The following is a 54678-nucleotide window of genomic DNA, read 5'->3' on the forward strand; positions in this document are numbered from 1 at the left end:
CGCAGATTCGCACGGGTATCGAACCAGAAGCGGGTCGTATCCTGGGTCTTGTCTCCGGAGCTGTTGAGATAGTGCAGTCGGTCCGCGAGCCGACTCAGCGCATCGGTATAGACGGACGACGTCTGCCCGGGCTGCAGACAGCCGAGCAGGATGCGTGCTGCGTCGATCCCCCGCGTGGTGGCCTTGGTGGCGACCGACGAGGGGGCGCTGCCGAGAAACAGGGTGCGTCCGACCCGCCGCGCCGCGCCCACCTGGCCGAAGCGCGGCTCTTTGTTTTCGAGCTCCACGGTCTCGGAGCGGTCGCCGTCGATGTCCTTCTCGATGACCGCATCCCAGCCTGCCGGAAGATAGTAGGTCAGCTCGTTGCGGCTGCTGCCGTCGTGCAGCGGCAGGCTGCCTGGCAGGATCATCAAGTCCTTGTTGTCCTCCTTCCACAGGCGATAGATCACCTTCGCCATGAGCTTCAGCACGCCGCGCGTGCGCTGGAAGCCGTCGATGGTGGTCCAGTCCTCATACAGCCGGTCGAAGACCTCCGGGTGGATGGGATAGGCCTGCATGAGCCGCTCGTAGTAGCGGCGCTCCTGCGTCTCCGAGGGCAGCTTGGCGCCTTCGGCGATATAGGCATCGGCGAAGGCACGGCAAACGGCCTCCTTGGCCTTGGGGTCGCGCACCGGCTCGAAGAGTCGGCGGCGCACGATCTCGAAGGCCTCTTCGGTGGCGACTGGCTTCCAGAGGGCCTGCACGCGCCCGAAGGTCTTCTCCAGCGCACGCAGGGCCGCCACGCCGCGCTGACTGCCCGCCTCGACCTCGGACTCCGGCAGCGAGGCCAACAGCATGGCGGTCGGCACCAACTTCACCGCCTCGGTCAGCGCCTGCACGAAGCTGAGATTGCTGTCGAAGCTGCCACCGCTGAGCGTCTTGCCTTCCGGGAACTGCCGGATATAGGCCACCAGCTCGTCGATGAGGATCACGCAGGGGGCATGCAGCTCCAGCAGATCGCGCAGCGCGTCCTTGCCCGGTGAGGTCCCGTTGGCGTCCGCCTCGGCGACCAACGCGAAGGCCTCCTCGCCGCCGAGCTGCCAGGCCATCTCGCCCCAGAGGGTATGGATGGTCCGCTTGGCGCGCTTCCAGGGCTGTCCGGGGGAATGCGCCGTGCCGTCCAGGACGGCGATGCGCGCCTTGGGCACGTCGGTCAGTCCGGCCCGGTCGATGAGGCTCGGTATCCCGGCCAGATCCGACAGCGGGCAGGTGCGCGAGCCCAGGTGGTAGACCGCGAGCTCGGTGTGGGTCTTGCCGCCGCCGAAAGGCGTTTGCAGTTGAATGACGGGCTCGCCGCCCTGACCCGCCAGCCGCTGGGCAACTTGCGTCAGCAGGATGCCCATGCCTTCGGTGATGAAGGTCCGCTCAAAGAAGGCCACCGGGTCCTGATACTCGCGCGGCGCCCGTCCGGTATGCACGGCGGTGATGTCGGCGGCGAACTCCGCCTGCTGGAATGAGCCTTCCAGCACGTCCTGATGCGGGACTGCGATCTCTCTCCAGGGGTTCATGGCCGTTCCTCGCTGCCGATCGTTTGGCGTGTCTGAGACGAGTGATACAGCATCCGCACAGTCACGCCGCCTCCTCCAGCGAGGGCAGCTTGGTGCGTTTGCTCACCGAGAGCACCTCGACGCCAACCAGGTGCCCGGCCGCGTCATAGTCACCCAGGATGCCGGGCTCGATCTCCCGCGTGCTGGCGACCTCCGCGGGCGAGATCTCGAAATAGGCCGCGTCGGCTGCCGGATCGCACTCGAGTTTCATAGGTCGTTCACCCCATCGTCGAAATAGGCCGTCACGTTCGCCACGGGATCGCGCCGTTCGTTGTAGATCACCCGCCGTTCCCGAAACGCCCGCTCCGGGACCGGCAAGCGGGCATGCACGAGACTCGGGTCATCCGCGTCGGGTTCGGTGCGGGTCGGATACGTCAGCACCCGGTCGAGCCGCTCCAGCGCAATCCCCCGGCGCGCGCAGCGTTTGCGCGCATGATCGGTGAGCACGTACTCCATCGCCTGCCTGCGCTCAGCCGAACAGCGATCCCTGGACCGGCGCGGGCGCCTTGGCGGCGGCCGCCTCGATGGCGCTCCAGCTCGTGATGATCTCGTTGTAGGCGCGGGCATCCTCGGCCCAGCCGGCGCGCTCGCAGAGGGTATAAAGCCGGTAGGCGAGCTGTCGGGTCGCCTCGGCCTTGCCGGGCACGGCGGCGATGATCAGCCCCGCGGCGCGCTCCCCGTCGGCCTTGAAGAGGCGGATGACCTGATGCAGCAACTCCCAGACCGGCAGGCGCAGGTCTTTCTCCGGGCTCCAGTCGGCCGCGTACTCGGGCCACTTGAGCAGGCGCACGATGCCGCCCGCGGCCGAGAGCACGCCGGACTGCTTCACCCCCTCCACGCTCGTGCCCTTGGCGCGGGCGAGCGTATCGGCCTCGCCGAACTTGCCCTCTTTCCAGCCGTATTGCTGAAACCAGTGCAGACAGAACTGGCTGTCGTGGTCGAAGTCGTCCTCGGCCAGGAAGCGGTTGATGAGCTGCAGCGCCGTGCGCACGCTCATGGGCGTGCCGTCGGCTTCGAGCACGGCGGCGTATTTCGAGAAGACCGCCATGCCGGGACCGATGATGGCCTGCGAGAGGTCCACGGGTGCCACCGGCGAGCGCTCGTCGCCAGCGCCGCGGGTCATCTCGTCGAGGGCCTCGGGGAGGACCTGGTTCAGCTCGCGCAGGAAGGCGCGGCGGGAGATGGTCTTGGCCGTGGCGGGACGGGGGCGGCAGACAAGGACGATGCTGGAGGCGAGGGCATTAGCCCCGGCCCCGATCATCCGATTGCCGAGCTCGGTGCGCATCGGCCAGGTTCCAGTGAGGGCAAACCCCGAGCGGATCACGGCATCCAGAAAGGTCTCCCAGCCAGTGCTGGATGTCCCCTCGGCGTTCTGAGTCTCGGATTGCTTGAAGGCGTAGTAGATGGTGACAGGCGTCGATGGATGCGCCTGTATCGCAAGGCGTTGCATTGCCAGTGTCATCCCGTCCAGGAAGAACGCCTCCGCTTTATCCTTGCTCCCATGCCGGTAAGGCGTCGCCACCAATTCCTCCGCCTTCGGCACGGCAAGGGTTGCGAACAGACCAGGGAAGAAAGGCTTGAGCGCACGCCGTAGCCAGACATAGAAGAAATCGGATAGGTCTGCGTAGCCAATGTTGTCGTAGTAAGGCGGGTCAGTGGATACAACTTTCCCAGCGCTCACGGTCTGGCCAGAGGCATCGTATTGATATGCGTACCCAGCAGAATTTGCTAGGCTTGCCAAAATTGCTTTAGCGACTAACTCAATCCCACTTTTGTAATTGCCAGAGGCGTCTCCAAGCGGATTTGATTCTGCGAAATCCCATGTCATCGGCAGCGCCTGACGACTAAAGGTATTGATGATTCCACTTTGCGTTGGTGTAGGATCCCAGCGACCGAGGGTAGACCCCCTATCAGCGACCTTATCGAGAGCAAAAGCCAAATAAACCCCCACCGCCTCCGCATACGCCCGCGCCCCCTTGCCGTCCGCATCGATCCCCGTCTCGTCATCCGCCATCCCGGCGGCAAGCGCATCCTCGCGGATTTTCCCGCCTGCCGCCGTGACCAGATCGCTGAAGGTCGTCAGCGCCACGAGCTGGCGGGGGGTGAAGTAGTCACCGAATGTCTTGAATCCGTAAATCCTGCCTTGAGCGTTGCTAGCCCAAGTGCCACGTGAAGGTGTGTCAGGCTTGAATGTCGGCTCAGCCGAGCATGCAGTAGCTTCCATATCACCAGTTGGACTGATGTAGACACGTCCTCTCTGCCCTTCGAGGACGACGGCCATCAGTTTTGCACCCATACGCCCAGCGTTAGCTTCATCGTCGATGTAAGCATATTGGAACGGTGTGTTCGACATCAGGCATCTAAAAGATCCTCGCGTGAGCTTCGTCCCCGCCTTCGCCTCCGCAGGTGGCTTGCCCATCTTGACCGTGAATCGGTACCCATCCCCCTCAATCACCGGCTCTACATAGGCTTCCTTGCCCGCCTTGCTCGACAGGATAAATGTCGACGCAAGCGGCACATCCACATGCCGGAACGCCGGATTCGGGCTCTTCACCGTCCGCGCCCAAAGCCAAGCAATCACCGTGAGCTTCTGCCCGACATAGGGCTGGAGATCCGCCCGCCCCTCGGCCATCGCCGCCGTCACCTCGATGGGCGGATACAGATGCCCGATGCGCTTCTTGGCCTCATCCCGCATCCACTGGCCGTAATAGCGCACGTCCTCGGCGAGCCCCCGCGCGCCTTTCCAATCTTGCTCGAGAAGCTGTTTCTTGCTCCGCGCCTCGGGGTTGACCGGCGGCCTGCCCGCGAACTTTGGCGGGATCTCGATCATGGCCTTGTTGATGAGCACCGCGACCGGGTTCAGGTCACTGGCATAGGCCTCGAGCCCCAATCGCTGCGCCTCCAGCGGCAGGGCGCCGCCACCGGCAAAGGGGTCATGGAAGGCCGGCAGCTTGTCCGGATCGAACAATTCGGCGGCCTGCGGATGGTCCTTGTTGAGCTCGCAGGTCTCGCGCCAGGACTTGCGGATCTCGGCCCGTGCCTTGTCCAACAAGGCCTCGTTAGTGGTGTTCTCCCACTTCACCAGCTCCTCGATCAGGGTGAACAGCCGCTTGCGGCTGGCGGCCCAGCTCCCCTTGAGGTTGCCCGGCGGGATCTCGCCCGGATGCTCCAGCTCCCACTTCCACGAGGGGTCGTTGACCATCTGCGAGAAGATCACCGCGCGCGCCGCTGCCAAGGGCCGGCGCGCCCACCACAGATGCAGGGTGCTCGGATGCCCATGCCGGATGGATTTCTCACGCGCCGCCGCCGCGTTGATCGCATCCAGCGGCAACGCGACTTCGATGAGCTTCTTCGGTGCTTTGACGGGGTGGGTCATGCTCAGGCGGCCTCGGCGCGGGCGAGCAGGTCGCCCAGGTGGTAGTTGATCGACGCGACACCCCAGCCGGGCTCGCTGTGAAAGGCATTGCGGATGTAGTACGGGCCGTCGAAGCTGTCGTCCTCCTCCACGAGCACGATGGCCAGGACGAACTTCTCGCCCTGGTTGAAGGCGTAGAGCATCTCGTTGCGGGTGACGGTGACGGTACTCGCGCCCTTGATCCGGCCCTTCACCTCGATATGCCGCGGATCGGGCTGCTGGCCGTCGATCGCGGGCGGATAGGCGGTGAGGTCCCAGCCGCATTTGTCGGCGGAGACATCGACCACGCGGCAGCCGCGGGCCTCCTCGGCCTGGCGCACGGCGTCCATGGCAATTTGCTCGATGCGCGCGCGGGCCTGGGCATCGGCGGCGAAGGTCGCGGCCACGGGGTCTTCTGCAGGCTCACCGCGCAGGTGGCGCAGCAGGCCCGCCGGGACGATCAGTGCCGCGCCGAGCACGACGGGCGTGCCGTTGACGACATGGCGCATGGACTGCAGCGATCGCTTGCGACCCTCCAGCCGGCTCCCGAGATCGGCGATGGTGCGCTCGACGTTCTGCAGATTGAGCCGGACATCCTTGCCCGCTGCGCCGTCCTCCTTGAGCTTCAGCCAGCGGTCCTGCCAGAAGTCGATCTCCTTGGTCAGGCGCTCGTTGACGGCGGCCAAGGTCTTCTCCACATGCGCGATGCGCCGATGCGCCACCTCGCGGTAGTGCTCGGGGACCAGGGTTTGCGCCGCGAGGGCGAGCGCCCGGCTCTCCTGCCCGCTGGCAATCCAGGGCGCGGCCAGGGTCTCCTCCAGCAGCGGCCGCTCGGCTTCATCCAGCGGCTCCAGGTCCAGATGCGGCGCCCAGCCGGCAAAGCTGGCCGCCCCGTCCGGTCCCACGCGCACGAACTGCAGGCGTTTGGACAGCACCGTGCCGTCGCCGGACTTGATCTCATGGGTCAAGAGGAATAGCAGTGCGGGCTCCTCGCCCTCGTCCGCGGGGTCGATCAGCACCGCCCCCTGGCGCAGCAGATTGGCGTGCTGCTCCAGGAGCATGTCGGTCATCGCGAGCATCAGCGGATGACCCGGGTGCATGAGGACCGCCCGCTCCAGACCGGGCTTGTCGAGCGGCTGGATGGCTGTGCGCTCGAAACAAACGCGGCTATAGCGCCTGAGCACGGGCTCGTGCTCGCGGCGGTTGCGTCCGGTGAGGCGCCGATCGCGCTCGCGGATCGCGGCGGGAACATGGGTGATCTCAAAGCGACCGGCCTCGCGCGGATGCGCCGTGCCGCCGAGGGCATCGAGGGCCTTGCCGAAGAAGGCGCGCACGAAGAACGGTTGCAGACGGCGCGCCTCGGCCTTGTCCATCTCCTCCTTGACGGCAAACAGCTGCTCCGGGCTCATCGTCTCCTGGGCCAGCGCGTTGCGGTTCAGCAGTGCCGTGAGATGCGCATGATCGAGGGCCTGGTCGATCCTCTGGCTCAGCCGCGCGCGGATGTCCGGGCGGTCCCCGTAACGGATGGCCTCGAGCAACAGGTCCTTGAGGCTGGTCTCCTCGAAGACCTCGCCGAGGATGTCGAAGACGCGGCCCTTGAGCGCGGCGCTCTCGACTTCGAGCTTCATCAGCAGGCGGTGGTAGACATCGCCCTCGCGGGTCTCTTTCGCCACCAGGTTCCAGAGATGGCACACCTCGCGCTGGCCGATGCGGTGGATGCGCCCGAAGCGCTGCTCCAGACGGTTGGGGTTCCAGGGCAGGTCGTAGTTGACCATCAGGTTGGCGTTTTGCAGGTTCACGCCTTCGCCGGCGGCATCGGTCGCCACCAGCACGCGCACGTCGGGGTCGGAGCGAAACAGCGCCTGCAGGCGGCGGCGCTCGTCGCGGTGCGTCCCGCCGTGAATGGTGACGATGGCGCTCGGATTGCCGAGCACGCCGGCGATCTTGCCGTGCAGGTAATTGAGCGTGTCGCGGTGCTCGGAGAAGAGGATCAGCTTGCGTTGCCGCCCGGAGGCATCGCGCATCGCCGGGTCGTTCTGCAGGATCTTCGACAGCTCCTCCCACTTGCGGTCCTGGCCCGAGGCCACGAGGGTCTTCGCCTGGTGCTCCAGGTCGCGCAGGATGAGGATCTCGGCCTCCAGCTCCGCCACGGTCTGCGCGGCGGTCGCCTCGTCGATCAGGGTCTCCTCGAGCGTCTCCTGCTCCTCCGCCGTGAGATCGTCGTCGTCCTCGGGGATGAGGGTCTCGGCGAGGGCCTGCTGCCCCTTGATGCCGAGCTTTTCTTCGCGCAAGCGGCTCTCCAGGCGTTCGCGGCGACGTTTGAGCGACTGGAAGATCGCCTCCGGGCTGGAGGCCAGGCGGCGCTGCAGCGCGGTCAGGGCAAAGCCCACGGAGCCCTTGCGCCGGCCCTTGAGCTCGTCCACCTTGCCCATCTCGGTCTTGACATACTCGGTGACGGCCTCATAGAGCACCGCCTCGCTGGGCGAGAGCTCGTAGTTGACGGTATAGGCTCGGCGTTCCGGGAATAGCGGCGTGCCGTCGAACTTCACCAGCTCTTCCTTGACCATGCGCCGCATCAGGTCCGAGGGGTCGACCTTGTGCACCCCATCGCGGAACTTGCCGTAGAAGCGGTCCGAATCGAGCAGCGACAGGAACAGCTGGAAGTCCTCTTCCTTGCCGTTGTGGGGCGTGGCGGTCATCAGCAGCAGGTGGCGGACATGCGCGCCGAGCTTCTCGGCAAAGCGAAACCGGCCGGTCTTCTCCAGCTTCGCGCCGAAGTAATGGGCGGCGAGCTTGTGCGCCTCATCAAAGACGGCCAGATCCCAGCCCGGTGCGCAGAGCTTCTCCTGCAACTCCTCGTTGCGCGAGAGCTGATCAAGGCGCGCGATCAGGCGCGGGAAGTCCTCAAACGGATTGCCGCTTGGTGAGGTCTGCTCCAGCAGCGCGGAGTAGATGTGAAACTCCAGCCCGAACTTCTCGTAGAGCTCATCGCGCCACTGCTCCACCAAGCTCCCGGGGGCGACGATGAGGATGCGGTGGGCATCCGCGCGCATGATGAGCTCGCGGATGTAGAGCCCGGCCATGATCGTCTTACCCGCGCCGGGATCATCGGCCAGCACGTAGCGCAGCGGTTGGCGCGGTAGCATGGATTCATAGACGGCGGTGATCTGATGCGGCAGTGGCTCGACGTTCGAGCTATGCACGGCCATCATCGGATCGAACAGGAAGGCGAGGTCGATGCGCTTGGCCTCGCAGGCGAGCTGGAAGGCTGCGCCGTCGCCATCGAAGGCAAACGGGCGCTCGGCGGTGGCGATCTCAACCGACGCCTCGTCGTCACGGGCGAGCAGTCGCTCCCCGATCACGCCGTCGGGGGTCTTGTAGATGAGCTGGACCGCATCGGCCCCATGCGGCACGGTCGCGACCACGGCAACGATCTGGCTCGGCTCGATGCCAGACAGGCTTTGCCCGCTCGTGATCTCTTCCAGCTTCACCACGCTCGTCCTCGCATGCTGCGACTCGGACACCACATTCGCGCCGGGCGCAAACGCGGACCTGCCTACTACAGGGATAATACTACAGGTAATAGCACACGGTAAGCGCAACGGGCCAGACCATCGCGCTGGTACCAAATCCGTTGGAAAATTAGCCAAAGCATCGACCGGCCGCAGCATCGCGGGCACGTCGGGAACGCGCATCCACCGGCCTCATGTTCAGTTCAGCGGACACATAAGGAGTAGCGCGATCATCGCAAACGCCGCGTCCAGCACCTATGTCGACGCTCATGCGTACCATTCCTGTCCAGGACCCCATGCTCCAAACCGCCCTACTCCGCCTCAGCGAGCTGCTTGAGCGCATCAGCCACCCGCGTGCCGCTGAGGTCCGCGAGCTGGCGGACCTGCTCCAGGTGTCGCCCGCGCTCGCCATGCGCCAACTCGACAGTAATGCCTGGTGGGCTGGCGCCGGTTCTCTCGCCGCTGATACCATGATCGACAATCCGGGCCTGCCAGAGGGGCTCTGGCAGAGCGAGGTGCGGGAGTTCCGTACGCTGCTGATCGAGATCGGCGAGCTGCTCAAGGCGGAGGGTGCAACCAACCCAGGGCTTGGCTCCTGGCTGCTGGCCTTCAGCAACTGGAATGCCTCTGAAGTGTGAGCACCTCAGTCCGCCTGCGCCTGCACGAGACTATGCAGCCGGGCTCGTTCAAACTCACCCATCTCGACCAGCTCCAGGCCCAGCCGGTAGCGTTCCTGGTAATCCACGCGGGCGGTCCACCGCACCTCGGCGACGGCGCGGATCGGCTCCATCGTTATCTCGGGCTCAAGGCACAGCAGCAGGCGGGTGCCGACGGCGAAGGCCTCGGGCGAGAGCAGTCGCAGGCCGCCCAGGCTCAGGTCCTCGGCCAGCAGCGGCCAGCAATGGTGCGGCTGTCCGATCGCGCTGGCGCAGACCGGGTCTCGGTAGTTGACGCGCGGGTATCGGCGCCGCTGGACAACATAGGGTGGTGGGGCTCGGCGGTTGACCGGCCGGGCGGGCGGACTGCCCGGGTATGGGATCGCCTGGCTAGTGGACCCTGCCATGGGCGAGCGTGCCGCCGGCATCGTTCAGGCTGAGCAGGTGCCCGACGGCCGTGATGGTCTCCCTGCTGCGTTGGTCGCTGCGGCGGTAGGCCTGGAGCAGCCTTGTCTCCTCATCGCTGAGTCCCGTATCCGCGCTGTCGAGGCAGAGCAGATGCGCAGCGGTCACGTTGCCGAGCGTGTTGGCGAGTACCTCGGCGTCTTCCACGCTGAGTCGGCAAAGGCCGTGCTCGTAGTTGTGGATGCGGGACTTGTGCAGCGCTCCGAGGGTCAGATCGGCCAGTTCCTCTGGGCTGAGGCCGCGGGCAAACCGTGCCGCACGCAGCCGCGCGCCGATGCGTTTGTTGAGGGGCATTTTCGGGTTGCTCATCGCGTCTTTACCCGTGTCTGTTGGCGGCCGCGCCGGTGCATAGGACGGGATCCTCGCGGCCCTTCACCGACAACGATACATGAACCACCTCCATGTTTCTAGTGTGGTCGGTTCAACGAATATATCGTGTTCCGCGTATCGCACTCGACTTCTTGGCCCGATCCCTATCGCCGCTCCATGCCCGTCGTTGATCGTTCCTGTGCCGTCTGTGCTCCTTCCGCCCCTCACATCAGCATCTACGGGAACTCAGGCCATCAAGCCCTGCTTCATAGTCGCCTGGAGGCTTTGACGACTGGCCGGCCGTCTAGAAACGCCCCGGCCGGTTCCGCAAGCAGAGGTACCCACGCACCGCCTGTAGGATTGCTCCAGCTGACACACGCTTTCGCGAGAGAAGGGCTACACTTACGTGGATGTCGCGGGAGCCGATCCAGACACTGGAGCGGCAGGTAGATCAATCCAGGGGGTTAATGATGCGGACCATCATCACGATCTTTGTGTTCCTAGGATGCGCGCCGCTGGCCCAGTCCGCCTCGTTCGATTGCCAAAGGGCAGCCACGCTGATCGAGACGACGATCTGTTAGGACGCTGAACTCAGCGCGCTCGATGACGCCCTCGCCACGCAATACCGGGCGCTGCTGGCAGCCCGGATCGGCGACGGTGCGCGGCAGGACCTGAAGACGACGCAGCGCGCCTGGCTGAAGCAGCGCAATCGCTGCCAGGATCGTCCCTGTCTCGTCATGGCCTACCGGAAGCGGCTGGAGACGCTGTGCACGGACTATCCCGTGATCTCGGGTGTCCACCCGGGCTGCGTTGAGGTCCCGGCCATGACGCACCCCCTCGCTGAATCGACGTCACAGGCGTTCAGTCGTTGCCGGCTCCAGGTCGATGGGCGTGACTACATCGATGGCCCCTGCCGTGGCTCACTTGAGCCCGATGGCAGCTTCCAGATCTACGCGCCCGCGTTCTTCGCCGTCGTCTTGGTCGAGCAGCCCGGACAAGCCGCAGGCTACTGGAACGGAGAGCCGCATGCCACGCATGCCCACTCACCGCTCGGAACACTCCGACGCGACGGTGCCTGCTGGGTCAATTCCGACGCGATGGTGTGCGCCTGGAAATAGGCCGTGTCCCTGCTCAGTCGACATGATCGAGCAGCCCAGGTCAACTTTGAGCCTCTGCGACGTCTGCAGCCAGCGCGCTGCAGGCAATCTCGGGAGGGGTTCCGCTCAAGGCGCCTCGGCGGGACAACGTATCAATACCGAGGGATTGGTCACTGGATCTTCCACCCGAATGACGTGTCTGGAGATCACCTCGATTGTTGCGGACCCGGAAGACGACTCCCCTTCTGCGACGCCGTCGGCATCAAAGTGCAGCGTGTTGCCGCCTCCCGATGCGTCTTGTTCGAGAGCACGCAAGCCGCATCATAAAAGCCGAGTTTCTGTTCCGCACCAACCCCGAACACGATCTTGCCCGCCGAATCGTCGTCGATCCAGCGACCGATCGCGACCCGATATTGACCATCCGTGTCCTGACAGCCCCAGGCGAACTGCGGATCATCGTAACGCCACCAGCCCTGCAGTTCTTCGAGATCGGTGGGCAGCGATTCGGCTGCACCATCAGCTGCAAGCAGCATCGCAGCAGCGAATAAGCTCACCGTCAGAGCCGAGGTGTTTGTGGGTCTCCGTTTCAAGTTCATGCTGTGACCTCGATGGTTGTCGGCGAGCCCCTGCGACGGGATGTCGCTGGAGCCAATGCAGCGGACGGCCATCGCAAAGGTCGATACGCTGTACGATCGAGTGCGCAACCTCTACCCCGGCTCGCCGGACGTCTGGGCGTTCCAGAGCGTTTGGCTCACTGCACTCTGATCGATCTCCCTCACCGTCCGTGCGACTCTCCGACTCGCCTAGCCCGCCAACACTGATTGCGCCATCGCGGCGATGCCGCCCTTCAAACGAACGACAATGTGGTCGCATCATGGATGCTCTGCGACCACGCGGCTCGTCAGCCATTACACAATACTCAAACTTGCCAGCCGGAGACAGCGGGCGTAGGCTTCTTGTCCCGTCGGTATTGTTGCCGACCATCTTTTCATCTTTGGATGACGCCCTTGGACCACTCACTGCACCACACCCGGATACGACCGAACGCTGCTCTCGGCGCGTGCGTGCCTGCGCGTCTGGTCGCAGCAGTGCTCCAGAGCCCATGCGGCATCGACCGCAAACCCCAGTCAGCCAGTCCGTCCCTGCGCCGTTTCACCACGCCAACCAGGTTCGACGGCTGATCGACTGACCGGTCTGTTCCCGTCAGTCGTACTGGCGGGGAGCACGCAAGACCGGAGACCTTCATCCCCGCTCGACGCCGCATCCCCGCCCATGCTCCGCATGGCCGGGATCGGTCATGCCTGTTCGCGCCAACCGGCGCATCTGGGAGGGACCGCGCAATCCGCGGTCCATCCCGAACCGAGCCCGAAGCAAACAGGAGGCGTTCATGCCCATCAAACAGGTCATCACCGACGGCGAGAAGCCGGTCAAGGTCTGGACCGATGCGCTCGACCCGCGCTCGCGCGAGCAGTTGGTCAATCTGTCCAAGCTGCCTTTCATCCATCGGCATGTCGCCGCTATGCCCGACGTGCATGCAGGCATCGGCGCCACCATCGGTAGCGTCATCGCCACCGACAAGGCCATCATCCCGGCCGCCGTCGGCGTCGACATCGGCTGCGGTATGGCCGCGGCGCGCACCACGCTGAGCGCCGAGCAGCTCGATGAGCTGGTGTTGAAAAAGGTCTTCGACCAGATCAGCCGCGACGTGCCGGTGGGGCGGGCGCAGCATAAGGATGAGCGCGCGCTGAGCGAGGCCGCCAAGCCCTTCGCCGCGCCGCTTGCGGCCATGACCGAGCGACATCCGCAGCTGCTCAAGGCCTTCGGGCGCTTCTCCAACTGGGTCAATCAGATCGGCACCCTTGGCGGGGGCAACCACTTCATCGAGGTCTGCCTGGATGAGTCCGGTCGGGTCTGGGTCATGCTGCACTCGGGCAGCCGCGGCATCGGCAATGCCATCGGCCATTACTTCATCGAGCTCGCGCGGCGCGATATGGAACGCTGGATGATCCAGCTGCCCGACCGGGATCTGGCGTATCTGCCGGAAGGCACCGAGCACTTCGATGACTATGTGGCCGCGGTCGCCTGGGCACAGGCCTATGCGCGGGAGAACCGGGCGCAGATGATGCGCCTGGTGCTGGCCGCCCTCGCCCGCCATCTGCAGGTCTTCGCGGTCACCGAAGAGGCGGTCAACTGCCACCACAACTATGTGGAGCGCGAACATCACCACGGGGCGAATGTCTGGGTCACCCGCAAGGGCGCGATCCGGGCACGCGCGGGGGATCTCGGGATCATCCCCGGCAGCATGGGCGCGCGCAGCTATATCGTGCGCGGCAAGGGCAATCCCGAGAGCTTCTGCTCCTGCGCCCATGGAGCCGGACGGCGCATGAGCCGCACCGCGGCCGAGAAGCAGTTCACGCCGGCGGATTTAGCCGAGCAGACCCAAGGGGTGATCTGCCGCAAGGACAAGGGCGTGCTCGATGAGATCCCCGGCGCCTACAAGGACATCGATGCGGTCATGGCCAACCAGACCGACCTGGTGGAGGTGGTGCATACCTTGAAGCAGGTGGTCTGCGTGAAGGGCTGAGCGCAAGTCAGACGCGCGCCAGTAAAGTGACGAAATGACGCTATTCGATGCCAACGACCGGACTCACGATACCCGCGACCCTGACCCCGACCCCATCGCCCCGGAGCGCCGCGCCGAGATCGCGGCGCAGCTCGCGGCCATCGAGGACGCACATGGAGTGCGCATCCTCTATGCCTGCGAATCGGGCAGCCGCGGCTGGGGCTTCGCCTCGCCCGACAGCGACTATGACGTGCGCTTTCTCTACGTGCATCCGCTGGCGTGGTATCTGCGGGTTCACCCCCAGCGTGATGTAATCGAACAGCCGATCGACGGCGATCTGGACATCAACGGTTGGGAGCTGCGCAAGGCACTGGCGCTGCTCGGCAAGGGCAATGCAACCCTGGTCGAGTGGCTCGACTCGCCCATCATCTACCGGGCCGATCCGCACTTTCTGACCGCAATGCGTGAGGCCGCGCGCGAGTTGCATCGGCCAGAGCGATCCTTTCATCACTACGTGCATATGGCGCGGGGCAATGACCGCGAGTTCCTGACGCGCGGACAGGTGCGGCTGAAGAAATACCTCTATGTGCTGCGCCCCCTGCTCGCCACCCTCTGGATCGAGCAGGGACGCGGTCCGGCGCCCATGCGCTTCGAGACCCTGGTCGATGCCTTGATCGAGGAGCCGGCGAGCCTCAACGGCCGACTCGGCCGTCGAGCGCAGCCGCGCATGCCGAGCCGGATTCTCAGAAGGTCGTCCCGTTCCAGCCGAAAAGATGTCTCGGCGGCGCTGCGAACTCGATGTAGACGCGCTCAGGCGCGATGGCCAGCTCCTCGCCAAGCCAGGCACAAAGTGCGTTGGAGTAATCCGGCGTCTTCGCCTCCGGCAGGCCGAGGCTCTTGAGCTCGACATAGGCGGCGGGCGCATCGGTGCCGCCAAACAGTAGATCCCGACCAGGCTCCAGGATCAGCAGCACATAGGACTCGGGCTTGCCGAGCAGTTCGGCGACCCTCCGGGAGGCGCGTGCGAGGAGCGCCGGACGGGCCTCGGGGGCGATGTCGATATTGGTTAACAGGCGAAGCGTGGGCATAAGCGGACTCGTGCTCTCAGCGAGGATGAATGTTCAACAGCGGCCACGGCCAGGGTGGCTGCCCGGCCGCGCTGACCGGTGTTGCGATCGGCGTCCGACAGACGTTCCTGAGCTTCCCTGCGTGTCAGCGTCGTTTCAAGTCCCAAGCGTTAGGCGGCCATCTCACCGAACGCCTCGGCCAGAATGACCCCTATACTCCAGTCCCGGGCCACGCAGGCCCTGCTCGTCGCCGCCAATGCGCCCCTTGCCCAATCGGCCGCAGGAGTCATCGGCTAGGCCCTGCAGGCGTAAGTCCCGGGCGGTTCGTGCCCCGATGGCTTGGCTCATGGGGGATGGCTCGTCTGTCATCGTGGGTGTTCCGCGCAGTGTCATGTGGCGAGTGGAAAGCAGGTGCCAGCGGCAGACGCCATAACTGATCCGCTGCACCGAAGGCGAGCCCTTCGGCACAGCCGGTCTCTGGGAAAGCTGGCACGACAAGGACGGTGCCGCGCTTGAATCCTGCACCGTGATCGTAACCGACGCGAACGACCTGGTAGGGACGTTCCATGACCGGATGCCGGTCATCCTCGCACCCAAGGCCTATGCCGCCTGGCTCGATCCGGCCACGAATGACTTCAAGAGCCTGCGGGCTATGCTCCGAGCGACCGAGCCGAAAGGCTGGGAGGTTCGGCAGGTCTCGCGTAAAGTGGAGTTATTGTCAAATCTGGTGTACAGCCGCTCAGGCGGCGACCCTGTCTTCCTGATCGACGACTTGCTCTCCGTTGCGGAACTGGACGTTGTTGACGACCAGTTCGAGCTTCCTGAATCCCTTGATGCGCTTCCACCCCTTCTGGGCGCTTTGGAGCAGCTTGAAGACCATCGTCAGGGTGGTCTCGCGTGAGCCGCAGTTGCGCATGCGGTCGCTGCGCAGTCGAACCGTGGCGAAGGTCGACTCGATCGGGTTGGTGGTGCGGATGTGCACCCAATGCTCGGCCGGGAAGTCGTAGAAGGCGAGCAGCGCATCGCGGTCCTTGGCCAGGCAGTCCATGGCGCGGGGGTACTTGGGCTCGAAACGCTTGAGGGTCTGGTCGAAGGCCGTGTGGGCATCCTCGCGGGTCTCGGCCATCCAGATCTCATGCATGGCCGCCTTGATCTTCGGCTGCACCGACTTGGGCAGCTTCTCCAGGACGTTGGCCGTCTTGTGCACCCAGCAGCGCTGGTGCGCGGTGTCGGGGTAGAGCTTGGCGAGCGCCTTCCAGAAGCCCAGGGCACCGTCGCCGACGGCCAGCTTGGGACCCTGCATCAGGCCGCGCGCGCGAAGCCCCGCGAGCAGCTCGTACCAGCTCGCCTCGGATTCCCGATGACCATCCTCCACGGCGATGAGCTCCTTGTCGCCGTGCTCGGTGACGCCGACGATCACCAGCAGGCAGACGCGATCATCCATGCGCACGTTGCTGTAGACGCCGTCGACCCACCAGTACACCCAGCGCCGCTCGCCGAGGTCGCGTCGGCACCAGGCGCGGTGCTCCTCGATCCAGTGCTGCTTGAGCCGTGAGATGGTGTTGGCCGACAACCCCTTGGCCCCGTCGCCGAGCAGGGCCGCCAGCGCCTCCTGGTAGTCGCCGGTGGACACCCCCTTGAGGTAGAGCCACGGGATCAGCTCCTCGACGCTGCGCGCACGCTTGAGATAGGGCGGCAGCAGGCTCGAGCGCAAGCAGGCGCCGCCACCGCTGCGGTCGCGCACCTTCGGTACCTGAATCTCCACATCGCCGATCCCGGTCTGCACCGTGCGCCGCGGCAGGTAGCCGTTGCGCACCACCGCCTGGCGCTCATCCTCTAAGCGGTGCCCGGCAGATCCCTCCAAGAACAGGGCCAGCTCCGCCTCGACGGCGTCGGCGATGAGCTTGCGCGCCCCGCGGCGCAGCAGCGCATGCAGCGGATCGCTCTCTTCGGTCTCTGGTTGTGAAAGAACTGACAGCGTAGACTCGGACATGGCGTATCAACCTCTGTTGGCTGTGATCTTGGTGGTGATCAGTCAGCAGGATACGCCATCCCTCCAAGGCTGCGCCGTACACCAGAAACGACAATAACTCCGTAAAGTGAACAGCCCGCGAAACGAAAGTGTTGATCTCATCGACCCGGTTGCCGCGCCCTAGCTCATCCGATACACCCATGCACGTCACCGATGAACAACTCCTCGATTTTCGCGCAGCCATCCGCCGCTCCGACCCCGTAACGCAACAGCACATTCTAGAGACAGCGCGAGAGCAGAACACTCGCGAGTGCAGCGACAAGACCGATCATGAACTCAGGCGACTGCTGCTCTACCGCGTCGCTCGCATCCTCTCAGAGACCTAATTGCCCCTACAACATCGTCTCTTCACCGCCGTCCGCATCGAGCCCCTGCAGGCCGGCGCCACGACCGTGGAAATCTCCAAGCGATCCATCACCCGAGCAGCGGCCCCGTGTCCGGGGTGCAAGCGCTTCATTAAGAAGGCTGTCCGTGCGTCCTGGTGCAAGCGCACCAGTTCCTTTGCGGCGAGGTACCGCTCGAACAGCGCCTCTCCATAAGGTATGCCTCGCAAATATTCCCGCACCTCTATCGGTCTTCATACCTTCTCACACCTCATCTTGCTGCGTCCCTCGCAACATAATCAGGCAAGGTCTTGCGGAGTGTCCTCGGCAACTCCTCACTACCCACGGCCGGGCTCGAACTCTCGCCCGGCCCGATGATCTCCTCCTCCGCGAAGCGATCGATGAGCTGGGCGGCTAACCCCATAGCCGACCCGGAACCGCTGCTGCAACAGCGACGTCGCCGCCTTCTGCTCCCCGACCACGAATGCCCGTCACTCCTTGTAGAGTTCATCCTCGTCGCTGAACCTGCGCCACACGTGCGGTGCGTCATCCCCCTCGCGCGATGATTCCCCACCAGCTCCCTCGATCTCCTCCGTCGCCTGCGCGAGACCCGCTTCCGCGTTGCGCTCAATCGCTGTAGGCCCCTCAACGTACCCTTGCACCAACTCCAGGGTTTCCCGCTGCTTCCCCAGCAGCTCCTCAAGCAGTCCTCGATCCGCTCCAGCCGCTCCTCGATGTTCTTGCTCATGTCCCCCTACCGTACCCCGTCCACCGCCCACGGCTTTGCTTACTTACAGAAAATCGCGGGTGCGTGCGAGCGTGACGATATTCCCCATAAGTTCTCGTATACTTCCCTAAAGCTTCCGCAAAATCTTCCGCAGATGTACTTAAATTGTGAATTTATATATACATTTTTTCGCTACTGTATGGGTCGTGACCTAGGGTAAGAGCATATGGGTAACCGACATGCATCAATCTATCGAAGGCCTGAAAATGTCTGTCCATGCTGAGGGGCGGATGCGCCAGAGGGGTTTCACCCGCCATGATGTCGAACTGGTATGCCGATACGGCACACTCGTTGGGGATGGTCTTCTGATGACGCAGGATGCTGTCCGCGAACTGTGCTTCAATTCAGGCGAACAGCAGCGCGGAGAGCGACTGCTCGGTGCCGTCGCGATCGTGCAGGGGGGCACCATCGTCACGGTGTTCCACGCTGAGAGGAAATGGCGCAGAGCCCAGACCAGAAAAGGCTGGAGCCCGCGGCGGCACCGCAGGCGCCGTCCCTCCACCCCGCGATCTCAAGGAGATGCAGCATGAGCGAAACTCACGACAACATCATTGATGCCACTACCCGGTTCTCACCTTCGGATCACCAGAACGCGGATCTCGATCGTCAGCGCCGCGATGGGCAAAGACTTCTTCACCACAAAAATCGCCTCAAGCTTTCCACGGAAGATCGTGAGATCGTCGCGCGCAACATTGGTTATCTCCTGACCCGGCACCGCATCGAAAGACGCGAGCTCGCTCATACAGCTGCCTGCACGACGCGCAACATCACCGCCAAGGAGCTTCACGACCTCGTGCTGGGCCTAGGCGAGCGCGCTATAGCCCACCGTCTCCGTGCCGATGTGTCTAAATACCGTGCCGTGATTTTGGGCCTTGGCGAACTTACGAGGATCGATGCCCCCCTTCTTGCAAACACTGTTTTTTCTGGTACCGCTATTCACCCTTCAAGCGGTTCGATGCGTTCCGAGATAGAGAATCTAATCCAGTTACTGTATGACATCACTGAAGCTTTAGATAGCCGTTACAACCTCTCTAATCGTTTCTCTACCTTGGCGCAGAGACGCTCCATGCTGCCGGTCGATGCTCCCTTCGCTTGCTGGCCAGGTGGCGCCCCTTGTACGCCTTCCTTAGATTTGGAGGCTGTTGTAAGCCCATACTGGTGGGACGGCCTCGTAAGAGATTATTTCCGAGGTGATACGTATTTAGAAAACACCTCTCTTCGCGATTTTCTCCGCTACATGCCTCACTTCTATTTGGGTATTGATGACAACTTTGACGACAACTGGCCATTTCCAAGAGAAATGAGCATCCACAGTGATACTTCAGACGAAAGGTGCTCTTCACAACCGGGAAGAAAGCTTCTTTGGGATGACATTCTCTTGTGTCACCCCGAGCGGGACACTGTCAAGAACAGGAACAGGAACAGGTTAGCGGAGACCGTCGGTGACGTAGCAAGACAACAGCTGAACTGGGACGACACCGGCAAGACCATTTTGATAAATGGTTTGTCAGAGGAAGATCTTAAGGAACGGGGTCGCGAGCACATGCGTAGATATATGAAGGAAATCGGCCTCGAGGAGAACTGGGAGCGTGATGGCGGTGAGATGATCACGGAGCAAGGGATATGGATCTGCCTGTATCCGTCTTGGAAGTCGACAATCGACCGCGTTCCGAATTTGCTTCCCGTCATTGTGCGCAACTACGGCATGGCCGGCGCGAACGGGACAATCACAATAGACTCGGTCGACATATGGCTGGAGAGCATAGCGAAGTCAAAGCTTGTTACCGGACTGACAGTCTTAGAGCGCTTGGAGGAAGTACTTAGTGCTGACACGATCGCGGATGAACCGGAGGCGATGTCCGAGTTACGCAGGACGGTGTCGTTCATCGAACATCACCCACTGCTGCAGCGTGCCCGAAAGCTGGAAGCCGGAGCGAGAAAAATACGTGAATATCGAGAACAGGCGCTTCGTAGAACGGAAGAGAAGTAAGAGCAATGTCTAAAAGCCCAGAGAACGAACGCGCCTCAGCGGCATACCTCTGCACACACTTGCTGAAGGTGCGCAGGGATCTGCTCACAGAGGGTGCTTATACCCCTTCCCACGACCGTCATCTGCGCGAGCTTGCAGGGGTGACGCTGTGGAAGCACTCGGAAGCCGACGGCAAGATACAGGGATGCCGATTCTGGTCGCACGAAGCGCTAGCAGCCCAGAAGCGGCGACAAAGCAAGGAGCTACAGCACGAGCACGTGTTTCCGAAGAAACAGATGATCGAACTCCTATTCGACTTGGATAGCCCGGATTTGGCGACGGTACGCAGGCTTCTCGATGAGCTCAATATCGCCGCAGTAGTGACCAAGACGGAACACCGGCGGCTGGGTGGGATTCCTGGAACGCGGCATGACGTATGGGAACGCTACCGCACCGCAGGCATTCCGTGGGTTGACCAGACAGCGCAGTAACGCCATCCCCCTGTGGACATCCCACGCGCCAAACCCCTCTCCTCTGCTACGCGACATATGGCTCCCAGACACATGCGCAGACTCACGTGTATGCATAGACACCGACAGCGCCGTTGCGGTGCTATTGGCGTACCCAGCGCTGTATCTCTGTCCCATGACCACTAACGACCTCAAAGTCTTCATCACCAACCGAGACAGTCAGTGCGACGAGTGCAAGGAAGGGCTCGGCCGGCATGCCTGGATCACTCTTGAAGGAAACGGCCGCGATGTCTGCCTCTCCTGCGCCGACCTCGACCACCTCGTCTTCCTGCCTTCCGGCGACGCGGCTCTCACCCGTCGCGCACGCAAACACTCACGTCTATCCGCAGTCGTCCTGAAGTGGAGCCGCACGCGCAAGCGCTACGAACGCCAGGGCCTCCTCGTCGAGGACAAAGCCCTTACCATCGCCGAAGCCGAGTGTGAAGCAGACGCCGCAACGCGCGCACAACGGCGCGAACGCGCAGCAGTGCTCCGAAAAGAACTCGACCAAGAGTACGTCGCACGCTTCGCAGCCCGCATCCGCGACCTATACCCAGACTGCCCCGAGGGGCGCGAAAACGAGATCGCGGAGCATGCGTGCCGCAAGTACAGCGGCCGCGTGGGCAGGACAAGCGAAGCGAAGGACTTCGATCCAGACGCTATCCGCCTCGCCCTCATCGCCCACATCCGCCATGCTGAGACCCCATACGACGAACTGCTCCTCCAAGGCCACGAACGGCACGCTGCGCGAGCCCGCGTCCGCGACACGGTCGACACCATCCTCCGCGCCTGGAAGGGATAGCTTCCTTTGTTCCGCAACCACTATTCCGCATTTGATGCCGAAGACGATGCGGGAGAAGCCCTCAGCTCGGTCCTGCCCAGACTTGGCATCAAACGCATCTATATCGGCGGACTTGCGACGGATTATTGCGTGCTGAACACAACGCTGGACCTATTGAGGGCCGGCTATCAGGTCATTGTCCTGACCGATGCCTGCCGCGCCGTCAATGTCGCACCGGACGACGGAATCAAGGCGATCGAAACGATGCTCTCGCATGGCGCGGTCACGATGACCACCGCGGCTGTTGAGCAGTGAGCGCATTGGCGTTTGTCCGGCGACTGGCGCCGAGCAGCGCCGGCGAGTCGCCTGTGCTTGCTCCGCCGCTCGGCAGGCAGCGGTGCATGCTTGTACGTTGTCTCGCAGCAAGGCGTTCAGCCATGGCTCCTGTCCCCTCACCGGCCGCCGTTCCAGCGTGGTCCAGCTCACCACCCTCAGTCCGATATGCCAGACCAAGCCGCTATCCTTGGAGCTGACCCTGGATTCGGCCTCAGGGCCTGGCCTGCCAGCTTCCCGAGTGCCCGTCTTTCAAACTGGATGTCTAACATGTCGATGCCTCAGCCTGCAGCATGTCCGTTGAGCATCCTGCCTTGCCAGGACTCTCCAGCGCATGCCGAGCGCTGCCGCGCTGCCCTTGCACTGGACCCTCGTCATGCCCGCATGCTCGGACACAGCGCGCTCGCGGCCATCGAGCAGGGCGGCTACCGCGGACCTGCCGGGGAGCAGGTCGACTGGGATCAAGCAGTCAGAGACGCGGTCTGCGCCAAGCGCAGCCTGCCGCCGGCGGCGGTGTTGCCGTCGGTGACATGGGCTAACCACCCAACCACCGAGGTCCAGGTCGTCAATGAGACGACGCTCGTGGCGGCGCGGCGCCGGGTCGCGCTCGGCGACGCCGTGCTCGCACTGAACTTCGCCAATGGGGTCTATCCAGGCGGCGGCTTCCTGCAAGGCGCGCGCGCCCAGGAGGAGGTCCTGTGCCGGTCCAGCGCGTTGTATGCGACGCTGCGCGGCGACCCGATGTATGCGCATCACGCGCAGCGCCCGCAGCCGGACTCGACCGACTGGGCCATCCTCTCGCCCGAGGTTCCGGTGTTCCGTACGGATGACGGCACCGCGCTCGAGGTGCCCTGGCATGTGAGCGTCGTGACCAGTGCCGCCCCCTATGCGCCGGGGGTCGGGCAGCCGCTGGCCGGGGATCTGCTGCAGACGCGCATCGCGCGCGTGCTGGCCATCGCGCAGGCGTTCGGCTACGAGACCCTGGTGCTCGGCGCTTGGGGGTGTGGGGCGTTCGAGAACGATCCACTGCGGACGGCACGGGATTTCCATGCGGCCGTATCAGGTCCGTTCCGTGGCGCATTTCGGCATGTGGTGTTCGCGATTGCCGATTGGTCCGCGGAGCGGGCGGTCTTGGGGCCATTTCGGGACGTCTTTACCGGTACGGCAGTCTCTGCGTCCTGAGCGGCCGGCACGCGGCGCAGCTGCACGGACCGTTGCCTTGCTCCTGAATCCGGAGCCGGATGCGCCTCACCGCCGCCCGTGACACGCGTTCCTCACTGGGGTTCGTCGAGGGGGTCAATGTGCGCCACCCCTGCGGAGTTGCCGCTGCACTGGCGCTGAAGATCACCGAGCGTGCGCAGCGATCTGCTTCACTCGTCGACCATCACCCTAGAAAGAGCAGCCAGCCAATAGCCACGAGCTGAAAGCCTTATTTCACTGCCGATTTCCGGCCGGTGGCCTTTCACCCAACGGGTGAGCGCTCGATCCGTGAAAAAATCGGCCAAGCGTTTGATTGGGTGGCGCTGGAGGCTGGAGGCTGGGGGCTGGCTGCTCCATTAGGGATCACCGCTCTTAGACGTCATCGGCCCACGAGCGCACTTGGAAGGAGCGCGTTGGTCTGACGCGGAGGCCAGCGCGGCGGCGCCTGCGCAGGGATAGGTCCAGGCCGAGCCTGTTACCGCCAGCACGGCACACTATTCGACAGCATTGATGTTTCTATCTGATGCGCTATAGTTCTCTCCAGGCGCCAGTCGCGCGGGACGGTGGTCGTCCCGCCCTGGCGTCATCCTTGGGGGACACCATGGACCAGCGCGTCACAGAGTCGGCACCGCTTCTCACCGCCACCGCCCTGCGTGGGCGCCTGGAGGGGCTGCTCGGCGAGATCCGCATCGCCCAGACCTTCCGCAATACCGAGTCGGTCAACATCGAGGCTGTCTTCACCTTCCCGGTCCCGCCCGAGGCGGTGCTGCTCGGGGTGGAGGTGCGCATTGACGAGCGGGTACTGACCGGCGCGGTGCTGCCGGCCCGGCAGGCCGAGGAGGATTACGAGGAGGCCATGGTCAGCGGTGATGGTGCTATCCTGCTGCAGCGCGCCGGGCGCGGGCTCTACACCGTCAATGTCGGCAACCTGCTGCCGGGGCAGACGGCCGAGCTCGACTACCGCTACGCCCTGCTCGGCGCCTGGGACGGCGATCTGTGGCGCCTGACCCTGCCGACCACGGTCGCGCCGCGCTACGGCGACCCACTGCGGGGCGGTCTGGCCCCGCATCAGGTGCCCCCGGTCGCCTTGCAGACCGGGCATCGCTTTACGCTGGAGCTGGTCTTCGGCGGCAGCCTGCGCGCGGCCGAGGTCGACTCGCCCTCGCACGAGTTTTCAATCACCCCTGCCGACGACGGCCTGCTGGTGAGCCTGGCGCAGGGCTCGGCGCCGCTCGACCGCGACCTGGTGCTGCGCATCCGCGCCGATGCGGTGGCCCGCGCCGGGGCGGCACTCTACGCGCCGGACCCGTTTCCGGGCATGGCCGCGGAGCCGGCTGCAGTTCCACGGAGCGGTGCCGTCGCCCTGGTCAGCCTGCAGCCCCAATTTGAGAGCCAGTCTCAGCGCCAACTTCAGAGCAGGTCCCCTACCCCGCCCGAGCCGGCTGGACGCGACTATGTGCTGATCGCCGACGCCTCGGGCTCCATGGCCGGCGACAGCATCGCCCAGACCCGTGAGGCCCTGGCCGACATCCTCGAGCGGCTGCAGCCCGCCGACCGCTTCAACCTGATCGTCTTCGGCAACGCCCCCGAGGCCCTGTTCCCTGCCCTGCAGCCGGCCGACGCGCGTCACCTGAGTCAGGCCCGCGCGGCCGTGGCACGGCTCGACGCCGACCGCGGCGGCACCGAGATCGGCGCGGCTCTGCGCCTGGCCCATCGCCAGCGGCCCGATCAGAGCCGGCACCAGCCGCTGGACCTGCTGCTGATCACCGACGGCGAGACCTGGGACGTGGAGGGGCTCATCACGGCGGCGAAGGCCGCTGGCGACCGTGTCTTTACCGTCGGCGTCGGCGCGGCGGTGGCCGAGGGGCTGGTGCGCGGTCTGGCCGAGGCCACCGGCGGCGCCTGCGTACTGGTGCATCCCAACGAGCGCATGGCCGAGCAGATCCTGCGCCAGTTCGAGCGCATGCGCGCCCCGCGGGCGACCCTGGCCATCGCCTGGCCCGCGGAGCCGCTCTGGCAGTGGCCAGCGCAGGACGAGCCGCTCTTCGCCGGTGATACCCTGCACCGGCTGGCCGGCTTTACCGACCTGCCCGAGGGATCGGCGGCGCTGACCTTCACGCTTGCGGACGGCCGCACTCAAACCGCGTCCCTGGCGCTTGAGCCTTGGCCGGCTGCAGCGGCGGACGACACCCTGCCGCGGCTGGCCGCCGCCCGGCGCCTGACCGATCTGGGGGAGGAGGAGGCCACTGACCTGGCCGTGGCCTATCAGTTGGTCACGCCACACACCCACTTTCTGCTACGCGACGTACGCGATGAGGCGACCAAGGCGGGCAGCCTGCCCGAGCTGCGCCAGGTGGCGCATCAGCTTGCCGCGGGCTGGGGCGGGATGGGGACCTTGGATGCCGCTTCGCTGTCGATCCAGTCACCAAGCCCACAGCGCTCTGCCCGCGCGGGATGCGTGATGTATTCCAGGTTGCTCCCCGATGCTGTCGATGATGCGATGGACTGGTCAGACGTTCCCCGCTTCCTGCGGCGGTCACAGCCGCGGTCCTTCGCAGATACGGACAATTCGCTTGCCGGCGCGCCGCCGGCTGCTTCGGTTGAGAGCGGTCTCGATCTGTTCGCCGACTGGCTGCGCGATCAGCTGTCGAACTTCGACGATCCGCACCGAGCCTTGCCGACGCTTGAGGATCTGGCCGGCGCCGGCCTGCCGGAGGCTCTCCAAGCACGGCTTGCGGCAATGGTCGATGCAGGCGCGCAGGAGGAGGCGGTCGTTGCCACGCTGCTGCTGGCCGTCCTCGCCGAACGTGCAGACCTCCCGTTCGCGCGCGAGACCCGCCGTCGGCTGCGCTTTGCCGTCAAACAGGGCCTCAGCGAAACGGACGCGGCGGCAATCAGGTCCGCCGTCGCTGCCTGGTGCGCCGGAGACAGTACATGACCCCCGACACTGGCGAGCCTACCTTCGGCATCGACGAGCTTTGTGCCCTCAGCGGCGTGGCGCGGCGCACGGTGCGCTTCTACACGCAGAAGGGCCTGCTCGATCCGCCGGAGGGGGCCAAGCGGGGCGCCCACTACACCCGCCGCCACCTGGAGCAGCTGCTGCTGATCCGCAAGTGGCAGCAAGCCGGGGTGTCGCTGGAGCGCATCGGGCGTCTGCTTCGGGGCGAGGTCGCCGACCTGCCGCCGCCGACCGAGCCCGGCACCGTGGAGGTGTGGAGTCGGATCACCCTGCGGCCCGGCCTGGAGGTCCATCTGGAGCCGGGCCGCCTGGGACTCGATCCCGAGCAGGTCCGCGCGCTGATCGCGCGCCTCGAGCGGGCGGCTGGAGAGGATTCGGAAGGCGCGGCGCCGTAGCGTGCGACGGGATCGGCCTCGACGTTGGCGAGCCGGTGGCGGTAGCGGCTACTTGAGGGTGGCCGGCGATCTCAAGTGTCGGAGACCGTGCCCAGATAGAGCCAGCGCCCACACTCTTTGACGAACCGGCTTGTCTCGTGGAGTCGATGCGCACGTCCGCCCACCTTGGAGCGGGCGACGAACTCCACGATTCCTTCGCTATCGTCTGGGCCGCCGGCCACGACGCGGGCGACCTTCAAGCCCAGCCAGCGCACGGGCTCGCCATCCAGGTCGAGCGTGCCCGGTCGGCTCACCGGGTGCCAGGTCGCCAACAGGTAGTCCTCCCGGCCCAGCACATAGGCCGTATAGCGCGAGCGCATCAGGGCCTCGGCGCGGTCCGGGAGCTGGCCGCGATCCAGATAGCGCCCGCAACACTCGTCATAGGCAGCAGGGCCGCCGCAGGGGCATGGCGGGAGTGTGTTCTTCGCGGGTTTCAATCGGGTTTCCTCTGTCGGCGCCTTTTTCTGCCTCCGCCTGAGTCTCTATCAAGGCACCCCTGGGTGCTTGGCGATGAGCAGATCCAACCGGCGGTCTTGTTTCCGCCCCGGCCGGCGGTCCGCCGTTCCGGCGGCGAGCCGGCGTCAGCCGTCTACGCCATACTTGGTAAGCCAGTTACTCAGCGTTCTATAGCTCGACAGGTTGAGAAGCTTGGCGGCGCGCGTCTTGTTGCCGCCGGTGCAGGTCATCGCCTCGCGTAAGTAGTGGCTGGCGAGCTTGTGCATCAGTTCGGGCAGGTCGACGCCCGCGGCGATCGGCTGACCAAGCAGATCATCACGTCCGTTCGCATGCGCCGGGAGTTGCAGCAGCGCGTCGGCGGCATCCCGCTCCGTGATGATGCCTTCATCCGCCCAAAGTGCGGCTCGCGTGAGTGTATTCGCCAACTCGCGAATGTTGCCGGGCCATGGGTGCTGCTGCAGCCGGTTCACCGCCGCCGGAGCAATCCGCACCTCCTGCCAGGCGGGATCCGAATCGCTGTCGTGGTTGATGCGCGCCAGCAAACGCTCCACCAGCAGGGTAAAGTCCCCCGGCCGCTCACGCAGCGCCGGTAACCGGATCAGCGCGACAGCGAGCCTGAAAAACAGATCAGTGCGAAAGCCACCTGTCGCCACTTCTTCCGCCAGCGTCCGGTTGGTGGCCGCGATAATGCGCACGTCGACCGCGCGCGGGGTCGTCTCGCCAACCCGGGTCACCTGTCCCTCTTGTAGCACGCGCAGCAGCTTCACCTGCAGATCCGGCGCGAGCTCACCAATTTCGTCGAGGAACAACGTTCCGCCGGTGGCGGCTTCGAAGTAGCCGACCCGATCTGCCGCAGCGCCGGTGAAGGCACCTTTGCGATGCCCGAACAGCTCCGATTCGGCCAGATCACGAGTGATGGCCCCACAGTTGACGGCCACGAACGGCTGCGCCGCACGCAGGCTCGCACGGTGGATGGCCCGCGCCAGCATCTCTTTGCCGGTGCCACTCTCGCCTTCGATCAAGACCGGCACTGCGCGCGGAGCCACGCGGCGCGCACGCGCGACGACGGCGCGCATCGCCGGTCCCTGATGCACGATGTCGGTGAACTCCGGCGCCTCTCCCGCTAAACCGGCGCCAAGACGAACCAGGCCCCTGTCGGCCGTGCGGTAGATATCCGGAATGTACTCTGCAGACAGCTCGAACGGGATCTCCGCAGTGCGCACGCCGCCTTGGCGCGAGGACTCGATCAACTCCGGCTCGCGAGTCCTGAGAGCCAGCCCTACAACAGTTTTGCCAGTGGTGCCGCGATGCGCGGGTCTGCTTGTGGCTGGTTAGCCGACGATGGCGCGCGCGCCCTGCGGCTGTCGAGGGTCGTCACCGAGGTTACCCACACCCCCCGGAAGGCATCAAGGGCGCCCAGGCAAGGGCCTTGGCCATCTTCCTCGCCAGAAGCGGTGTTCCGGCGCTTGCGATCACGGAAACGATTGTGTCCAGGTTCGGCTATGACTTTGGCCGCACGGTCGATGACATCCGTGCGAACAACCCACACAGCGATGCGTGTCAGGAGACCGTACCGGAAGCGATGACCTGTGCGCTCACGGCCGACTCATTTGAAGACGCGATGCGTAACGCGGTTTCCATCGGCGGCGATAGCGACACCATCGCCGCCATCGCGGGCAGTCTCGCGGAGCCGCTGTTTGGCTTGCTCGACGAGATCAAGAACGAATCAGTTGCGCGACTTCCGGAGGACATCGTGCGCATCATCCAGCAGTATTACGCTGATAGCAGAGTGCTTGGCTCGTATTAGTATGCTCTGGCTCCCCTACCCCGTACTTAAACGAGGCGTAGAGCACCCCGCCTGGCTTGGGCGCCTGAGCTAGGCGACGCAGCACCTCGGGCTCGTACCCTAACAGCAGGCGACGGCGCAGGGACGCGGGGCGGGAGCGTCGTACTGTCGTCGCCTCCCGTACCCGGGACCTACGAGCCGAACCACGCCGGGGTCCGGGGGGTCCCCGTCGACGTTGGCGACAGGGAAACGTCCGCGGCTGACCTGCCTCAGCACCTCAAGGTACCAGCCGGCATAGGCCCAATCGACACCTCATGCACGTCGGGCCAGTTCCGGACAGCGCTCGAGGACGCATTCGGCAAGCGCCTCGGCATCAAGCCCGGCGGCGTTGCGCCATGAAAACGACAAGTCTCGGCCATCGGCCCAAGTCGCGCCTGTAGCGCCGCGATGCCATGCAGGCATTCCGGCAGCACATCCAGGCGCCGGACCCAATCCAGCGGCAGGCTGTCGATGCCCCTCCAGGCGCCCCACAGCTGCCCGGCAATGGCGGCCGTGGAATCGCTGTCGCCGTCATGATTGGCCGCGCGGCGCACGACGTCCTTGAAATCGCGCGCGCTCAGCAGCGCGTAGAGCGCGATCGCGACGGCTTCTTCGCCAACCCAGCCACCGCCAATGGCGGCGATGGCCTCCGCCGCGGCTTGGCGTTTCTGCTCGGCAAGGCGCAACGCCAGGCGCACCCGCTCCCCGAGATCCGCCACGAGGCCGTGCCCAGCCAGCGCCGCCTCGGTGATCGCCAGTGCGTGCGCGATGGCCTGCCGTGGCGCCTGGCCGGCGCACAGTCGCTGGATCAGCACGGCGAGAAAGCCAGCGCTGGCCCAGCCATCGGGGTGGCCGTGGGTCAGGGCGCCGCAGGCGGCTGCGCGGGCGAAGGTCGTCTGGGATGTCGCCCCGCTCAGCCAGCCGAGCGGGGCGATGCGCATGGCCGCACCGCAGCCCTTCGAGGCGTTGATCGGGCGCTCGAGCGAGCCCCGGCCACCGCTGCGCAGCGCCGACAGACAGGTCGTGCCTGGCGCGCGGGCGTGGCGCATGTTCGGCCGCCGCGCAAGGGTGCCGCGGACCCGCTGGCCGAGACTGCCTCCGTGTTGGGTGTCGAGCCAGTCCAGATAGGCGCGTCGGATGGCCTCGATCAGGGCGCCCTCATCATCGGCGTCAGGCGCGCGCGTCAGCCCTTCCAGCGTAAACAGCGTCATCTGGGTGTCGTCACTGACGAGCAGTCGGCCCTGGGTCAGGACCGGCTCGCGCAGCCCCTCGGCCCCGAAGCGCTGCTTGATCTGGCCCAGGGAGTCGAATTCGACCGCATAGCCAAAGGCATCCCCGAGGGCACCGCCGAGCAGGCAGCCGAGGGTCCGATCAAGCACCGCCTCGTCCTGGGTCACGGTGCGTGCCGCGCGCACATGCGCCTCTTGCGCCCAGGTTTCGATGCTCCCGCGTCGCGCCGTTCGGACCGCGGCGATGGCCTCCTCAGGCGCCTCGCCCAGTTCCACCAGCAGCCGTGCGGCAACCGTACCGGTGCGCCCGATGCCGCCACGGCAGTGAATGAGCACCTTCTGTCCCTGGCGCAGCAGCCGGCGAACCTTGAAGCCATAGAGCACCCAGCGATTTTCGAAGCGGTGTCCCGGCGCCTGGACATCGCGGATTGGCAAGTGATACCAATCGATGCCAAGCGCCTCGACCGCCTCGCCGATCCCGGCGACCTTGACCGCCGCCAGTTCCTCACTTTCCATGAGTGTCAGCACCGCCGCCGGCCCCCAGTCGGCGATGACCTGAAGGTCGGTCGCGAGATCCCGCTGCCAGTGACCGCTGATGGACTTTCGCTGTTGCTTTCCGGGACAGAAGGTCAAGCCGATCTGCCCGCCGGCGGCCGGGTAGAGGGTGTCGATGCAGAGAGGATGAGTGTGACTGGTCAGCAGGGCCATCTGGACGCTCCGGTGATGCGGGTTGGCGAATACCCGATTGGGCAAGGCCGGTGAAATCGGCTAACATTGACAGTTACAAATGTTATCACTATATACTGTCATTGTCAGTGAAGACTTACGTTATGTCCGATGACCGCGATTGGCACGGCACAGCGGCCGAGCTGGCCGCCCTGGCCGGCGAACGATTGGAGAGCCTGGGTTTCGACGACGACAAGGTCAACGAGCGTCTGGTGCGGTACTACGTCTCCGAGCGCGTGTTGAGCCGCCCGCGGCGGGAAGGACGCGAGGCGCTGTTTGGCTATCGCCAGCTGCTGGAGCTGCTGGCCGCGCGCCTGCTGAGCCGCGACGGCTGGCCGCTGGCGAAGATCGCCAGCTGGAACCAAGGCGCGGACGAGCGGGCGCTGAGCGACCTGATCCCGGAGCGAAAACCCCCGCGAGACGCAGCCGGGCGCACCGAGGAGCGGTCAGAGTCAGGCACGGCAGGCATCGCCGGGGCATTGACCGAGCGCTTGATGGCGGCACATCAGTGTCCCGCGTTTGAAGCCGAGCCCATGGTGCGCATCCGCGTGCCAGGCGTCCTGGAGCTTTTGCTACCAGCCGCCGAGGTGCGCTCCATGACCGGCGACAAAGCCGAGCGCTATGCGCGGCTCGTGCGTGATGTGCTGCGCGGGATGAAACCAACCGACGGCTGAACGGCGCGTGAGCCGTCGGCATCACAGAGACAAACGATGAACAAAGCAATCCCGGAAACACGACACCTCGTCCTCGCCGTGAATGACGATCCGGCGAGCGATCTTGCGCTCTACGCCTGGCTGGCGGAGCGTGGCGTGGCGGTGCTGCGCGCCTACTCGACGGAGCACGCGCTGCGCTTGCTGACGCGCGCCCGGGTTCAGCTGGTGATCTCCGACCTGGCACGCCAGGAGGGACAGATCCTGAACAAGACCGCCGGCATCGCCCTGGCCCAAGCCATCCGCGCACTGGGGTGTGACGCGCCAATGGTGATTTTCACCAACGACAAGTCACCGCAGATCAAGACGCTGGCGCTCGAGGCCGGCGCCAACCACGTCACCGAGCATGGCGACGCGCTGCTGGAGTGGTTGCGCAATCAGGGGATTTAAGCCGGCGTCATGGCCGATGCGCCCTGCCCCGCCGGGCCAATCCAACCAGCCACCGCTGCCTGGTTGGTCTCGGGTCGGCTGCGGACGGCGCCCGAACGCCGATGCGCGTCCCGAGCTTGCCGAGCGCGAAGCCGCGCACCAATGCGTTTGCTCAGCGGACGTACCGAATCGGTCATCACGTTGCCCGCCATTGAAGCAGCAATCGCAGGGGCGAAGATGCGGCCAATAGCTTAACGTGTCTTTAATTCCACGCCCTAACCAGGAATTTCTACCACAATACTGCTCACAGATTTGCCGTTGTTCACGAGACCGCACGCCAAAAGAGGCGCAAAAGACCCAACGATGGCGCACCCGGACACCATGAGCATCCAGACGGCCATCAGGGTTGGTCTTGGGAGCCTGCGCCCTCCCCGCGCGGTTGGTAGCCGTGGCGACGCCGGCGCTCGGCGATCTCGCGCAGCCGTTGCTCGCCGGCCTCGCGCGTCTCGACCCAGTGCGTGCGCATGCGGCCCAGGCGCGAGCCCAGGCCTCCCCAGGCGGTGATCACCGACCAGCCACCGAGGAGGTCTTCCATCAGGTCCGCCTGGTAATAGCGCTGCTTCTGCACATGCACCCAACGCAACATCGGCTCGCCCTCCCGCCCATCGCCCAGAGCACACACCAGAGCACCCCGGCCTGTGGCGCCTGACGCGCGATCTGATGCGACCGTCGAGCCACCACAAGGTACTGACGCTCCGTTCTTTCTCTGTTCTCTTTTAGCACAACGTACAGTGCTTGCGGGCCAGTGCGGGCCAATTGATGCCGGAAAACAGCCCAACGGCAGCGACCCCAGCATGCTGCAGTCGTTTTGGCGCAACCCTGCGCTGCCGTCGAGACCTGCTGCAGCGATCCTGCAGCCGCTCCCGAGGCGTCCTGGCCTGACCGTCGTGCGGGTGTCATGCTGCAGGCGTGAAAGGACCTTCGACGCGGATGGACCGTCGTGCTGCAGGCGACGGGGAGTCGTGCTGCACGGAGGCCGATGCTGGGGCACGTCTGCAGGCCTGTCGCTGGGGACCTCTGCCCGGCCACCGTCGGGCGGAGCGGAGCCTTCGGACCAGGCTGTCGAGCCCTCAGCGTGCCTTCGGGGTGCTGGGATCTCGACTGAACTGCGCGAGCTTCGGCGGGCGGCCACCCGTGGTGCGCTGCCGCGCCGGCCTTGGGGAAGGGAGACCGTTGGGACTGACCCAGGGGCCGTGCAGCGAAGCCTCCCATGCCGGCCAGCGTCCAAGCGCGGCGGCGATGACGCGCGCGGTGCGATAGTAGTGGTAGCGCGAGGCGGGGCTCAGCGTCTCGAGCCCCCGCTCCAGCGCCCAGCGCAGATGCTTGGCGCGCCATTGCTCCGGGCGCTGGATACCCCAGCGCGCGCCGATGAGTTCGGCCAGACGCTCACCGCGGCGGATATGCGCTGCGATGCCGCCCGTGCTGCCGGGCTGGGCATGGGACAGCAATCGCCGGATCGAGCTCATCGTGCACTACCGACGTAGGCGGCGGCGATGTCCACGCGTCCATGGCCGAGCTCGCGGGCGATGATCGCGCGGGCGGTGCGATCGGTGTCGCGCTCGGCCGTGCGCCGGCCACCGGTGACCGCAGGAGCCGGATGGCCAGTCAGCTCCCGGTAGCGCTCGCAGGCATAGGCCGCCCGCGCGTCGTGATAGCCGGGCAGCCCCTGGGCCTGGAGGAGCGCACGCCCGGCACGCAACTCGCCTTGGCGCCAGCCTTTGTAGGACTCAGTGGGAGCGAGCAGGTTCACCGATCCCGGCGGCCGTGCGGCAAGCGCGGCCTGCAAGGCCTGCTGCCCCGCTGGCGTCACGGCCACCCAGCGCGGGACTGTCCGACCGCCCTTGGTGCCGTCGAGGATGTTGATCCTGCCAAGCCGTGCAGCTTCTTTCGCGAGCCGATCCAGATCGGCCTTGGCGGCCTCCTCGGAGCGCAGGCCGAAGGTCCGGGCCAGTCCCAGCACGGCCGCGGCCCGATGCAGTCCGGCCTGTTGCAGCGCTGTCCGGGCGGCCTCAACCCGGCCTGCATCCAGAGCACGTGGTGGTTGGGTTCTGACCGCCGAGCGTGCGGCGCCGGATAGCGCTCGCGGCGAAACCGGTTCCCAGTGGCCCTCGCGCGCATAGTCAAGGATGACATTGACGGTACTGAGACGGTTCTGGATGGTCGAGACCGCCCGTCCCTCGGCCTTCAGGTGATCGGCATACTGCACGAGCAGCTCCGGGGGGATCGCGCGCAGATCCCGGATACCAGCTTGCGTCCTGGCCCAGGAGGCAAAGACGCGCCAGCGCTCGGTATGACTGGCGACACTGGAGTAATGTCCGCCGCCGAAGCGCGCCTGCAGGATCGCCCTGCCGGCATAGGCCAGGGTGCGGCCCCAGCCGAGATTACGGGCACTCGTGCCCGCGAACAGACCCATGGACGTTCCTCCTCGCATACATGGTTGGTCTCACCGGCGTTCGGACGACCCGATGCCGCAAAGCCGGCACGGTGATCCGCCCGTGCGACCGGAGAAACCGAGTAACAACAGTGACTTGATACGTCATGCGACCGGCTTCGACACACCGCTGGGCGGGATCCCGGGGCAGGCGGTGTGACGCACCTCACCTGTGATCCAGTGTCGAGTCCGGTCATCCCCAGGATCCCGCCCGTGCGGTGTTTAGTGTTGACAGCGTTTTCACCCGCTGCCGGTGCTGGGGATCGGCGCCTGACGCAGCGCCCGAAGCGGCTCCTACCATCCGGAGCGGGGATTTGAAGTGCCTGGCACCACATCCGCGGGACCCCTTATGGGGCGGGCGGGGGGATGCTACTGCGACGGGCGGTCGCGGCGCGGTGCAGGTGGTACAGGGACCGAGGCAGGCTCGGTACGCGACGTCACAAACCGTGGGGATCATGCAGGCCAGGGTGCCGCCCTGGTGTCCGTGCTGGACGCCTGATCGCCCTAAGTAGGGTTTTGACGCGGGTTTTGACGCGGCGTGGTGCCGGACAAAGGCGCGTAGTGGAAGGGCTCAAGACCCATTTTGTACAAACGTCTCTGTGCGGGGCGGGAGACCGTCGAAACCGAGGTCGACGTGTGCGACTCTTGGTCAGCAAGGGAGAAATGAAGGCAGAAGGGTGCATGGCGCAACGCGGTAACCGCGACTCGGAAGCCAGGCCTGTAAGGCGCTTGCGCGGCATCGAGGATGGCGGCCTGCAGACGAGGCAGCGTTGGGGATGGACGGAAACGAAGGTGCCGGACTGCTAAGCAGCGGCAGGGCGATGTTGCCCCGTTCGCCGACTGCACGACGTGCGGGACGTACGGACGCGAGGCGACAGTCGCCAGGGCCTCAGGCCCTGACTGGCCAGATCCGCTCCCGATGGGAGCGAGAAACGCACTGCGGGTGAAAGGCTACCTTGATGGCGAGCGACCAGCGGCTTGTCCCTACCGCAAGGGAGTTGTTCGGTAAGCTAGCACCAGCGGCGGCGGTCCGCAAGCCATTCATCACCGGCCATCCGCCGTCAACCGCCGGTCAGATCTGGGAGCGCGCCTCAGGCGCAGATCCAGGCGACCCGCTGGCGAGAAAACGCCGCCGATAGCTCGGCCAATCGAAGGTCACGATCGACGCCCCGCTCTCGCACAGCCGCTCCAGGATGCGTGCCCCAAGCGCCTGCTCCAAGGCCTCCGCGCCCAGGTCGCCGATGAGGATCGTCGAGCGCAGCTGTCCATAGCGGGCATCGAGGACCTCGAACAACAGCGCACGGCCCGCCGCGTCCAGCGCGGTCGTCACATCATCGAGCACCAGCACTGGGGGCTCACTCAGCGACGCAAAGGCGACCCGTTCAGTCAGCGAGGAGCGTGCATCGCGCAATGCGCGCAAAGCCCCGGCGAGTGAGCAATAGCGCCCGCTGTGCCCGGCGATGAGCGCCTGTGCAAGAATGGCACAGGCCAGATGCGTCTTGCCGGTCCCGGACCCGCCGAGCAGCAGCAAAGTGTCGCCGCGCACCGCCGCCCCCGTGAGGGCATGGGCATAGTCACGACAGGCGATGAGTGCGCGCTCCTGCCCGGGCGTCGTCACCTGGTAGGCCCCGAACGACTTGTCCCGGAAGCGCTCGGGGATGCCCGAGGTCGCCAGGGCGCGGGCGAGGCGCCGCTCGGCCGCTGCGCGTTGCTCGGCAAGTAGCTGGCGTACCTCCTGCCGGCCGCGCTCGGCCAGCTCCTCGGCCGACATCAGCCGTCCCTTGCCGCGTACGCCGTAGGCCCGCAGCCGTCCCTGCAGCGCTGAAACCGGGTTGGGGTTGGCATCGAGCAGTCTGTTCATCGGTCGTGCCTGGTCTGTCTTGATCCGCCTTGGACGGCATGCCGGGACGCGTTTTCGATCGCCCGCAGCGACGTCGCACCATGGTGCGCAGCGCGCGTGCGGCCAAAACCACGCCCATGTCTGCAACGACGCCGCGCTGATGCGTCGCACGACGCGGCAATCGCCGTCGCCACGGACTGCGGCGTGCCCTCACTGTTACTATACCCAGCTTCCGGAAAAATGCACTATCAGGAGCACATTTTTCCTGCGGGGCGTCTGTTCAGTGTTCAGCCCGCAGCGGCCCGTCATGACCGCAGCAGTTCCGCCGTCTCGACTTCGAGCGCCCGGGCAATCCGGCTGAGACTGGTCAAGGTCGGATTCTCATTGCCGATTTCCAGGCGACAAATCCGCCCCTGGGAGATCCGTGCCCGTTTGCCCAACTCGCTCTGGGTGTAACCACGCTGCCATCGCAAGCGGCGGATGTTGCGACCAATGATGCTGTTCAATGCAATGCCCTCCACGCATACAGCCATCTGACATGGCGCACAGCATAGGGTGCATCGCTGGCATCGGCAGTAGTGAAAGATGCGGATTTCCTGACGTCTTTCGGTGATAGACGTCTTTTTCTAAATGGAGCAGTCAGGCCCCAGCCGTCAGCCTCCAGCGGCGCCAAATCAAACGTTTGGCCGATGTCTCCACGGATCGGACGCCGGGAGAAAGGCACACGGACGGAAACCAGCTCCGAAACAAGGCTTTCCGCCGGTTGTGCTGGCGGCTGGCTGCCCTTCCAGGATCACCCGGTCGGAAACGCACGCGATACCGCCCAGCAAGGGCAACCGATGGGATGGAGCGCGGCGCGCGGCCAGGCTGTGCGCCAGAGGGTTGAAAGAACTTCAAGCAGGAAGGGACGCATGGCGATGGACAATGCCAGCAGGCGTCCCTTCGCGGTCGGCGACGTTAGCGCCAGTCGTCCAGGATGGCCCACGTGAACGTCATGGCACCACCCGCAATTGCGGCGAAGCCGATGAGACGCAGAACGTCACCGACGTCCGCCGGCACCACATCGATGAGATAGAGCGGCACCACGGCAACCACCCAGCAGATGCAGCTTGCCATCAACAGTCTGCGGTTCAGGAGAACTGGAGCAGGCACGCCTGCGGCCGGAGCGCCCCCCGCCATCGCGGGCCGCATCTGACCGCCGTCTGGCGTCTTACCGGATCCCTTGGATTTTTTGATCTTCACATCGCCGAGTTGGATGTTGACCGAGCCGACTGCTCCGCGCTGCTGCGCCGGCGGCTTGACCGCGGTCGACATCGCATCCTCCCCGGCCTCGTTCGGGTCGTCCTGCCGCTTGATGTCCCCGGAAAAACGACTGATCGCATCGCGAATGCGCTCTTGCCTCTCGTCATTTTCATTCATCGACTGTGTCTCCGAAGCGGATGTTCGATCACGCAGACAAACGCCCAACGGAGCAGACTCGCATTGAACGGCCGACTGCCACCGCAATAGTAACACAAGCGTGTATGATTGAACGATCGCATACAACGAATGCGACCAGAAACTGACGAATCCTGACGAAAACTGACGCGCCGCGTGTCATGCGGTCTGCCTTGAGACGTCCTCGCGCGACCGTCCAAAGGCACTCAGCCACTGACCAGACGGATCAGTTTGCGCAGGGGCTCTTTAGGCATGGACTCCCCCTGTCGCTCCATCTCGTAGAGCATCGCGATCAGCTCGGCCTTCTTCTCCAGCGGCATGCGTCCCTGGATCGCCGCCAACCCCTCCTCCACCCCGGCCATCACCGTGCGCAGCAGGTCGGTGTCGAGCACATTGTCCACACCATCCGGCGCCCCCTCCCCCGTCGCCAGCCAGGTGAGTGATACACCGGCCACGCGCGCGATCTCCGTCAGCTTGTCCGCACCGGGAACGCTGACTCCGGAGAGATACTTGCGCAGGACCGTCTCGGAGATCCCGCACTTCTGCGCGAAGGCGGCAGGGGTCAGTCTGCCCTTGGCCCGGGTCAAGCGGTCCGGGAAGCCCTCCCCGTCCCAGCTCGCTCGATCATGCCCGGTCGCGTTGTCGATCACGTCAAAGCTGCGTTCTGCTGACATTGCCGTTCTTATCCAGTGGTTATCGCAGGAGAAAATACTCCATGGGGTGTCATAGTTGATCTATTCGCCTCATAGTGCGTATTATAGCGCATCTCAACCCGATATTTTGCACCGAGGGTCCGCCATGGTACGCACATCACCCCCCGTCACTCCAGCCGCATCCTCCCCCCTGGAGGGTGCGCTGGACCTGGACATCACCCACCTGAACCTGCAATGGCTGGTGGGCGCCCGCGCGCTGGCGCGCAACGATGTGGATCAGGCCACCCTGGTCTATGGGCTCGAGCGCGAGCTGGCCGAAGCATTGCGCGAGGCACCCTTTACCGTGCTGCGCACCTTGGCGGCCTCCGGGGTGCTGCTGGTCCGCCCGCGCTTTGAGACGCGCTTTCTGCACGAACGCCTCGCGGCCTCACAGCAGGCGACCACCGCGTTTGAGCTGCAGTCGATCCTGCTGGCCGCAGAGGGACTGACACAGCCATGAGACTGGAACGCCTGAACCGCACGCAGCAGGCGGTGACACTGCTGCAGCGGGGCATGCGCACCTCACTGGTCAGCCACGTCAGCGGGCTGAGATCGCCGGTGGTGCGCGAGCTGCATCATGAGATCCATGGCGACAAGCCATCGGGCGGCCCACTGCCGAGCCTGAGTGGCCTCCTGCTCTCGCCGCGCCTGCGGGCCAGCGCCTCGGTATTCGTTGCACTCTATCGTGCGCTCGGTGGCACCGAAGTGTTGCATCGCGTCGATCTTGCCGCATTGCTCAAGGCGCATCAACTGTATCAGGCGCAGATCGAGCACCTCGCGGCGGAGGCTACCTTGGGGGAGCCGATCGACATCAATGCGGCCTGGGTCATCGCCCGTGACCTGACCACAGGGCTCGCCCGGCTGCATGTCTGTCCGCACTGCGCAGTGCATTATCTGGCCGGCGATCTCTCCCGCACGGCACTGCATTGTCCGCTCTGCATCCTCAAGCGCGGACGCGGCTGGCGGCGGCAGCGACCGCCCAAGGTCGTCCCGGCCGAGACCGCGCCGGTCCCAAGGATTGAGGCCACGTCGCCGCCCTGACGGCCTAAACCTCTCCCAATTGTGTCGCCCGATCGCACCCGGCCAGGCGGATGCCTGGCCCGGGCCAGAATCCCCTTGTGCCCATCCTTTTTCTTCGCGCCTCTGCGCACCCGTCCATTAGGAGCGTTTCCATGCCAACCCGTGTTCTTCGCCTGCCCCAGGTCCTCGAGCGTACCGGCTACAGCCGCTCGGGGCTCTATGCCCGAATCAGCGCCGGGCTGTTTCCACATCCGATCGCACTCGGTGCGCGCGCCTCGGCCTGGCCCGAGCATGAGGTCGAGGCGGTGCTCGCCGCCCAGATCCGCTCGGTCGATGAGGAGGAGCTGCGCACGGTGGTCAGCACCCTGGAGGGCGAACGGGCCAACTTCGGTCTGACCGGGACACACGCGTCAGCGGCCTGAGCCCATTGCCCACCGGACCATGGACGCGCGCCGTCCGCGGTCCCTGCTGAGGAGGTCTCTTCGATGTTGGCAGAGCCGTTTCTGGCGCGTCTGCAGACGGTCGTTCGCACCGGCGAGCAGCGCTGGTCTGCCTGCTGTCCGGCGCACGCGGACCGCAGCCCATCGCTCAGTATCCGCCTCGACGGAGAAAAGCTGCTGTTTCACTGTCACGCCGGCTGTGCACCGGAGGCGGTCCTGGCCGCCATGGGCCTCGGTTGGCGTGATCTGTATGCCGATCCCTGGGTTGCCGCCCGCGCAGCCGCCGTGGCGCACGCAAGCTGGCGCGGTGCCAGCCGGGACCTGCACCAGGGCATCGATCTCGCCGTCGAGCGGCTGATCCTGCGCATCGCCGCGGCGGACCTGCGCCGGGGGCGGACCCTGTCGATCGAGGACCGCGGCCGTGTGGAGGTGGCCAGACTGCGGTTGCGGGCGAGCAAGCGGGACAGACCGACATGAACCGGCGCGATCCCGACTGGTCCGAGACGCTCGATCCGACGATGCTGGAGCGCGAGGCCGGGGGCGAACCGGACAGCACCGACTGGCCGGACCCCGAGCCCGTGCCCGAACGCGGCGATCTGGGCACGGTGCCGCCGTTTCCCCTCACCCTGCTGCCGTCAGCCCTGCAGACGGCGGTGCGCGAGGTCGCACGCTTCAACAAGGTAGCGGAGGCGAGCGCGGCCCTGATCGGGATCGGCACCTTGGCTACCGCCATCGGCAAGCGCGCGATGGTGGTTGAGCGCGGAGGACTGAATCATCACCCGGCCTTATTTCTGGTCGGCATCGCCGACAGTGGCGAGCGCAAGAGTCCGGTGTTCCGCAGCATGACCGAGCCGCTGGAGGCCTGGGCCGTGGAACAGGAACCGTCGTGGGCGGAGGCGACGCGACGGGTCAAATCCCGCAATGCGGCCGTCGACAGCGAGATCGCCAAGCTCAAGCGCCAAAAGGACTGCGATCTGTTCGAGACGGCGCGGCGCATCGAGGCGCTGGAGGCCGAGCGTCTGCCCCTGCCGCCGACACCGAAACTGTTCACCACCGACTGTACCGAGGAGCGGGTGTTTCAGCTCATGCACGAGCGCCAGGGGGCCTTCGCGGTCATGAGCGGTGAAGGCAGGCCAATCCTGGATGCGATCCTCGGCAAATACTCCGGTGACAAGCGCACGGGGGACGCTATCTATCTGGCCGGCATCAGCGGGGATACGGTCAGTCGCGACCGTGTCGGCAGTGGCCAAAACGGCCCGGAGGACCGGGTCATCCGCCGCCCCTGTCTGAACGTCTGCGTCATGGTGCAGCCGGACAAGTATCTGGAGGCGGCAGGACACTCGGCCCTGCGGGCCTCGGGAGCGCTGGCGCGCATTTGGCCCGTCTGGCTGCCGACGATGGTCGGACGGCAGCACGAGCAGCTGCAAGAGCAGACACTCTGCGCCGGGGAGTTGAAAGGCTACGCACAACTGGTCCGGGCGATCCTGGTCCATGAGCCTCGCCGGGACGGTTTCGGGCGCCCGCTCCCCCATCTGGCGCGTCTGAGCCGGGACGCGGCCGAGGCGCGCGTGGAGTTGCACAACAGCCTGCAGGATCGCATGGCCGAGGGCGGGGATCTGAGTGACGTGCGCGACATCGCCGCCAAGGCGGTCACACAGATCTGCAAGCTGGCCCTGGTGCTGCACGTCGCCGCCTCGCCGCAGGTGCTGGAGGCGCCAGACAGCGCCATCGACGCAACGACCTGGGCGGCGGCGCACTGCGCCGGGGTGTGGTTCCTGGAGGAAGCGGTGCGGGTGCAGCGCATCGCCCTGGAAGATCCCATCCTGGAGCTGGCGCGCCGAACACTTGCCTGGCTTCAGCGCCAGAAACCGAGCGGGCTGCTGTCGGCACGGACACTCTGTCTCTACGGACCGCGGCCACGGCCGAATGCCAAGACCGCCAACGCCGTGCTCGAACTGCTGGAAGAGCTTGGCTGGCTGCGCATCGAGCCAAGCGCGAGCCGCCGCAAGCCCTGCTATCTGCCGCATCCTGCACTCAGGGCGACCGCGTCGTTCTGAGCCCAGCAGTCATGACGGGCTTGACCATTTGAAGTCACCCGAGCCCGGTAGCCCGCTCTCGTGGCACGTGTCACTCGCCTGTTGACGTCCAACTTGGCCGCGAGTTGCGCCGGTCGCGTCCAAAGGCGTCCTTATCCACAGGTTTGTAGCCAATGTAGCCAGCATCTGCGGGATAACGTGAAATCGCGCCGGAACCATAACCCCTGGCTACATTGGCTACATTGGCTACAGTCGTTGTCCAAGCGCATCCACGACCGAGGTAAGCAGTTGATTTTTCGTTATCGGAGGGACTGGGCTTTGCCGCATCGCGGCTTAGATGGTCCTGGCTACAATTGGCTACAGTGGCTACAGTCAAACCGAAACCGAGACCGACGGGCGCTCTCACGGGCCCAGCCTGCTCATGCGGATAACTCCCGACGCTTTCGATGTGGACGTCGAGCAGAGCGAGCGACCCGAGTGACACGCTCGACCGGCGGAGCTGGCGCTGATTCCCCGACCAGAAAGTGACATTTTAAACTGTTTATTTACAATTGTTCTTAGCCAAAAAACCGAAGGCTGAAAACCGACCCAGCAACCTCAGACGCCGAATCTACCGGTGGATTGCGGTATCTAAACTAAACCAATCAAATAATCGCTCCCATGGTCCTTAGCTGACACTCCCACGCTAATAATGCGGATCGCTTTTCGTCCATGTAAGTGTGCCGGTCGTAGTGAACTGACTGAACACCTCCAAGACCATGGCTAAGAAGCTGTGCTCGCGTTTCGCGACTAACACCCATACCCGCTAAAATTGTTTCGACCGTACGGCGAATATCTCTGAGATTGAAAGGCTCGACTTTCATAGTCCCTGAAATTTCCAGTAGCCGCTTCCCTGGAGTTGTCTCGACCATGATCGCGCCTCCAGTCGACAGCCATAGCGAGGGATTTGACTCTACATCAGCTTGATTTTTTTCAGCAAGAAGCTGAGCTTTTTCATGCGCCCTTGCAATTAATTTGCCTACAAGCGCAGCTCCACTCTGACCAAGCGGAATGAGATGTTCCCTTGGTTCTCGACGCTTACCCTTATTATCCCAAAGTCTCAAGATCGCAGTTTCTTCGTTGTAATCTGCGACTCTTGTGCGTAAGAGTTGTGCCATCCTTTGTCCGCCGCTGAGAACAGCAAGCCTCAGCGCTAGATCAGGTAGGCCTTCAGTCAGCGAATTAAGATATGCTTTCAGCTCATTATTGGTCAGTCTTCGATGCCCCGCCTTAACAGGAATGGTCGGGATACTATCAACTGGATTCATATTAATATCGAAGTCAACGAGCTTTGAATTCACAGCACTATCGAATGGTGCTCGGATAGCCATCGCATAAGCCGCGCGCAGGTAACTTCGCAAAACGCCTGCAGTCCGCTCTTTTCCAGTTTCTCGCACAGTACGAATTATGACGGCTATTTGCTGTGGTGTGATCTCGCTAGCTGGCAGATCTGCGATAGCTCGATGCTTCTCACTAACATGAACTTTAAAAGCGGAGCGTACGTCGCGCGCCGTCTTTGTCTTACCTTGAGCGTCAAGCACGCCAACATAAGCTTCACACAATGCCGATAATGTGTGACGCTGGCGCACCTCTGCTGCAACCTCCGCTGCAACTTCAGCGGCTCTTTTTGCTTCTTGATCTGCTTCCCGTTGAGCTTCGAGCATCTCCAGATGCGCCCGTAAATCTCGCACGCCGGACACGTAAAGCTTGGACAGTTCAGCCGCTCGTGCGCGAGCATCGGCTAGGCTAAGCCCTTCCCGACCATTCTCGTCGTAATGACCCAAGGGCATTGCATAACGGCTTCCGTCCGTTTTTGTGTATCTATAGTATACTCGAGTCACCTCGCCGCTGCGGCGGAAAACTAGGGACCCAGCTCCGCGCGCTCCGCCATCAGAGACCCAGACGTTCGGCTTGAGGGTGCGAAGTGCCTTTACCGTCAGCAAGACTTGTCTCCGATTGTTGGTAGCCGTTAGGTAGCCGTTTGCCGCTGGCTGTAGCCGAACGGCGGTGGACACTGCAAGAACTGGAAATTATTATATACCTGTTTTAAAAGGAAATAAATCTTTCCTGTGGGATCTCGCTGGACGGCAATGGACAACATCAATGCGCCAAAAAACTGACTTTTAATCAGGTGGTCGATGGTTCGAGTCCATCAGGGCGCACCATATTTTCAAAGAGTTAGCCGCATTTTGCGGCTTTTTCGTTTTCAGGTGTGCCGGAAAATGTGCCGACAACGGTGAGCCTCGTCTCGATGTTGGCTGCGGCACCAGCCAGGTGCTCCGGCGCAAGATGCGCTTAGCGCTGCACCATTTGATACGATGACCAGCCTCCGAGTTCCTGCAGCACATGTAACGGCGTGCCGGCCTGCACATGCCACGATGCCCAAGTGTGCCGCAGATCGTGCCAGCGAAAATCCCTGATGCCAGCACGTCCCAAGGCCTTTTTGAACGCGGCCGTGCCCGCCTTCTCGATGGGCAGCCACGTCGTCTTGCCTCTTGGTATCCAGCAGAAGACGCGCTCTGCATGACGTCCCTGCCAACGGTGCATAATGAGCGTTGCATCAACGTTCAGCGGCACACCGATGGGCCGTTTGCCCTTGGCCTCATCGGCATGCACCCAAGCAACTCGGCGATCAAGGTCAATTTGACTCCAACAAAGCCCGGTGACGTTCGACTCGCGCAGCCAGGTTGCGAGGCTGAACGCCGCCATGTCGGCCAGATGCTCGGGCAACTCGGCAAGGAGCCGTTCAGCCTCATCACGCGTCAACCAGCGGATGCGCTTGTCAGGTTCCCCCCGCTGCCAGGATAGATGTCGCCTCCCCCTCGGGAGTTTTATGTGAGCATGGGGCATTGTTGGGGCGAGGTACGGCGCCTTTGGCGCGCGCTCAGCGGGAGGGAGCCCGTAGGGCGACTGGACGCTGAGCGCGCGACGGCGCCGTGTTGACGCCCCCGCACCTGAGCAGGAGTACTCCAACGCCATGGCAACGACCTATTCTCCCGAGTTCAAGGCAGACCTGATCGCCAAGATGCTGCCACCGCAGTCCAGGCCGGTGCTGGAGCTGGCGCGCGAGAGCGGTGTGCCCAAGGATACCCTCTACTGTTGGCGCGGTAAGGCACTGGCAGGCGGATCGCCTCCAGCCGAGACCCGCTCGCGCCCGGCGCAGGACTGGCCGCCCAAGGCGCGCTTTCAGGCGGTGCTGGAGACGGCGGCGATGAATGCCGAACAAACCGCCGCCTACTGCCGCCGTCGCGGCCTGTATCCCGAGCAGCTCGCGCAGTGGCGTACGGCCTGCGAGCAAGCGACCAGCCCACCGACACCACCGGCTCGGCACGCGCTCGAGGAGGCCAAGGCGCAACGGGCACGGATCCGCGAACTCGAGCGCGAATTGCAGCGCAAGAACGCCGCCTTGGCCGAGACTGCAGCCTTGCTGGCATTGAAAAAAAATGTATGGTCCGCCCCGGTGGTGCAAGTGCCGAGTGCGAGATGTTGAGAACAGACTGCGTCAATGTATCCGGCCTCGGAATGGTCGATCACGCAGGATCGCCGGGCCTCGATGGAAATTCGTGCCATGCGCTCCTGAATAAGTCGATGACCTCCGTCTGGGGCCGTTTTTTCTCAGGCTTGCGCATGGCCGCTTGACTGTCTCCGCCATCAATCCTCATCGCTTGCAGTCACTCGGTGGGATGCTCGGTTACTTGACGATGTACTGTGCGCTGGTCACCTGCGTCTGTCGTGTGCAGCATGGCTGCCAATCCGGAACATGTGGCAGCTTCATCAGCCTGTCACCTGCCCCGGCGCAAACGGCGCTCAGCGTTGCAGGACGGCACAGAGGATGCGCGCCAGTTTGTTCGCCAATGCCATCACGGCGACGTTTGCATGCTTGCGCACGGTGATCCGTTCGACCCAGCGGCGCAGCCCGTCCTCGGCCGGACGCTTGTCGGCGACGCGCAGCACGGCGCGGGCGCCATGGATGAGCATCACGCGCAAGTGGCGATTGCCATGCTTGCTGATGCCAAGCAGCCGCGTCTTGCCGCCGGTGCTGTACTGGCGCGGCACCAGGCCGAGCCAGGCGGCCAGATCGCGGCCGCGACGGAACTGCGAGGCGTCGCAGATGCCGGCGAGTAGCGCCGTGCCGTTGATCGGACCAATCCCGGGGATCGTCAGCAGCAGCTGCATCAGTGGATCTTCACGCGCGAACGCGGCGGGTTGGCTCGCAACCAAGCGGCCAAGCCCGATGTGGGCATGGGATGCAAACAGAGCATAGTTATCGGCGTTATGTATCCGCAAATTGTGCCGCAGCTGCATGGCCCCGTACCGATAGCCATAATCGATGATACAGCGCGCCTTGAATTCGTCGTCGACGAAGTGGATTTAGTTCGTGGAGCAGGATGTGATTGAAGTGGTCCTGGCCTGTTGTGCGCCTGAGACTCGGACACGGGCATGTGTGGCCAGAGAGATCAAACGTAAACTGGCGCAGCCGGAATCAATCACTGTCATCCGCCAGGAGGGATTTTCGGGAGGGGGTTGAGCTTGTTGCGCTCGAACCGGAAACCTGGAACTGGGCAAAAATGCTCGATGATGCTGCTCGACATGAGAACTTCCCTGGATCGTTTCTCCAATCATGGCCCAGCCAGATGATTCTAAGACAGTTTATCTTCGCTCAGCCCTACTGATTTGGGTGGGGGATCTGAAGGATTACGTCCTTGCCAGGGTATCACGCGTCCTAGACGTCCTTCCATGGGTTGATGACAGTCACACCGGCCGCTTCATAGGGCGATGTATCGCGTGATGCCACAATGAAGCCCCGCGATGCTGCGATGGCCGCAATGTAGCCGTCTGGCGTCGGGAAGCCACGCCCCCCGTTCTTGGCCGTCATGGCGAGGTCTGCATAGTGGCGTGCCGCATCCGTGTCGAACGGCAGTACCCGATCCCTGAACAGCTCCAGCAGTTCGTGCAGGGTGCGGTCGAGCATGTTCTTGCGCTTGCCCGCCGGCAGCGCCCGGATGCCAAACAGCAACTCGGCCAGCGTGACGCTCGACAGATACAAGGTTTCCGCCGCCTGGTCGTTCAGCCAAGTCCTCACGGCCGCGTCTGGCTCCGGCCTCATCGCCTCGGAAACGACGTTGGTATCCAGGACGATCATTCAGTCGAAGCTCAACGGTTTGGCCGGCGTCTTGTCGCGCACGCTCTCGAAGACGGCGACATCTTCGTCGGTCAGGCCGATCTTGCAACCGATGGCGGCCAGAGCCTCCCCCATCCGCACGCGCTTCTCCGGCTTGACCACGGCCGCCAGAATCTCGCGCACCTCCGCTTCCGTACTGCGGCCGTGCTGGGCGGCCCGCACGCGCAACGCGCGATGCACGTCATCGGGTACGTTCCTGACCGTCAGGATGGCCATAAGTCAGAACCCCTCTTTTGATTTCAATGACTGCAAGCGTAGAGCGATGCAGTCACCCGCGCAAGCGCCAAGTGCCGCGTCCCTTCGGGCAGTGGCGTTTCGCATTCATGGTGTCTATCTGCGACCGTCGCCTCGCCACGTGCCGCTCCAACGCAGTCTGGCCGGCGGGATTCCGGGTGACTTCTTCTCAAAGACCTCACCACGCGCTGCTGTGGCCTTCTGCGATCACACGCCTCACCGCCCCCACTGTCGCGAACAACTCGACGATAGCGTTCTGTCAATGGACTTCTTCCGGATCGAGGACACAGGGAGCCTTCGCGTCGACAGCCGAGATGGGCGAATGAGGCCTTATCAAGTGTGCCGCCAGAAACGATGCGGGCACAGCGCCGAACTCCTTACTATTTGGGCAACCCGGTCAACGGCCTCAGGCCGGATGCCAAGCCGGCTCAGTTCCTCCGTTCGATCCGACCGATGCGCCGCGGGCGATTGGCTCAACAGTGCTCAGAGCATTCCTCGCTCGCTCGGGGCTCATCACCCCTTAGCGCAACCGCTGGAGGCCGCGCGCGTCTTAGCCGTGCGACACAGGCCCAGATCGGCAGCCCAGCAGCCAGGCAACGCGCCCCAGCAGCCGGGCGCAGCGCTACAATCGCCCGATGCCGCCCCTGCCCTCCGCCTCATCCGCCGCTGACCGCCAGCACGAACGCCTCGCCGGCAGCATCGAGCGCGTCACCTTCCATAGCGAGCAGTCCGGCTTCTGCGTGCTGCGCGTGAAGGTCCGCGGTCAGCGCGATCTGGTCACCGTCGTCGGCACGGCCGCCGCGGTCAGCCCCGGCGAGTCCATCGAGACGCAGGGCCAGTGGGTCAACGACCGCCAGCATGGGCTGCAGTTTCGTGCCGATTAGCTGCAGATCGTCCCGCCCGCGACCCTGGAGGGCATCGAGAGGTATCTGGGCTCGGGGATGGTCAAGGGCATCGGCCCGCACTTCGCCCGGACCCTCGTGCAGGCCTTTGGTGAAGCGGTCTTCGACGTCATCGAGACCACCCCTGACCGGCTGGAGGAACTGCCCGGCATCGGCCGCACGCGCCGCGCGCGCATCAGCGCCGCCTGGGCCGAGCAGAAGGTCATCCGCGAGATCATGGTCTTTCTGCAGTCCCACGGCGTCGGCTCATCCCGCGCGGTGCGCATCTACAAGACCTATGGCGAGGCAGCCATCCTCACCGTCAGCGAGAACCCCTACCGGCTTGCGCTCGACATCTGGGGCATCGGCTTCAAGACCGCCGACACCATCGCCCAGAATCTCGGCATCCCGCGCGACTCGCTGCTGCGCGCCCGCGCCGGCGTCGCCATGCGCTGCAGGTCCACGCCGAGCAGGGGCACTGTGCCGCCTCTCCGGAGCAGCTGCTCGGCATGGCGAGCAAGCTGCTGGACATCCCGCCACCCATCATCGAGCAGGGCATCGTCGATGAGGAGCGCGAGGACAATCTCGTCCGCGAGGAGGCGCTGATCTACCTGACCCCGCTGCAGCGCGCCGAGCAGGGCTGCGCGGCGCATCTCAAGCGGCTCTTGCGCGGTCCCCTGCCCTGGGGCCGGATCGCCGTGGCGCGTGCCCTGCCCTGGGTCGAGGCGCAGACCGGCCTGACGCTGGCCCCGTCCCAGCGCGCGGCCATCGCCACCCTGCTCGAGAGCAAGGTCGCCGTGCTCACGGGTGGTCCCGGCGTGGGCAAGACCACGCTGGTCAAGAGCCTGCTGCGCATCCTGCGGGCCAAGGGGGTCTCGGTCCTGCTGGCAGCCCCGACCGGACGCGCAGCCAAGCGCCTGACCGAGACCACGGGGCAGGAGGCGAAGACCATCCATCGGCTGCTCGAATTCGATCCCAGCGCCTACCGCTTCAAGCGCGATGCCGAGCATCCACTGGACGCGGCGCTGCTGGTCCTGGATGAGGCCTCGATGCTGGACACCGTGCTGATGAATCAGCTGCTGCGCGCCCTGCCCGATGCAGCCGCGCTGCTGATCGTTGGCGATGTGGATCAGCTGCCCTCGGTCGGCCCCGGTGCGGTGCTCGCGGACCTGATCGCCTCGGGCGTGGTGCCGACGGTGCGGCTCACCGAGATCTTCCGCCAGGCGCTGTCCTCGCAGATCATCGTCAATGCCCACCGCATCAACCGCGCCGAGGTGCCAAGGGCGCCGGCCAAGGGCGAGACGAGTGATTTCTATCTGATCGAGGCGGCCGATGCCGAGGACCTGGCGGCGAAGCTCTACGCCACGGTGACGCAGCGCATTCCGCAGCGGCTTGGCTTTGATCCGGTCGAGGACATCCAGGTACTGACCCCCATGAACCGCGGCGCGCTCGGGGTGCAGGCCATCAACGTCGATCTGCAGCAGCGGCTCAATCCCGACGCGCAGCCGCGCGTGCAGCGCTTCGGCACCACCTATGCCCCCGGCGACAAGGTGCTGCAGCGGGTGAACAATTACGACAAGGAGGTCTTCAACGGCGACATCGGGCGCATCCGCGCCATCGATCCGGAACAGAGCCTGGTCAAGGTCGACGTCGATGGGCGCCTGGTCGAGTATGACTTCAGCGCCCTCGATGAGCTGTCGCTGGCCTATGCCGTGAGCATTCACAAGGCCCAGGGCTCGGAGTATCCGGTGGTCGTCATCCCGCTCGCGATGCAGCATTATCAGCTGCTGGAGCGCAATCTGCTCTACACCGGCGTCACCCGCGGCAAACAGCTGGTGGTGCTCATCGCCGAGCCCAAGGCGCTGCGCATCGCCGTCGGCCGCCGGCAGGCGCAGCAGCGCATCACGCGGCTGGCGGAGCGGTTGCGGGAGGGCTGGTCGAGCGCAGCATGAACCCCTGGATGACGCCAGGATGCCAGGTCGGCGCCGGAGTATCCCCACCACGGCATCAGGGCGTCGGCACCTATCTGCAATACGCTCCCTCCCTGGGCGCTTGCACTTTCCACAACGGCTGTGGATAACCCTGTGCGCAGAGGCTGGGTCGATGAGCTAAGCCCCGAAACCGACTCAGGAGCGGCTCGGATTGGTCAAGCATTGACCAACCGCCGGACAGTCATCCCCGCCACCGCCCGGATGGCCCCCGCCCCACTAGAAGCGGAAGCAGAGACCGGAAACTGGGGTGAGCCCAGGGTTCCACACAGCGCGCGTGGCAACGCGGGCAAAAAACAAGACACCCGGACTCCCATCAGGCATGAACCCAGGCTGATCGAGGCAGCATCCAGCGGCCGGGTTGGCCCGGGAACTCAGTGAATCCAAAGTGCTGATAGAAAGCAGCCGCGCTCGCGGATTTGGCATCGACAACGATGGCGGCGACCGCGAGTGTTTCACTGGCAGCAGCAACGCGCCTGCAGGCATCGGCAAGCAGGATCGAGCCGAGTCCCTGCCCGCTGAACTGTCGGCTCACGGCCAAGCGGCCAAGCAACGCCACCGGTACCGGGTAGCGGGGCAACTTTTTCCGCCAATTGTCGGGGAGTGTCTCAGCGGCGATGCTGGCGGCGCTGAGGGTATAGAAACCGCAAATCACCTGAACTTGCTCGACCGGGCTGGCCACGAAGACCCGCGCTACACCACGCTTGACGTCTTGGGACGCGTACCGCTGCAGGTAGTCGTCGAGTGCCTTCTCGCCGCAGTCAAAACCAGCCGTCTGCGCGTCACGGTCGAGCTGGCGAATGGAAAACACCATTTACTGCACGTGCTTGGCGTGACGGGCGAAGGCGCGCTCCAGAGCGGGGTTGGCTGGTGCAGGCCTATCCAGCGCATCCAGAAATGCCGCGAAGTGTTCCTGCGACAGGGTGATGGCCTCGTGCGCCTGCACGACTGACTGCGCGTGTTCCACCGCGTTCTTGAGCACGAACTCGGACACACTCGTGTGGGCATAGGCCGCAGCCTTCTCGAGCAAGCGGCGCACCTCCTGGTCACAACGAATGTGCAGTCGGGTGTCTTTGGTCAGTGTCGTCATCGCAGACTCCTGTTGGCTAGCCGGATTAATGTGCGCCATTTGTACGCACACTGTCAAGTCGCACGACGGCGCCTGCGCCCAGTCGCCCAGGTATGCTTTCACCGCCAGCCCGCTCGCCTCCAGCGCGCTCGGGTGGCTCGAGGTAAGCGCCATTCAGCCAGTCGAGGAAGCGGCTGGTCTCGACCTCCAGGCAATCGGCTGGCGGCGCTTGGAAATGCACCCGCTGGCGACCGATGGGGCTGGACATCACTTGCATCGGACCAGTGCTATCGTCGCGCCAGCCAGCGACCCTGATCCTGGTCAGACCAGAGTAGCCGGTGGGGAATAAGGCCGCATGCCAGCCGAACAGATGCTCCCGCGTCACCGGCGCATTCTGCAAGCGCCGCTATTCATGCAGAGATGATGCCGTGCATCGCGACTGACGCAAATTATTCTCCGCGCATGATGCAGCGAATAGGATCGCCATTCACCGCATGGAGGGCCGCCTTACGCCGGAATGGCTGTACCTTTGGTTGGAGCGACAGACGCGGACCCCATGCCCGTTCCGGGATTTCAACGGGCTCCGGAGAGCAGACGCGCAGCCCTTCCGGGCAGCTGCAACAGACTCCGTTCCCTGTCATTTTTCGGACGCTTTGGTTGCTGAGCCAGTCGCATGACGCGTCGACGGCGAGCCTTGTCCATGTTTCGCGCTGATACCCCTGAGCGAGTCGACCGAGGTCGCTTCAGTCACCCGCACGATGGTTTCCTGAACGATTGATGCTAGCCAAAAAGCCCTCGGCAGCTGTCGCCTCGACGGCCAAGACGGACGGCTGCGACCGTCTCAGGTGTGCCGGAAACTGTGCGGGCGCAGCGCCGAACGCCTTGATATTGAGGCTGGGCAGGGCAGGTTTACGCAGCGCGCGAGCGGCTAACCCATTGTTTCAATTACCCTGATTTTCCATCAATCGGTCTTTTAATCAGGTGGTCGATGGTTCGAGTCCATCAGGGCGCACCAACAAAATCAGAAACTTATCCCAACCATTCTCGACCGCCCTCCTTGCTCATGCATTAACGGTAGCCGTTTGGTAGCCGTTCGACCGCTCGATTCGTGGATGCTATTTACTCGATTCGGCGCATTAAGCCAGCCCACGCCAACGAATGCTCCTCCGCTCTCGGGCGAAGACTCAGTGAATCTACACGGCAATCTTCTTAGCTGCCGGGCCTGTGAGCCTTCTACCTCGGCCCGTTATGCCACACCTGCCCAAGCTGCGGCCTGCATCGAACTCACTGCGAGTGCCACATAGGCGCCAGCGAACGATGGCGGCATCCGTGACTTAGTTTTTCGCCGTAGCCGTTATTCTGGGATTGGTCACAGGAGTCGTTCGGTCATGCGATGGCCATACGGTCGCTCCGCATTTGCATGCGATACGCGAGAGTGTGTTCCGACTGCGAGGTCAGTCTTCCTCGCAGGTTTCACTGCATCGATGTGCTATTACAGAGCGAGCGCTAGCAGCTAGCAATACACCCGCATCTGCCCCACCAGCACCCCCTGGATCTGCACCTCCTCCGGCCGGTACTCCTGCGCGGACAGCGCGCTGTTCTCGGGATAGAGGATGACGCGATCCGGCCGCTGCACGATGCGCTTGAGCGTCGCCTCCTCGCCGCGGATCAGGGCGACGACGACCTCGCCGTCATTGGCGGTGTCCCGCTGCTCGATCACCACATAATCCCCATCGAGGATGCCCGCCTCGCGCATGGACTCGCCTTCGACCTTGAGCACATAGCAGGGTCGGCTGGTGCGCAGCTGCGACGGCACCTCGATCGGTCGGCCGGCGGCAATCCGGAGTTGCGCCAAGCGCCAATGGTCGCGTTGCTCGACTTGGGGCTCCAGCCGCCCCCAGATACCCCATGACCTTGCGCACATAGGCCCGCGTCTCCCGATACGGCGGCACGCGATTGCCGTATTTCGCCACCGCCCCGACGTCAGAAGCCGGGGGCTCGCGCCCATCACCAGCCCAGCCCGTCGACGACAGCAGGGCCAGTGCCATGGCCACGGGCTTGGAGCTGCGCAGCAGGCTCTGCTGCGCCGTCGATACTGCACCATCGGCCTGTTGCAGCAGCGCAGCTCGGTCTTGCATCACTGCAGTGACGCCACCCGTCGTCAGTCTATCCGTCGGTCCCGTCCCCATCGCATGCCCTCGGCTGTGGTTGTGCAGGGCACTCTAGACAGGCGCCTGCCGGAACCGCGACCGCAAGCGCTCGCCCTGGCGCCGAGCGTTCCCGGTGACCAAGCTGCGACAGCCGTGATCGGAGGCAATCCTCAGCCGCCAGCCGATCTTTCGCGGCTGCGCGGAAATGAGGAGCGCCCTACCCTCCGGGATTTCCGTCGCTCCCGGAGTTCCCCATGGCCAAGGCCTCTTCTCCTCAGAAACGCAGCTTCTCCAAGCCCGTTCTCGATCAGACGCTCACCATCCACAGCCAGAATGCCCAGTACGTGCTGCAGCGGGGACATTCCTTCCTGCTGGTGGTGCGTGCGCTCTATGCGATCTCGGTGGTGCTGCGCATCATCGGCGAGGACGCCGAGATGGATCAGATCGAGGCGCTGGTCTTCGAGCGCATCGAGGCCGTCGCCAAGCGGCTGCAGGAGGAACACGCGCGCCTCAAGGCGCTGGCCGATGAGGAAGGCGGTGTGCCGGTGCCGCGCTACACCCATCCGCGGGCGGTGACGCTGCAATTGTCCTCGCCGCAACTGGCGCAGTACGTGCGCCTGATCCTGTCGCTGGACAAGACGCTGATCCTGCTCGATGGGCTCTGGTTCGCCGGAGTCTTGAGCAACAAGCAGCGCAAGAACGCCACCCATGACCTGCGCCGGCTGGTCTACGGGCTCGGCCGCTCGCTCATCGACCTGGAGCGTCGGGCGAGAGATTCAGCCCTGCGCGCAGGCAAACAGGCAGAACTGCAGGCCGCCGATGCGGCTGTGACGGTGCTCGCCACCGGATCGCTGGTAGATGAACAAGACGAAGCGCAGAACATCGAACAGTCAGCGGCCGAGACGCCAGCGCCGACAGCGACTGAACGCAGCATCGAAGACGTGCAGGTCGAGGACGACGCTGAGCCTGAGGCACGGGCGCATCACGCCACGATCCAATCGGTCTCGGCAAAGAAGTAGGCCGTGATCCCGGCGCCGACGAGGATCACGAAGCCCTTCACCCAGCCCGGCGGGATCTGTCGCGACAGGTGCGCGGCGACATAGCCTCCGGCAAGAGTCCCAAACAGCACCAGGCCGCCCTCGCCCCAGGCAGTGGCCCCCTGGAGCCCGAACAGGATCAGGGCGGCGACAGAGACAAGGTTCGAGATCAGGAGCTTGAGACCGTTCGTGACATGCGCCGAGCGTGTCTGTCGTGGTTGGGTTAGTCTTAGTGACCTGATCCGTCCTGATGCCAGGGTGGCGACAAACCAGGGTTGTTCGAGGCCGATCGAGGGCAGCCTGTGACGCCCCAAACCGCTCAGCAACAGCGCTGGAACCGCCCCATCCGAGACCGCCTTCACGATCATGCAGTGTCATCAGACCAGCTTCACCCTCTCCACCACCGGACGCGGTCCGCTCAAGCTCACCGCGCGCGTGGCCGAGTGCGTGCACGACTCAGGCATCCACACCGGGCTCTGTCATGTCTTTTGCCAGCATACCAGCGCCTCGCTGCTGATCACGGAGAACGCCGACCCCGCGGTGCTGCGCGATCTGGAAGGCCATCTGACCCGCACGGTCCCGGACGGTGATCCGCGCTATGCGCACGACCAGGAAGGCCCCGATGACATGTCAGCGCATATCCGCAGCATCCTGACCGGCTCGGGCCTGACGGTGCCCATCCGCCAGGGGCGCTTGGCGCTCGGCACCTGGCAGGGGCTGTTTCTCTGGGAGCACCGCGCGCGGGGCCATGCGCGCACGCTGGTGGTGACCTGCTTTGGCACAACGGCGTCTTGAGGCTGCACCGTGACGCAGCCCATCCGTCCCGGTGAGATCGCCGTCAAGGTCCCAGA

54 protein-coding genes, 1 tRNA gene and 5 pseudogenes (1 of these 60 only partly in view) are annotated in these 54678 nt (G+C 64.6%); 30 read left to right on the forward strand and 30 right to left on the reverse strand.

What is annotated here, in order from left to right; genetic code table 11:
• The 5 genes from F2Q65_RS12855 to F2Q65_RS12875 form a co-directional block, all read right to left on the reverse strand.
• On the reverse strand, nt 1-1547 hold a 1547-nt coding region (locus tag F2Q65_RS12855), incomplete at its 3' end, for an ATP-binding protein (protein WP_150093824.1).
• Nucleotides 1548-1608: 61 nt separating this feature from the next.
• The gene (locus tag F2Q65_RS12860) at nt 1609-1797 is read right to left on the reverse strand and encodes a DUF2283 domain-containing protein (protein WP_150093825.1); all 189 of its coding nucleotides are present in this window, start codon (nt 1795-1797) and stop codon (nt 1609-1611) included.
• Nucleotides 1794-2042, reverse strand: a complete 249-nt coding sequence (locus F2Q65_RS12865) for a DUF4258 domain-containing protein (RefSeq protein ID WP_150093826.1) — start codon at nt 2040-2042, stop codon at nt 1794-1796. The genes F2Q65_RS12860 and F2Q65_RS12865 overlap by 4 nt, the downstream gene beginning before the upstream one ends.
• A gap of 13 nt (nt 2043-2055) precedes the next feature.
• Nucleotides 2056-4962: a DUF1156 domain-containing protein gene (locus tag F2Q65_RS12870; protein WP_150093827.1), complete on the reverse strand. Its 2907-nt coding sequence runs from the start codon at nt 4960-4962 to the stop codon at nt 2056-2058.
• Between the two features lie 2 nt (nt 4963-4964).
• On the reverse strand, nt 4965-8471 hold the full coding sequence (locus F2Q65_RS12875; RefSeq protein WP_150093828.1) for a helicase-related protein: 3507 nt from the start codon (nt 8469-8471) through the stop codon (nt 4965-4967).
• A gap of 317 nt (nt 8472-8788) precedes the next feature.
• On the opposite strand from F2Q65_RS12875, the gene F2Q65_RS12880 reads away from it, so the two are divergent.
• Nucleotides 8789-9130, forward strand: coding sequence for a hypothetical protein (locus tag F2Q65_RS12880; RefSeq protein WP_150093829.1), 342 nt, complete (start codon nt 8789-8791; stop codon nt 9128-9130).
• A 5-nt stretch (nt 9131-9135) separates the two neighbouring features.
• Here the strand turns inward: F2Q65_RS12880 and F2Q65_RS12885 are convergent, their stop codons facing one another.
• Together F2Q65_RS12885 and F2Q65_RS12890 are read right to left on the reverse strand one after the other, a co-directional pair.
• Entirely contained in the window at nt 9136-9555 is a 420-nt protein-coding gene (locus F2Q65_RS12885; RefSeq protein ID WP_170265692.1) for a PilZ domain-containing protein, read from the reverse strand.
• Nucleotides 9539-9907: a helix-turn-helix domain-containing protein gene (locus F2Q65_RS12890; protein WP_150093831.1), complete on the reverse strand. Its 369-nt coding sequence runs from the start codon at nt 9905-9907 to the stop codon at nt 9539-9541. Before F2Q65_RS12890 ends, F2Q65_RS12885 begins: the two co-directional genes overlap by 17 nt.
• 611 nt (nt 9908-10518) lie before the next feature.
• On the opposite strand from F2Q65_RS12890, the pseudogene F2Q65_RS20440 reads away from it, so the two are divergent.
• Both F2Q65_RS20440 and F2Q65_RS12895 read left to right on the forward strand, forming a co-directional pair.
• Nucleotides 10519-10626, forward strand: a pseudogene (locus tag F2Q65_RS20440) (lysozyme inhibitor LprI family protein); the annotation flags it as partial.
• Nucleotides 10627-10659: 33 nt separating this feature from the next.
• Nucleotides 10660-11040, forward strand: a complete 381-nt coding sequence (locus tag F2Q65_RS12895) for a hypothetical protein (RefSeq protein ID WP_246156198.1) — start codon at nt 10660-10662, stop codon at nt 11038-11040.
• A gap of 185 nt (nt 11041-11225) precedes the next feature.
• Here the strand turns inward: F2Q65_RS12895 and F2Q65_RS12900 are convergent, their stop codons facing one another.
• Nucleotides 11226-11615 (reverse strand): hypothetical protein, encoded by a 390-nt coding sequence (locus F2Q65_RS12900; RefSeq protein ID WP_150093832.1) that lies wholly within the window; start codon nt 11613-11615, stop codon nt 11226-11228.
• A gap of 791 nt (nt 11616-12406) precedes the next feature.
• Here F2Q65_RS12900 and F2Q65_RS12905 point away from each other — a divergent pair.
• Together F2Q65_RS12905 and F2Q65_RS12910 are read left to right on the forward strand one after the other, a co-directional pair.
• Complete coding sequence (locus tag F2Q65_RS12905; RefSeq protein ID WP_150093833.1) at nt 12407-13603, forward strand: RtcB family protein; 1197 nt, start codon at nt 12407-12409, stop codon at nt 13601-13603.
• Between the two features lie 34 nt (nt 13604-13637).
• Nucleotides 13638-14483 carry a nucleotidyltransferase domain-containing protein gene (locus tag F2Q65_RS12910; RefSeq protein WP_246156199.1) on the forward strand — a complete coding sequence of 282 codons (846 nt, stop codon included), beginning with the start codon at nt 13638-13640 and terminating at the stop codon, nt 14481-14483.
• Here F2Q65_RS12910 and F2Q65_RS12915 read toward each other — a convergent pair.
• Nucleotides 14389-14670: pseudogene (locus F2Q65_RS12915) on the reverse strand (phenylpyruvate tautomerase MIF-related protein); the annotation flags it as partial. The gene F2Q65_RS12910 and the pseudogene F2Q65_RS12915 sit on opposite strands and share 95 nt — an antisense overlap.
• Before the next feature lie 415 nt (nt 14671-15085).
• Between F2Q65_RS12915 and F2Q65_RS12920 the strand changes: the two are divergent.
• Nucleotides 15086-15349: pseudogene (locus tag F2Q65_RS12920) on the forward strand (SOS response-associated peptidase family protein); the annotation flags it as partial.
• Nucleotides 15350-15388: 39 nt separating this feature from the next.
• On the opposite strand, the gene F2Q65_RS12925 reads toward F2Q65_RS12920, so the two are convergent.
• The gene (locus F2Q65_RS12925) at nt 15389-16642 is read right to left on the reverse strand and encodes an IS256 family transposase (protein ID WP_150093835.1); all 1254 of its coding nucleotides are present in this window, start codon (nt 16640-16642) and stop codon (nt 15389-15391) included.
• 179 nt (nt 16643-16821) lie between these two features.
• Here F2Q65_RS12925 and F2Q65_RS12930 point away from each other — a divergent pair, with 179 nt between their 5' ends.
• The 8 genes from F2Q65_RS12930 to F2Q65_RS12970 all read left to right on the forward strand — a co-directional run bounded on the left by F2Q65_RS12930 (nt 16822) and on the right by F2Q65_RS12970 (nt 25937).
• On the forward strand, nt 16822-17007 hold the full coding sequence (locus F2Q65_RS12930) for a hypothetical protein (RefSeq protein ID WP_150093836.1): 186 nt from the start codon (nt 16822-16824) through the stop codon (nt 17005-17007).
• Between the two features lie 1310 nt (nt 17008-18317).
• Nucleotides 18318-19781, forward strand: a complete 1464-nt coding sequence (locus F2Q65_RS12940; RefSeq protein ID WP_150093837.1) for a hypothetical protein — start codon at nt 18318-18320, stop codon at nt 19779-19781.
• A gap of 5 nt (nt 19782-19786) precedes the next feature.
• Nucleotides 19787-20251: a hypothetical protein gene (locus tag F2Q65_RS12945; RefSeq protein ID WP_150093838.1), complete on the forward strand. Its 465-nt coding sequence runs from the start codon at nt 19787-19789 to the stop codon at nt 20249-20251.
• Between the two features lie 154 nt (nt 20252-20405).
• Nucleotides 20406-21071, forward strand: coding sequence for a DUF2293 domain-containing protein (locus F2Q65_RS12950; RefSeq protein ID WP_150093839.1), 666 nt, complete (start codon nt 20406-20408; stop codon nt 21069-21071).
• A gap of 6 nt (nt 21072-21077) precedes the next feature.
• The gene (locus F2Q65_RS12955) at nt 21078-21365 is read left to right on the forward strand and encodes an isochorismatase family protein (protein WP_150093840.1); all 288 of its coding nucleotides are present in this window, start codon (nt 21078-21080) and stop codon (nt 21363-21365) included.
• 318 nt (nt 21366-21683) lie between these two features.
• The gene (locus tag F2Q65_RS12960; RefSeq protein WP_246156200.1) at nt 21684-22565 is read left to right on the forward strand and encodes a TIGR02452 family protein; all 882 of its coding nucleotides are present in this window, start codon (nt 21684-21686) and stop codon (nt 22563-22565) included.
• Between the two features lie 619 nt (nt 22566-23184).
• Nucleotides 23185-25521, forward strand: coding sequence for a VIT domain-containing protein (locus F2Q65_RS12965; protein ID WP_170265694.1), 2337 nt, complete (start codon nt 23185-23187; stop codon nt 25519-25521).
• Nucleotides 25518-25937, forward strand: a complete 420-nt coding sequence (locus tag F2Q65_RS12970; RefSeq protein ID WP_150093843.1) for a MerR family transcriptional regulator — start codon at nt 25518-25520, stop codon at nt 25935-25937. Before F2Q65_RS12965 ends, F2Q65_RS12970 begins: the two co-directional genes overlap by 4 nt.
• Nucleotides 25938-26008: 71 nt before the next feature.
• Here the strand turns inward: F2Q65_RS12970 and F2Q65_RS12975 are convergent, their stop codons facing one another.
• Both F2Q65_RS12975 and F2Q65_RS12980 read right to left on the reverse strand, forming a co-directional pair.
• Complete coding sequence (locus F2Q65_RS12975; protein WP_150093844.1) at nt 26009-26413, reverse strand: YchJ family protein; 405 nt, start codon at nt 26411-26413, stop codon at nt 26009-26011.
• A gap of 144 nt (nt 26414-26557) precedes the next feature.
• The gene (locus tag F2Q65_RS12980; protein ID WP_150093845.1) at nt 26558-27682 is read right to left on the reverse strand and encodes a sigma-54 interaction domain-containing protein; all 1125 of its coding nucleotides are present in this window, start codon (nt 27680-27682) and stop codon (nt 26558-26560) included.
• Between the two features lie 179 nt (nt 27683-27861).
• Here F2Q65_RS12980 and F2Q65_RS12985 point away from each other — a divergent pair, with 179 nt between their 5' ends.
• Nucleotides 27862-28239: an ADP-ribosylglycohydrolase family protein gene (locus F2Q65_RS12985; protein WP_170265695.1), complete on the forward strand. Its 378-nt coding sequence runs from the start codon at nt 27862-27864 to the stop codon at nt 28237-28239.
• Nucleotides 28240-28487: 248 nt separating this feature from the next.
• On the opposite strand, the gene F2Q65_RS12995 is transcribed toward F2Q65_RS12985, so the two are convergent.
• The gene (locus tag F2Q65_RS12995; protein WP_150093847.1) at nt 28488-30194 is read right to left on the reverse strand and encodes an ADP-ribosylglycohydrolase family protein; all 1707 of its coding nucleotides are present in this window, start codon (nt 30192-30194) and stop codon (nt 28488-28490) included.
• Nucleotides 30195-30316: 122 nt separating this feature from the next.
• On the opposite strand from F2Q65_RS12995, the gene F2Q65_RS13000 reads away from it, so the two are divergent.
• Nucleotides 30317-30886, forward strand: a complete 570-nt coding sequence (locus tag F2Q65_RS13000; protein WP_150093848.1) for a hypothetical protein — start codon at nt 30317-30319, stop codon at nt 30884-30886.
• Between the two features lie 36 nt (nt 30887-30922).
• Nucleotides 30923-31312 (forward strand): response regulator, encoded by a 390-nt coding sequence (locus tag F2Q65_RS13005; RefSeq protein WP_150093849.1) that lies wholly within the window; start codon nt 30923-30925, stop codon nt 31310-31312.
• A 379-nt stretch (nt 31313-31691) separates the two neighbouring features.
• Here the strand turns inward: F2Q65_RS13005 and F2Q65_RS13010 are convergent, their stop codons facing one another.
• The 7 genes from F2Q65_RS13010 to F2Q65_RS13040 form a co-directional block, all read right to left on the reverse strand.
• Nucleotides 31692-31937, reverse strand: coding sequence for a WGR domain-containing protein (locus tag F2Q65_RS13010; RefSeq protein WP_150093850.1), 246 nt, complete (start codon nt 31935-31937; stop codon nt 31692-31694).
• A gap of 484 nt (nt 31938-32421) precedes the next feature.
• The gene (locus F2Q65_RS13015) at nt 32422-32817 is read right to left on the reverse strand and encodes a hypothetical protein (RefSeq protein ID WP_150093851.1); all 396 of its coding nucleotides are present in this window, start codon (nt 32815-32817) and stop codon (nt 32422-32424) included.
• Complete coding sequence (locus F2Q65_RS13020) at nt 32814-33764, reverse strand: integrase domain-containing protein (protein WP_170265697.1); 951 nt, start codon at nt 33762-33764, stop codon at nt 32814-32816. The genes F2Q65_RS13015 and F2Q65_RS13020 overlap by 4 nt, the downstream gene beginning before the upstream one ends.
• Nucleotides 33765-34854: 1090 nt before the next feature.
• Entirely contained in the window at nt 34855-35643 is a 789-nt protein-coding gene (locus F2Q65_RS13025; protein ID WP_246156202.1) for an ATP-binding protein, read from the reverse strand.
• A gap of 284 nt (nt 35644-35927) precedes the next feature.
• A complete protein-coding gene (locus tag F2Q65_RS13030) occupies nt 35928-36128 on the reverse strand; it encodes a helix-turn-helix domain-containing protein (RefSeq protein ID WP_150093853.1) in 201 nt (66 codons plus the stop codon).
• Nucleotides 36129-36579: 451 nt separating this feature from the next.
• Nucleotides 36580-37041, reverse strand: coding sequence for a hypothetical protein (locus F2Q65_RS13035; RefSeq protein ID WP_150093854.1), 462 nt, complete (start codon nt 37039-37041; stop codon nt 36580-36582).
• Between the two features lie 224 nt (nt 37042-37265).
• Nucleotides 37266-37733, reverse strand: a complete 468-nt coding sequence (locus F2Q65_RS13040) for a helix-turn-helix domain-containing protein (RefSeq protein WP_150093855.1) — start codon at nt 37731-37733, stop codon at nt 37266-37268.
• Nucleotides 37734-37857: 124 nt separating this feature from the next.
• Here F2Q65_RS13040 and F2Q65_RS13045 point away from each other — a divergent pair, with 124 nt between their 5' ends.
• The 5 genes from F2Q65_RS13045 to F2Q65_RS13065 all read left to right on the forward strand — a co-directional run bounded on the left by F2Q65_RS13045 (nt 37858) and on the right by F2Q65_RS13065 (nt 41268).
• Nucleotides 37858-38211 carry a flagellar transcriptional regulator FlhD gene (locus F2Q65_RS13045; RefSeq protein WP_150093856.1) on the forward strand — a complete coding sequence of 118 codons (354 nt, stop codon included), beginning with the start codon at nt 37858-37860 and terminating at the stop codon, nt 38209-38211.
• On the forward strand, nt 38208-38792 hold the full coding sequence (locus F2Q65_RS13050; RefSeq protein WP_150093857.1) for a FlhC family transcriptional regulator: 585 nt from the start codon (nt 38208-38210) through the stop codon (nt 38790-38792). Before F2Q65_RS13045 ends, F2Q65_RS13050 begins: the two co-directional genes overlap by 4 nt.
• Before the next feature lie 131 nt (nt 38793-38923).
• The gene (locus F2Q65_RS13055; RefSeq protein ID WP_150093858.1) at nt 38924-39193 is read left to right on the forward strand and encodes a helix-turn-helix transcriptional regulator; all 270 of its coding nucleotides are present in this window, start codon (nt 38924-38926) and stop codon (nt 39191-39193) included.
• Nucleotides 39194-39256: 63 nt separating this feature from the next.
• Complete coding sequence (locus tag F2Q65_RS13060; protein WP_150093859.1) at nt 39257-39688, forward strand: CHC2 zinc finger domain-containing protein; 432 nt, start codon at nt 39257-39259, stop codon at nt 39686-39688.
• Complete coding sequence (locus F2Q65_RS13065) at nt 39685-41268, forward strand: DUF3987 domain-containing protein (RefSeq protein WP_150093860.1); 1584 nt, start codon at nt 39685-39687, stop codon at nt 41266-41268. Before F2Q65_RS13060 ends, F2Q65_RS13065 begins: the two co-directional genes overlap by 4 nt.
• A 623-nt stretch (nt 41269-41891) precedes the next feature.
• On the opposite strand, the gene F2Q65_RS13070 is transcribed toward F2Q65_RS13065, so the two are convergent.
• Nucleotides 41892-43076 carry a tyrosine-type recombinase/integrase gene (locus F2Q65_RS13070; protein ID WP_246156209.1) on the reverse strand — a complete coding sequence of 395 codons (1185 nt, stop codon included), beginning with the start codon at nt 43074-43076 and terminating at the stop codon, nt 41892-41894.
• 505 nt (nt 43077-43581) lie between these two features.
• A complete protein-coding gene (locus F2Q65_RS13075) occupies nt 43582-44052 on the reverse strand; it encodes a site-specific integrase (RefSeq protein WP_246156204.1) in 471 nt (156 codons plus the stop codon).
• A gap of 211 nt (nt 44053-44263) precedes the next feature.
• Here F2Q65_RS13075 and F2Q65_RS13080 point away from each other — a divergent pair, with 211 nt between their 5' ends.
• On the forward strand, nt 44264-44776 hold the full coding sequence (locus tag F2Q65_RS13080) for a transposase (RefSeq protein ID WP_150093863.1): 513 nt from the start codon (nt 44264-44266) through the stop codon (nt 44774-44776).
• Nucleotides 44777-45093: 317 nt separating this feature from the next.
• On the opposite strand, the gene F2Q65_RS13085 is transcribed toward F2Q65_RS13080, so the two are convergent.
• The 3 genes from F2Q65_RS13085 to F2Q65_RS13095 all read right to left on the reverse strand — a co-directional run bounded on the left by F2Q65_RS13085 (nt 45094) and on the right by F2Q65_RS13095 (nt 46684).
• Complete coding sequence (locus F2Q65_RS13085; protein WP_150093864.1) at nt 45094-45591, reverse strand: transposase; 498 nt, start codon at nt 45589-45591, stop codon at nt 45094-45096.
• Between the two features lie 418 nt (nt 45592-46009).
• Nucleotides 46010-46429 carry a type II toxin-antitoxin system VapC family toxin gene (locus tag F2Q65_RS13090; protein WP_150093865.1) on the reverse strand — a complete coding sequence of 140 codons (420 nt, stop codon included), beginning with the start codon at nt 46427-46429 and terminating at the stop codon, nt 46010-46012.
• On the reverse strand, nt 46430-46684 hold the full coding sequence (locus F2Q65_RS13095) for a FitA-like ribbon-helix-helix domain-containing protein (protein ID WP_150093866.1): 255 nt from the start codon (nt 46682-46684) through the stop codon (nt 46430-46432). It lies immediately after the preceding gene.
• 653 nt (nt 46685-47337) lie between these two features.
• On the opposite strand from F2Q65_RS13095, the gene F2Q65_RS20445 reads away from it, so the two are divergent.
• Genes F2Q65_RS20445 through recD2 form a run of 3 tightly spaced genes read left to right on the forward strand, consistent with a single transcriptional unit; the run spans nt 47338 to nt 49535 of the window.
• Complete coding sequence (locus F2Q65_RS20445) at nt 47338-47586, forward strand: YrrC family ATP-dependent DNA helicase (RefSeq protein ID WP_425473414.1); 249 nt, start codon at nt 47338-47340, stop codon at nt 47584-47586.
• Between the two features lie 57 nt (nt 47587-47643).
• Complete coding sequence (locus F2Q65_RS20450) at nt 47644-48189, forward strand: helix-hairpin-helix domain-containing protein (RefSeq protein WP_425473415.1); 546 nt, start codon at nt 47644-47646, stop codon at nt 48187-48189.
• Entirely contained in the window at nt 48084-49535 is a 1452-nt protein-coding gene (gene recD2 / locus F2Q65_RS13100; protein ID WP_425473416.1) for an SF1B family DNA helicase RecD2, read from the forward strand. Before F2Q65_RS20450 ends, recD2 begins: the two co-directional genes overlap by 106 nt.
• A gap of 352 nt (nt 49536-49887) precedes the next feature.
• Here recD2 and F2Q65_RS13105 read toward each other — a convergent pair whose 3' ends face one another.
• The 3 genes and pseudogenes from F2Q65_RS13105 to F2Q65_RS19985 all read right to left on the reverse strand — a co-directional run.
• A complete protein-coding gene (locus F2Q65_RS13105; RefSeq protein ID WP_150093867.1) occupies nt 49888-50385 on the reverse strand; it encodes a GNAT family N-acetyltransferase in 498 nt (165 codons plus the stop codon).
• Nucleotides 50386-50661 carry a type II toxin-antitoxin system TacA family antitoxin gene (locus F2Q65_RS13110; RefSeq protein WP_150093868.1) on the reverse strand — a complete coding sequence of 92 codons (276 nt, stop codon included), beginning with the start codon at nt 50659-50661 and terminating at the stop codon, nt 50386-50388.
• 157 nt (nt 50662-50818) lie between these two features.
• Nucleotides 50819-51025, reverse strand: a pseudogene (locus F2Q65_RS19985) (DUF4172 domain-containing protein); the annotation flags it as partial.
• 533 nt (nt 51026-51558) lie between these two features.
• Here F2Q65_RS19985 and F2Q65_RS13120 point away from each other — a divergent pair.
• Nucleotides 51559-51655, forward strand: a tRNA-Ser gene (locus F2Q65_RS13120).
• A gap of 498 nt (nt 51656-52153) precedes the next feature.
• On the opposite strand, the pseudogene F2Q65_RS13125 reads toward F2Q65_RS13120, so the two are convergent.
• Nucleotides 52154-52483, reverse strand: a pseudogene (locus tag F2Q65_RS13125) (LexA family protein); the annotation flags it as partial.
• A gap of 561 nt (nt 52484-53044) precedes the next feature.
• Between F2Q65_RS13125 and F2Q65_RS13130 the strand changes: the two are divergent.
• Nucleotides 53045-53809, forward strand: a complete 765-nt coding sequence (locus F2Q65_RS13130) for a hypothetical protein (RefSeq protein WP_246156207.1) — start codon at nt 53045-53047, stop codon at nt 53807-53809.
• Here the strand turns inward: F2Q65_RS13130 and F2Q65_RS13135 are convergent.
• Nucleotides 53773-54195: a sulfite exporter TauE/SafE family protein gene (locus F2Q65_RS13135; protein ID WP_150093870.1), complete on the reverse strand. Its 423-nt coding sequence runs from the start codon at nt 54193-54195 to the stop codon at nt 53773-53775. The two genes, F2Q65_RS13130 and F2Q65_RS13135, sit on opposite strands and share 37 nt — an antisense overlap.
• Between F2Q65_RS13135 and F2Q65_RS13140 the strand changes: the two genes are divergently transcribed.
• Nucleotides 54194-54622: a secondary thiamine-phosphate synthase enzyme YjbQ gene (locus tag F2Q65_RS13140; RefSeq protein WP_150093871.1), complete on the forward strand. Its 429-nt coding sequence runs from the start codon at nt 54194-54196 to the stop codon at nt 54620-54622. The two genes, F2Q65_RS13135 and F2Q65_RS13140, sit on opposite strands and share 2 nt — an antisense overlap.
• 9 nt (nt 54623-54631) lie before the next feature.
• Nucleotides 54632-54678, forward strand: the start of a protein-coding gene (gene tsaA, locus F2Q65_RS13145; protein ID WP_150093872.1) for a tRNA (N6-threonylcarbamoyladenosine(37)-N6)-methyltransferase TrmO. The gene runs 427 nt beyond the window's last position; only the first 47 of its 474 coding nucleotides appear in the window; it begins with the start codon at nt 54632-54634; its stop codon lies beyond the right edge, outside the window.

The organism is Thiohalocapsa marina, from assembly GCF_008632335.1.
Classification (GTDB): Bacteria; Pseudomonadota; Gammaproteobacteria; order Chromatiales; family Chromatiaceae; genus Thiohalocapsa; species Thiohalocapsa marina.

What these genes read in the sequence shown, in the direction of transcription:
- F2Q65_RS12860 (WP_150093825.1), bottom strand. Translation starts at nt 1,797, where the DNA reads ATGAAACTCGAGTGCGATCCGGCAGCCGACGCGGCCTATTTCGAGATC.
- F2Q65_RS12865 (WP_150093826.1), bottom strand. Translation starts at nt 2,042, where the DNA reads ATGGAGTACGTGCTCACCGATCATGCGCGCAAACGCTGCGCGCGCCGG.
- F2Q65_RS12870 (WP_150093827.1), bottom strand. Translation starts at nt 4,962, where the DNA reads ATGACCCACCCCGTCAAAGCACCGAAGAAGCTCATCGAAGTCGCGTTG.
- F2Q65_RS12880 (WP_150093829.1), top strand. Translation starts at nt 8,789, where the DNA reads ATGCTCCAAACCGCCCTACTCCGCCTCAGCGAGCTGCTTGAGCGCATC.
- F2Q65_RS12885 (WP_170265692.1), bottom strand. Translation starts at nt 9,555, where the DNA reads ATGGCAGGGTCCACTAGCCAGGCGATCCCATACCCGGGCAGTCCGCCC.
- F2Q65_RS12890 (WP_150093831.1), bottom strand. Translation starts at nt 9,907, where the DNA reads ATGCCCCTCAACAAACGCATCGGCGCGCGGCTGCGTGCGGCACGGTTT.
- F2Q65_RS12895 (WP_246156198.1), top strand. Translation starts at nt 10,660, where the DNA reads ATGGCCTACCGGAAGCGGCTGGAGACGCTGTGCACGGACTATCCCGTG.
- F2Q65_RS12900 (WP_150093832.1), bottom strand. Translation starts at nt 11,615, where the DNA reads ATGAACTTGAAACGGAGACCCACAAACACCTCGGCTCTGACGGTGAGC.
- F2Q65_RS12905 (WP_150093833.1), top strand. Translation starts at nt 12,407, where the DNA reads ATGCCCATCAAACAGGTCATCACCGACGGCGAGAAGCCGGTCAAGGTC.
- F2Q65_RS12910 (WP_246156199.1), top strand. Translation starts at nt 13,638, where the DNA reads ATGACGCTATTCGATGCCAACGACCGGACTCACGATACCCGCGACCCT.
- F2Q65_RS12925 (WP_150093835.1), bottom strand. Translation starts at nt 16,642, where the DNA reads ATGTCCGAGTCTACGCTGTCAGTTCTTTCACAACCAGAGACCGAAGAG.
- F2Q65_RS12930 (WP_150093836.1), top strand. Translation starts at nt 16,822, where the DNA reads ATGCACGTCACCGATGAACAACTCCTCGATTTTCGCGCAGCCATCCGC.
- F2Q65_RS12940 (WP_150093837.1), top strand. Translation starts at nt 18,318, where the DNA reads ATGAGCGAAACTCACGACAACATCATTGATGCCACTACCCGGTTCTCA.
- F2Q65_RS12945 (WP_150093838.1), top strand. Translation starts at nt 19,787, where the DNA reads ATGTCTAAAAGCCCAGAGAACGAACGCGCCTCAGCGGCATACCTCTGC.
- F2Q65_RS12950 (WP_150093839.1), top strand. Translation starts at nt 20,406, where the DNA reads ATGACCACTAACGACCTCAAAGTCTTCATCACCAACCGAGACAGTCAG.
- F2Q65_RS12965 (WP_170265694.1), top strand. Translation starts at nt 23,185, where the DNA reads ATGGACCAGCGCGTCACAGAGTCGGCACCGCTTCTCACCGCCACCGCC.
- F2Q65_RS12970 (WP_150093843.1), top strand. Translation starts at nt 25,518, where the DNA reads ATGACCCCCGACACTGGCGAGCCTACCTTCGGCATCGACGAGCTTTGT.
- F2Q65_RS12995 (WP_150093847.1), bottom strand. Translation starts at nt 30,194, where the DNA reads ATGGCCCTGCTGACCAGTCACACTCATCCTCTCTGCATCGACACCCTC.
- F2Q65_RS13000 (WP_150093848.1), top strand. Translation starts at nt 30,317, where the DNA reads ATGTCCGATGACCGCGATTGGCACGGCACAGCGGCCGAGCTGGCCGCC.
- F2Q65_RS13005 (WP_150093849.1), top strand. Translation starts at nt 30,923, where the DNA reads ATGAACAAAGCAATCCCGGAAACACGACACCTCGTCCTCGCCGTGAAT.
- F2Q65_RS13010 (WP_150093850.1), bottom strand. Translation starts at nt 31,937, where the DNA reads ATGTTGCGTTGGGTGCATGTGCAGAAGCAGCGCTATTACCAGGCGGAC.
- F2Q65_RS13015 (WP_150093851.1), bottom strand. Translation starts at nt 32,817, where the DNA reads ATGAGCTCGATCCGGCGATTGCTGTCCCATGCCCAGCCCGGCAGCACG.
- F2Q65_RS13020 (WP_170265697.1), bottom strand. Translation starts at nt 33,764, where the DNA reads ATGGGTCTGTTCGCGGGCACGAGTGCCCGTAATCTCGGCTGGGGCCGC.
- F2Q65_RS13025 (WP_246156202.1), bottom strand. Translation starts at nt 35,643, where the DNA reads ATGAACAGACTGCTCGATGCCAACCCCAACCCGGTTTCAGCGCTGCAG.
- F2Q65_RS13035 (WP_150093854.1), bottom strand. Translation starts at nt 37,041, where the DNA reads ATGAATGAAAATGACGAGAGGCAAGAGCGCATTCGCGATGCGATCAGT.
- F2Q65_RS13040 (WP_150093855.1), bottom strand. Translation starts at nt 37,733, where the DNA reads ATGTCAGCAGAACGCAGCTTTGACGTGATCGACAACGCGACCGGGCAT.
- F2Q65_RS13045 (WP_150093856.1), top strand. Translation starts at nt 37,858, where the DNA reads ATGGTACGCACATCACCCCCCGTCACTCCAGCCGCATCCTCCCCCCTG.
- F2Q65_RS13050 (WP_150093857.1), top strand. Translation starts at nt 38,208, where the DNA reads ATGAGACTGGAACGCCTGAACCGCACGCAGCAGGCGGTGACACTGCTG.
- F2Q65_RS13055 (WP_150093858.1), top strand. Translation starts at nt 38,924, where the DNA reads ATGCCAACCCGTGTTCTTCGCCTGCCCCAGGTCCTCGAGCGTACCGGC.
- F2Q65_RS13060 (WP_150093859.1), top strand. Translation starts at nt 39,257, where the DNA reads ATGTTGGCAGAGCCGTTTCTGGCGCGTCTGCAGACGGTCGTTCGCACC.
- F2Q65_RS13065 (WP_150093860.1), top strand. Translation starts at nt 39,685, where the DNA reads ATGAACCGGCGCGATCCCGACTGGTCCGAGACGCTCGATCCGACGATG.
- F2Q65_RS13070 (WP_246156209.1), bottom strand. Translation starts at nt 43,076, where the DNA reads ATGCCCTTGGGTCATTACGACGAGAATGGTCGGGAAGGGCTTAGCCTA.
- F2Q65_RS13080 (WP_150093863.1), top strand. Translation starts at nt 44,264, where the DNA reads ATGGCAACGACCTATTCTCCCGAGTTCAAGGCAGACCTGATCGCCAAG.
- F2Q65_RS13085 (WP_150093864.1), bottom strand. Translation starts at nt 45,591, where the DNA reads ATGCAGCTGCGGCACAATTTGCGGATACATAACGCCGATAACTATGCT.
- F2Q65_RS13090 (WP_150093865.1), bottom strand. Translation starts at nt 46,429, where the DNA reads ATGATCGTCCTGGATACCAACGTCGTTTCCGAGGCGATGAGGCCGGAG.
- F2Q65_RS13095 (WP_150093866.1), bottom strand. Translation starts at nt 46,684, where the DNA reads ATGGCCATCCTGACGGTCAGGAACGTACCCGATGACGTGCATCGCGCG.
- F2Q65_RS20445 (WP_425473414.1), top strand. Translation starts at nt 47,338, where the DNA reads ATGCCGCCCCTGCCCTCCGCCTCATCCGCCGCTGACCGCCAGCACGAA.
- F2Q65_RS20450 (WP_425473415.1), top strand. Translation starts at nt 47,644, where the DNA reads ATGGTCAAGGGCATCGGCCCGCACTTCGCCCGGACCCTCGTGCAGGCC.
- F2Q65_RS13105 (WP_150093867.1), bottom strand. Translation starts at nt 50,385, where the DNA reads ATGGTGTTTTCCATTCGCCAGCTCGACCGTGACGCGCAGACGGCTGGT.
- F2Q65_RS13110 (WP_150093868.1), bottom strand. Translation starts at nt 50,661, where the DNA reads ATGACGACACTGACCAAAGACACCCGACTGCACATTCGTTGTGACCAG.
- F2Q65_RS13130 (WP_246156207.1), top strand. Translation starts at nt 53,045, where the DNA reads ATGGCCAAGGCCTCTTCTCCTCAGAAACGCAGCTTCTCCAAGCCCGTT.
- F2Q65_RS13140 (WP_150093871.1), top strand. Translation starts at nt 54,194, where the DNA reads ATGCAGTGTCATCAGACCAGCTTCACCCTCTCCACCACCGGACGCGGT.
- F2Q65_RS13135 (WP_150093870.1), bottom strand. Translation starts at nt 54,195, where the DNA reads ATGATCGTGAAGGCGGTCTCGGATGGGGCGGTTCCAGCGCTGTTGCTG.